The 42,484-nt window shown below is 69.6% G+C and carries 41 protein-coding genes and 1 riboswitch (1 of these 42 running past the window's edge); of the genes, 22 read left to right on the forward strand and 19 right to left on the reverse strand.

The window, feature by feature from the left end:
- Positions 1–280, reverse strand: partial view of an excinuclease ABC subunit UvrB gene (gene uvrB, locus ACX12L_RS11200; RefSeq protein WP_459262622.1) — the start only. The gene continues 1,808 nt to the left of window position 1, outside the view; only the first 280 of its 2,088 coding nucleotides appear in the window; the start codon lies at positions 278–280; its stop codon lies off the left edge, out of view.
- Positions 281–395: 115 nt separating this feature from the next.
- Between uvrB and ACX12L_RS11205 the strand changes: the two genes are divergently transcribed.
- Together ACX12L_RS11205 and ACX12L_RS11210 are read left to right on the forward strand one after the other, a co-directional pair.
- Complete coding sequence (locus ACX12L_RS11205) at positions 396–1,592, forward strand: amino acid aminotransferase (RefSeq protein WP_459262623.1); 1,197 nt, start codon at positions 396–398, stop codon at positions 1,590–1,592.
- Positions 1,593–1,641: 49 nt separating this feature from the next.
- Positions 1,642–2,361, forward strand: coding sequence for a DUF1294 domain-containing protein (locus tag ACX12L_RS11210; protein WP_459262624.1), 720 nt, complete (start codon positions 1,642–1,644; stop codon positions 2,359–2,361).
- Positions 2,362–2,413: 52 nt separating this feature from the next.
- On the opposite strand, the gene ACX12L_RS11215 is transcribed toward ACX12L_RS11210, so the two are convergent.
- Positions 2,414–4,840, reverse strand: coding sequence for a YgiQ family radical SAM protein (locus ACX12L_RS11215; protein WP_459262625.1), 2,427 nt, complete (start codon positions 4,838–4,840; stop codon positions 2,414–2,416).
- 77 nt (positions 4,841–4,917) lie between these two features.
- Entirely contained in the window at positions 4,918–5,376 is a 459-nt protein-coding gene (gene azu / locus ACX12L_RS11220; RefSeq protein WP_459262626.1) for an azurin, read from the reverse strand.
- A 181-nt stretch (positions 5,377–5,557) separates the two neighbouring features.
- On the opposite strand from azu, the gene ACX12L_RS11225 reads away from it, so the two are divergent.
- Entirely contained in the window at positions 5,558–6,148 is a 591-nt protein-coding gene (locus ACX12L_RS11225; RefSeq protein WP_459262627.1) for an IMPACT family protein, read from the forward strand.
- Between the two features lie 18 nt (positions 6,149–6,166).
- Here the strand turns inward: ACX12L_RS11225 and ACX12L_RS11230 are convergent, their stop codons facing one another.
- The 5 genes from ACX12L_RS11230 to ACX12L_RS11250 all read right to left on the reverse strand — a co-directional run bounded on the left by ACX12L_RS11230 (position 6,167) and on the right by ACX12L_RS11250 (position 11,197).
- Complete coding sequence (locus tag ACX12L_RS11230; RefSeq protein WP_459262628.1) at positions 6,167–7,294, reverse strand: NAD(P)/FAD-dependent oxidoreductase; 1,128 nt, start codon at positions 7,292–7,294, stop codon at positions 6,167–6,169.
- Positions 7,295–7,350: 56 nt separating this feature from the next.
- Positions 7,351–8,694, reverse strand: a complete 1,344-nt coding sequence (locus ACX12L_RS11235; RefSeq protein ID WP_459262629.1) for a D-serine ammonia-lyase — start codon at positions 8,692–8,694, stop codon at positions 7,351–7,353.
- 11 nt (positions 8,695–8,705) lie between these two features.
- Positions 8,706–10,157, reverse strand: coding sequence for a 23S rRNA (uracil(1939)-C(5))-methyltransferase RlmD (gene rlmD, locus ACX12L_RS11240; protein ID WP_459262630.1), 1,452 nt, complete (start codon positions 10,155–10,157; stop codon positions 8,706–8,708).
- A 51-nt stretch (positions 10,158–10,208) separates the two neighbouring features.
- Positions 10,209–10,526 carry a hypothetical protein gene (locus ACX12L_RS11245; RefSeq protein ID WP_459262631.1) on the reverse strand — a complete coding sequence of 106 codons (318 nt, stop codon included), beginning with the start codon at positions 10,524–10,526 and terminating at the stop codon, positions 10,209–10,211.
- A gap of 65 nt (positions 10,527–10,591) precedes the next feature.
- Positions 10,592–11,197 (reverse strand): 2'-5' RNA ligase family protein, encoded by a 606-nt coding sequence (locus ACX12L_RS11250; RefSeq protein ID WP_459262632.1) that lies wholly within the window; start codon positions 11,195–11,197, stop codon positions 10,592–10,594.
- Positions 11,198–11,599: 402 nt separating this feature from the next.
- On the opposite strand from ACX12L_RS11250, the gene dsrO reads away from it, so the two are divergent.
- The 6 genes from dsrO (at position 11,600) to ACX12L_RS11280 (ending at position 19,692) form a co-directional block, all read left to right on the forward strand.
- Positions 11,600–12,382: a sulfate reduction electron transfer complex DsrMKJOP subunit DsrO gene (dsrO, locus tag ACX12L_RS11255; RefSeq protein WP_459262633.1), complete on the forward strand. Its 783-nt coding sequence runs from the start codon at positions 11,600–11,602 to the stop codon at positions 12,380–12,382.
- 20 nt (positions 12,383–12,402) lie between these two features.
- Positions 12,403–13,464 (forward strand): NrfD/PsrC family molybdoenzyme membrane anchor subunit, encoded by a 1,062-nt coding sequence (nrfD, locus tag ACX12L_RS11260; RefSeq protein WP_459262634.1) that lies wholly within the window; start codon positions 12,403–12,405, stop codon positions 13,462–13,464.
- Between the two features lie 92 nt (positions 13,465–13,556).
- Positions 13,557–16,730, forward strand: a complete 3,174-nt coding sequence (locus ACX12L_RS11265; RefSeq protein WP_459262635.1) for a molybdopterin dinucleotide binding domain-containing protein — start codon at positions 13,557–13,559, stop codon at positions 16,728–16,730.
- Positions 16,731–16,770: 40 nt separating this feature from the next.
- Positions 16,771–17,433 carry a response regulator gene (locus tag ACX12L_RS11270; RefSeq protein WP_459262636.1) on the forward strand — a complete coding sequence of 221 codons (663 nt, stop codon included), beginning with the start codon at positions 16,771–16,773 and terminating at the stop codon, positions 17,431–17,433.
- Positions 17,430–18,860: an ATP-binding protein gene (locus tag ACX12L_RS11275; protein WP_459262637.1), complete on the forward strand. Its 1,431-nt coding sequence runs from the start codon at positions 17,430–17,432 to the stop codon at positions 18,858–18,860. The genes ACX12L_RS11270 and ACX12L_RS11275 overlap by 4 nt, the downstream gene beginning before the upstream one ends.
- Complete coding sequence (locus tag ACX12L_RS11280; RefSeq protein ID WP_459262638.1) at positions 18,853–19,692, forward strand: TlpA family protein disulfide reductase; 840 nt, start codon at positions 18,853–18,855, stop codon at positions 19,690–19,692. The genes ACX12L_RS11275 and ACX12L_RS11280 overlap by 8 nt, the downstream gene beginning before the upstream one ends.
- 13 nt (positions 19,693–19,705) lie before the next feature.
- Here the strand turns inward: ACX12L_RS11280 and ribB are convergent, their stop codons facing one another.
- The 4 genes from ribB to ACX12L_RS11300 all read right to left on the reverse strand — a co-directional run bounded on the left by ribB (position 19,706) and on the right by ACX12L_RS11300 (position 22,961).
- A complete protein-coding gene (gene ribB, locus ACX12L_RS11285; RefSeq protein WP_459262639.1) occupies positions 19,706–20,383 on the reverse strand; it encodes a 3,4-dihydroxy-2-butanone-4-phosphate synthase in 678 nt (225 codons plus the stop codon).
- Positions 20,384–20,489: 106 nt separating this feature from the next.
- A riboswitch (FMN riboswitch) is annotated at positions 20,490–20,666 on the reverse strand.
- A 93-nt stretch (positions 20,667–20,759) separates the two neighbouring features.
- Positions 20,760–21,347, reverse strand: a complete 588-nt coding sequence (locus ACX12L_RS11290) for a hypothetical protein (protein WP_459262640.1) — start codon at positions 21,345–21,347, stop codon at positions 20,760–20,762.
- 4 nt (positions 21,348–21,351) lie between these two features.
- Complete coding sequence (locus ACX12L_RS11295; protein WP_459262641.1) at positions 21,352–22,128, reverse strand: sensor histidine kinase; 777 nt, start codon at positions 22,126–22,128, stop codon at positions 21,352–21,354.
- A 116-nt stretch (positions 22,129–22,244) separates the two neighbouring features.
- Positions 22,245–22,961 (reverse strand): LuxR C-terminal-related transcriptional regulator, encoded by a 717-nt coding sequence (locus ACX12L_RS11300; protein ID WP_459262664.1) that lies wholly within the window; start codon positions 22,959–22,961, stop codon positions 22,245–22,247.
- Positions 22,962–23,418: 457 nt separating this feature from the next.
- On the opposite strand from ACX12L_RS11300, the gene ACX12L_RS11305 reads away from it, so the two are divergent.
- The 7 genes from ACX12L_RS11305 (at position 23,419) to ACX12L_RS11335 (ending at position 30,562) form a co-directional block, all read left to right on the forward strand.
- Entirely contained in the window at positions 23,419–23,817 is a 399-nt protein-coding gene (locus ACX12L_RS11305; protein WP_459262642.1) for an FKBP-type peptidyl-prolyl cis-trans isomerase, read from the forward strand.
- Positions 23,818–23,877: 60 nt separating this feature from the next.
- A complete protein-coding gene (locus tag ACX12L_RS11310; RefSeq protein ID WP_459262643.1) occupies positions 23,878–26,046 on the forward strand; it encodes a PAS domain-containing hybrid sensor histidine kinase/response regulator in 2,169 nt (722 codons plus the stop codon).
- A complete protein-coding gene (locus ACX12L_RS11315) occupies positions 26,036–26,713 on the forward strand; it encodes an RluA family pseudouridine synthase (RefSeq protein WP_459262644.1) in 678 nt (225 codons plus the stop codon). The genes ACX12L_RS11310 and ACX12L_RS11315 overlap by 11 nt, the downstream gene beginning before the upstream one ends.
- 23 nt (positions 26,714–26,736) lie before the next feature.
- Positions 26,737–27,507 (forward strand): SDR family NAD(P)-dependent oxidoreductase, encoded by a 771-nt coding sequence (locus ACX12L_RS11320; RefSeq protein ID WP_459262645.1) that lies wholly within the window; start codon positions 26,737–26,739, stop codon positions 27,505–27,507.
- Between the two features lie 107 nt (positions 27,508–27,614).
- On the forward strand, positions 27,615–28,799 hold the full coding sequence (bktB, locus tag ACX12L_RS11325) for a beta-ketothiolase BktB (protein ID WP_459262646.1): 1,185 nt from the start codon (positions 27,615–27,617) through the stop codon (positions 28,797–28,799).
- 139 nt (positions 28,800–28,938) lie between these two features.
- The gene (locus ACX12L_RS11330) at positions 28,939–29,937 is read left to right on the forward strand and encodes a Bug family tripartite tricarboxylate transporter substrate binding protein (RefSeq protein ID WP_459262647.1); all 999 of its coding nucleotides are present in this window, start codon (positions 28,939–28,941) and stop codon (positions 29,935–29,937) included.
- Between the two features lie 112 nt (positions 29,938–30,049).
- Positions 30,050–30,562 carry a bacteriohemerythrin gene (locus tag ACX12L_RS11335; RefSeq protein ID WP_459262648.1) on the forward strand — a complete coding sequence of 171 codons (513 nt, stop codon included), beginning with the start codon at positions 30,050–30,052 and terminating at the stop codon, positions 30,560–30,562.
- Between the two features lie 69 nt (positions 30,563–30,631).
- On the opposite strand, the gene ACX12L_RS11340 is transcribed toward ACX12L_RS11335, so the two are convergent.
- The 3 genes from ACX12L_RS11340 to ACX12L_RS11350 all read right to left on the reverse strand — a co-directional run bounded on the left by ACX12L_RS11340 (position 30,632) and on the right by ACX12L_RS11350 (position 32,443).
- Positions 30,632–31,072: a universal stress protein gene (locus tag ACX12L_RS11340; RefSeq protein WP_459262649.1), complete on the reverse strand. Its 441-nt coding sequence runs from the start codon at positions 31,070–31,072 to the stop codon at positions 30,632–30,634.
- Positions 31,073–31,162: 90 nt separating this feature from the next.
- Positions 31,163–31,915: a 2OG-Fe dioxygenase family protein gene (locus ACX12L_RS11345; protein WP_459262650.1), complete on the reverse strand. Its 753-nt coding sequence runs from the start codon at positions 31,913–31,915 to the stop codon at positions 31,163–31,165.
- A 51-nt stretch (positions 31,916–31,966) separates the two neighbouring features.
- The gene (locus ACX12L_RS11350; RefSeq protein WP_459262665.1) at positions 31,967–32,443 is read right to left on the reverse strand and encodes a hypothetical protein; all 477 of its coding nucleotides are present in this window, start codon (positions 32,441–32,443) and stop codon (positions 31,967–31,969) included.
- Between the two features lie 238 nt (positions 32,444–32,681).
- On the opposite strand from ACX12L_RS11350, the gene ACX12L_RS11355 reads away from it, so the two are divergent.
- Complete coding sequence (locus ACX12L_RS11355) at positions 32,682–33,689, forward strand: D-2-hydroxyacid dehydrogenase family protein (RefSeq protein ID WP_459262651.1); 1,008 nt, start codon at positions 32,682–32,684, stop codon at positions 33,687–33,689.
- 89 nt (positions 33,690–33,778) lie between these two features.
- On the opposite strand, the gene ACX12L_RS11360 is transcribed toward ACX12L_RS11355, so the two are convergent.
- The 4 genes from ACX12L_RS11360 to ACX12L_RS11375 form a co-directional block, all read right to left on the reverse strand.
- A complete protein-coding gene (locus tag ACX12L_RS11360) occupies positions 33,779–34,912 on the reverse strand; it encodes a branched-chain amino acid ABC transporter substrate-binding protein (RefSeq protein WP_459262652.1) in 1,134 nt (377 codons plus the stop codon).
- A gap of 128 nt (positions 34,913–35,040) precedes the next feature.
- Complete coding sequence (locus ACX12L_RS11365; RefSeq protein ID WP_459262653.1) at positions 35,041–35,418, reverse strand: hypothetical protein; 378 nt, start codon at positions 35,416–35,418, stop codon at positions 35,041–35,043.
- Positions 35,418–35,855 (reverse strand): DNA polymerase III subunit chi, encoded by a 438-nt coding sequence (locus ACX12L_RS11370; protein WP_459262654.1) that lies wholly within the window; start codon positions 35,853–35,855, stop codon positions 35,418–35,420. The genes ACX12L_RS11365 and ACX12L_RS11370 overlap by 1 nt, the downstream gene beginning before the upstream one ends.
- A gap of 26 nt (positions 35,856–35,881) precedes the next feature.
- Positions 35,882–37,375: a leucyl aminopeptidase gene (locus ACX12L_RS11375; RefSeq protein WP_459262655.1), complete on the reverse strand. Its 1,494-nt coding sequence runs from the start codon at positions 37,373–37,375 to the stop codon at positions 35,882–35,884.
- 23 nt (positions 37,376–37,398) lie between these two features.
- Here ACX12L_RS11375 and lptF point away from each other — a divergent pair, with 23 nt between their 5' ends.
- The 5 genes from lptF to ACX12L_RS11400 all read left to right on the forward strand — a co-directional run bounded on the left by lptF (position 37,399) and on the right by ACX12L_RS11400 (position 42,295).
- On the forward strand, positions 37,399–38,493 hold the full coding sequence (gene lptF / locus ACX12L_RS11380; protein ID WP_459262656.1) for an LPS export ABC transporter permease LptF: 1,095 nt from the start codon (positions 37,399–37,401) through the stop codon (positions 38,491–38,493).
- The gene (gene lptG, locus ACX12L_RS11385) at positions 38,490–39,602 is read left to right on the forward strand and encodes an LPS export ABC transporter permease LptG (RefSeq protein ID WP_459262657.1); all 1,113 of its coding nucleotides are present in this window, start codon (positions 38,490–38,492) and stop codon (positions 39,600–39,602) included. Before lptF ends, lptG begins: the two co-directional genes overlap by 4 nt.
- Before the next feature lie 33 nt (positions 39,603–39,635).
- Entirely contained in the window at positions 39,636–40,016 is a 381-nt protein-coding gene (locus tag ACX12L_RS11390) for a sirohydrochlorin chelatase (RefSeq protein ID WP_459262658.1), read from the forward strand.
- Between the two features lie 43 nt (positions 40,017–40,059).
- The gene (locus ACX12L_RS11395; protein ID WP_459262659.1) at positions 40,060–41,001 is read left to right on the forward strand and encodes a CysB family HTH-type transcriptional regulator; all 942 of its coding nucleotides are present in this window, start codon (positions 40,060–40,062) and stop codon (positions 40,999–41,001) included.
- A gap of 142 nt (positions 41,002–41,143) precedes the next feature.
- Positions 41,144–42,295 carry a pyridoxal phosphate-dependent aminotransferase gene (locus ACX12L_RS11400; protein ID WP_459262660.1) on the forward strand — a complete coding sequence of 384 codons (1,152 nt, stop codon included), beginning with the start codon at positions 41,144–41,146 and terminating at the stop codon, positions 42,293–42,295.
- Positions 42,296–42,484 lie beyond the last annotated feature (189 nt).

Raw genomic sequence — 42,484 nt, forward strand, 5'->3', positions numbered from 1 at the left:
CGCTGTAGAGCTGCGCCGCCAGCGTCTTGTTGGGAGCGAACACGATGGCCGGGCGGCCCAGGCGGGCGATCACGTTGGCCATGGTGAAGGTCTTGCCCGAGCCCGTCACGCCCAGCAGGGTCTGGAACACCTCGCCGTCGCGCACGCCCTCCACCAGCTTGGCGATGGCCTCGGGCTGGTCGCCCGCCGGCGGATAGGGCTGGAACAGCTCGAACGGCGAGTCGGGAAAGTGGACGAACTGCCCGGCGGGTGCGGGCGCGGCAGTGGCGGCTGGTTGCATGGCGGCGGTCAACGACACCCGGACGCGCGTCGTTCATTAAAATTGCGGGTTGACCCGAAAGCCTACTGCACCTGGGGTCACGCGCGAGAAATTCCACCCCCCTCAAGGATTCTTCATGTCTCTGTTTTCTGCCGTCGAAATGGCACCCCGCGACCCCATCCTGGGCCTGAACGAACAATTCGCCGCCGACACCAACCCTGCCAAGGTCAACCTGGGCGTGGGCGTGTACTTCGACGACAACGGCAAGCTGCCCCTGCTGCAGTGTGTGCAGGCGGCCGAGAAGGCCATGATGGACAAGCCCGCGGCGCGCGGCTACCTGCCCATCGACGGCATCGCCGCCTACGACAACGCCGTCAAGGCGCTGGTGTTCGGCGCCGACTCCGACGTGGTCAAGTCCGGCCGCGTGGCCACGGTGCAGGCCATCGGCGGCACGGGCGGGCTGAAGATCGGCGCCGACTTCCTGAAAAAGGTCAGCCCGGATGCCAAGGTGCTGATCTCCGACCCGAGTTGGGAGAACCACCGCGCCATCTTCACCAACGCGGGCTTCGAGGTGGGCAGCTACCGCTACTACGACGCCGCCACGCGCTCGGTGGACTTCGACGGCATGCTGGCCGACCTGAACGCCGCGGCGCCCGGCACCATCGCCGTGCTGCACGCCTGCTGCCACAACCCCACGGGCTACGACATCACGCCCGCGCAGTGGGACAAGGTGATCGAGGTGGTCAAGGCCAAGGGCCTCGTGGCCTTCCTCGACATGGCCTACCAGGGCTTCGGCCACGGCATCGCCGAGGACGGCGCCGTCATCGGCAAGTTCGTCGCCGCAGGCCTGAACATCTTCGTCTCCACGTCCTTCAGCAAGAGCTTCAGCCTGTACGGCGAGCGCGTGGGCGCGCTGTCGGTGGTGGCCAACGACAAGGACGAGGCCGCGCGCGTGCTCAGCCAGCTCAAGATCGTGATCCGCACCAACTACAGCAACCCGCCCACGCACGGCGGCGCCGTGGTGGCCGCGGTGCTGAACGACCCCGCGCTGCGCGCCCTGTGGGAAAAGGAACTGGGCGAGATGCGCGTGCGCATCAAGGCCATGCGCCAGAAGCTGGTCGATGGCCTGAAGGCCGCCGGCGTGAAGCAGGACATGGGCTTCATCACCACGCAGATCGGCATGTTCAGCTACTCGGGCCTGTCCAAGGACCAGATGGTGCGCCTGCGCAACGAGTTCGGCGTCTACGGCACCGACACGGGCCGCATGTGCGTGGCCGCGCTCAACAGCAAGAACATCGACTACGTGTGCCAGTCGATCGCCAAGGTGGTCTGAGCGCCCTCATCACACTTGCCCTCAACCGCCTTCGGGCGGTTTTTTACAGATGCACACACAAGGAACCATCCGCCGCTGGGACTCGGGCAAAGGCTTTGGCTTCATCCAGGGGGCGCACAGCAGCAATGTGTTCTTCCACATCCGCGACTTTCGCGGCACCACGCCGCCAATCGAGGGCATGCAGGTCGAATACGAAGAGATTCAGGTAGGCGGCAAAGGCCCGCGCGCCATGGATGTGCGCCCTCGATCGGCGCGAGTCACATCGTCCACGGCCGCCAGTACCGCGCGCCCAGCCGTATCGCAACCGATGGCGTCTGCCTTCAGTCCCCCTGCCGCAGCGCCCTTGCAGCGTTCTCGACCCGCGGCCAGGCGCCGCACCAGAGCGCAGGCCAGGGACGATGCCCCTGCCGGCGCAGGCCTGGCCATGGTGTTGATGCTGGGCTGGCTCGCCCTGCTGGCCTGGGGCGGCTGGGTGCAGCGTTTTCCACTGTGGCTGCTGGGTGCAATGACAGCACTGAATCTGCTCACCTTCCTTAGCTATGCACTGGACAAGAGCGCGGCCCAGCGCGGCACTTGGCGCACCAGCGAAAAGCAGCTGCACCTGCTCGCCTTGCTGGGCGGCTGGCCCGCAGCCTGGTGGGCCCAGCAATGGTTGCGCCACAAGTCCCGCAAGCCAGAGTTCCGCAGCGTGTACTGGGCCACGGTACTGCTCAATTGCGCAGCAGTGGGAGTGGTGGTGCTGCGACCTGAGCTACTTCATTTTCAATAGCTGCCAACGCCCTAGCAGAGGGCGTTAACAGCATTTTCGGTCTGCAGGCTGCTCAGCGCCGCTTGCGCGGCGGCAGGCCCGTGTGCTGGGACAGCATCTGCCCCGGCCGGGGCTGGGCCGTGCGGAAGCGCACGTCGCCCTGGGGCTCCTGCTGCTCCTGCGGGCGGCGGCGCAGCGCGACGGCCTTGCCGTCCTTGTTGATGGCGTAGCCCACGCCGGGCGCGCTGCCCTTGGACGCGGTGCTGTTCTTCCTGCGCGCGCTCTGGTAGCCGCCATCGACCAGCGGCTGGAACGTGGGGATCAGGTGGTGCTTGCCGTTGCCGATGAGGTCGGCGCGGCCCATGCTCTTCAGGGCCTCGCGCAGCAGCGGCCAGTTGTTCGGGTCGTGGTAGCGCAGGAAGGCCTTGTGCAGGCGTCGGCGCTTCTCGCCGCGCACGGTGTCCACCTGCTCCTCGGCGGCGTCGCGCATCTGGCGGCGCACGCGGGTCAGGGTGTTGCGGCCCGTGTGGTACATGGCCGTGGCGCTGGCCATGGGGCTGGGGTAGAAGGCCTGCACCTGGTCGGCGCGAAAGCCGTTCTTCTTGAGCCAGAGGGCCAGGTTCAGCATGTCCTCGTCGGTGGTGCCGGGGTGGGCGGCGATGAAGTACGGGATCAGGTACTGCTTCTTGCCCGCCTCGGCCGTGTACTGCTCGAACATCTGCTTGAAGCGGTCGTAGTTGCCTATGCCGGGCTTCATCATCTTCGACAGCGGCCCGGCCTCGGTGTGCTCGGGCGCGATCTTGAGGTACCCGCCCACGTGGTGCTGGACCAGCTCCTTCACGTACTCGGGCGACTGCACCGCCAGGTCGTAGCGCAGGCCCGAGCCGATGAGGATCTTCTTGATGCCCGGCAGCCTGCGCGCGCGGCGGTAGATGTTGATGAGCGGGCCGTGGTCGGTGGTCAGGTTCTGGCAGATGCCGGGGAACACGCAGCTGGGCTTGCGGCAGGCGGCCTCGATCTCGGGGCTGCGGCAGCCCAGGCGGTACATGTTGGCCGTGGGGCCGCCGAGGTCGGAGATGGTGCCGGTGAAGCCCTTGACCTTGTCGCGGATGTCTTCCACCTCGGCAATGATGGAGTCCTCGGAGCGGCTCTGGATGATGCGCCCCTCGTGCTCGGTGATGGAGCAGAAGGTGCAGCCGCCGAAGCACCCGCGCATGATGTTGATGGAGGCGCGGATCATCTCCCACGCGGGGATCTTGGTGGCCCCCTCGAAGCCGCCCTTCTCATCGGCGTAGCCCGGGTGGGGGTTGCGCGCATAGGGCAGGCCGAAGATCCAGTCCATCTCGGCCGTGGTCAGGGGGATGGGCGGCGGGTTCAGCCACACGTCGCGCGCCGCCCTGCCCTCGCCGTGCGCCTGCACCAGCGCGCGGGCGTTGCCGGGGTTGGTCTCCAGGTGCAGCACGCGGTTGGCGTGGGCGTAGAGCACGGGGTCGGCCTTGACCTGCTCGTAGCCGGGCAGGCGGATCACCGTCCTGCCGCGCGGCGGCAGCACGCGGCCGCTGCGCCCCCGGGCCGGCAGCGCCGGGTTGGGGACGAACTGCACGGGTTTCAGGTCTTTTTGGCCTTCAGCGCCCTCCAGGAAAGCGCTGGCAGCTATGGAAGAAGGAGCATCCTCCTGCGCGCAGGCCTGTCCCTGGGCCGCGGCCTGCTCGCTCGTGGTCATGTAGGGGTTGATGGGCTCGTCGACGCGGCCGGGCTCGTCCACCTCGGTGGAGTCGATCTCGAACCAGCCGGGCTCTGACGCGCGGCGCACGAAGGCCGTGCCGCGCACGTCGGTGATGCTCTCCACCGGCTGGCGCTGGGCGATGCGGTGCGCCACCTCGACCAGGGCGCGCTCGGCGTTGCCGAACAGCAGGATGTCGCACTTGCTGTCCACCACGATGGAGCGGCGCACCTTGTCGCTCCAGTAGTCATAGTGGGCGATGCGGCGCAGGCTCCCCTCGATGCCGCCGAGCACGATGGGCACGTCCTTGTACGCCTCGCGGCAGCGCTGGCTGTAGACGACGGCCGCGCGGTCGGGGCGCTTGCCGCCCACGTCGCCGGGGGTGTAGGCGTCGTCGCTGCGGATCTTGCGGTCCGCCGTGTAGCGGTTGATCATGGAATCCATGTTGCCCGCCGTCACGCCCCAGAACAGGTTGGGCTTGCCCAGCGCCTTGAAGGCGTCGGCGCTGTGCCAGTCGGGCTGGGCGATGATGCCCACGCGAAAGCCCTGCGCCTCCAGCACGCGGCCGATCACGGCCATGCCGAAGCTCGGGTGGTCCACGTAGGCGTCGCCCGTCACCAGCACGACGTCGCAGCTGTCCCAGCCGAGCTGCTCCATCTCGGCGCGGCTCATCGGCAGGTAGGGCGCCGGGCCGAAGCGCCTGGCCCAGTACGGGCGGTAGCTGGTCAGCGGCTTGGCGTGGCGCGGAAAGAAGGAGACATCGATAGGGGCGTTCATCGGGGGGCCTGCGGGACGGGGCCGGGCATTTTAGGAGGCCCGGGCCATTCGCGCCATGGCCGGCCCGCCCCCATCCTCTACCTGGCCAGCGTCAGCGTGCCCTTCATGAGGGCCGAATGCCCCGGAAACGAGCAGAAATAGCTGTACGGCCCGCCGGCCTTGAGCACGCTGGTGGCGAAGGTCACCGCGTCGGACTCGCCGCCGCCCACGACCTTGGTGTGGGCCAGCACGCGCGTGTCGCCGTCCTTGACGTAGTTCTTGGCCAGGCCGGCCGCCGCGCCGTCGGCCACCACGCCCGGCATGTCGGCCGTCTTGGCCAGCACCCAGTTGTGGCCCATGGACGCCTTGGGCAGCTTGCCCGTGTGCTTGAGCGTAACGGTGATCTGCTTGCAGCTGGCGGGCACGCTGATGCTCGTCTTGTCGTACTGCATGGCGTCATTGCCGCCGATCTCGATGGCGCAGTCGGCGGCCCATGCCGCGTGCGCGCCGGCGCCGGCCACGAGGGCCAGGGCCAGGGGCTTCCAGAGCGTGTGCATGCTGATTCCTCCTTGATGCAAGCCACGCCCGGCTGGCCGGATGCATCAGGCAGACATGTGCCCTGGCCGGCCGCAGGCGGGACGTGGCATTCCTGCATTTCGCAGCGGCGGCCGGGGAAATCAAGCCTGCGAAATGTCACGAAATGGCAGAAAACGTGGCTGGGGTAAGCTCGCGGCCCCCATGCCATACACCCTGAGTGCCCCCGTCCACAGCGAACTCGTCATCAAGAAGAGCCGCTTCATAGGCTGCGTGCAGCCCATGGCGGACCGCGCCGGCGCCCAGGCGGTGGTGGACGGGCTGTGGCGCCAGCACCCGGGCGCGGCCCATGTCTGCTGGGCGCTGCTGGCGGGCGGCCAGTCGGCCGCTGTGGACGACGGCGAGCCCGGCGGCACGGCCGGCCGGCCCATGCTGGACGTGCTGCGCCACCAGGACCTGGAGGGCGTCCTGGCCACCGTGGTGCGCTACTTCGGCGGCGTGAAGCTGGGCGCGGGCGGCCTGGTGCGGGCCTACACCGACACCGTGGCCCAGGCCCTGCTGCAGGCCGAGAAGACACCGCTGCGGCGCATGAGCACCTTGCGGTGCAGCGTGCCCTATGCGCTGGAGGGACTGCTGCGCCGCGAGATCGAGGCCGCCGGCGCCGAGCTGCTGGACGTGGCCCACGGCTCGCAGGTGCTGCTGCAGCTGCGCCTGCCCCAGGACCGGGCCGAGGCCTTCATGGCGCGCATGGGCGACCTGGGGCATGGCCGCGTGGCCTGGCTGGCGCCGCAGTGATGCGCCCGGCGGGGCGGGTCAGCGCAGGCGCGCGGGCGACAGCGCGTCGCGCGTGATGCCTTCGTGCGCCAGGCTCGCCTCCAGCGGCTCGCCCAGCGCCAGCTGCCGGGCCAGCAGGGCCGCGCCCGCCGCGCTCTGTATGCCGTAGCCGCCCTGCGCGGCCAGCCAGAAGAAGCCGGGCACGTGGTTGTCCCAGCCGATGACCAGGTCGCCATCGGCCACGAAGGAGCGCAGCCCGGCCCAAGCGCGGGAGGGGCGCCGGATCTCGAAGTCCGCCACCTGCCCGATGCGGTGGATGCCCAGGGCCACGTCCAGCTCCTCGGGCACCACGTCGTGCGGGGCCACGGGGTCGGCGTTGGCCGGCGAGCCCAGCAGCTGGCCCGCGTCGGGCTTGAAGTAATAGCTCTCGTCGATGCCGATGACGGCCGGCCAGCGGGCCGCGTCCATGCCCGCCGGCACCGGGAATGTGAATGCCGTGCGCCGCCGCGGCTCCAGCCCTATGGGCGGCACGCCGGCCAGGCCAGCGACCACGTCGGCCCATGCGCCTGCGGCATTGACCACGGCACCGGCCTCGACAGTCCCGCCGTCGGCCAGCGTGATGCGCCAGCCCGCCCCCGTGCGCCGCAGCCCCGTCACCCCGGCATCGGTGCGGACCTGGCCGCCGCGCCGGCGCAGGCCGCGCAGGTAGCCCTGGTGCAGGCCGTGCACGTCGATGTCGGCGGCGCCGGGCTCGCTCATGCCCGCGGCCACGGCCTCGGGGCGCAGGCAGGGCACGAGCGCCAGCATCTCCTCGCGCGTCAGGCGGCGCACATGGGGATCGCGCGGCAGGGCCTCGGCATGGGCGGCCTCCAGCAGGCCAAGCTGGTGCGGCCCCGCCACGTACATCACGCCGCGTGGCGTGAGGATGGGCGACGTGCCGAACTCGGGCGGCGGCGCATCGTAGAAGGCCCGGCTGGCCCGCGTGAGCGCCTGGATGTTGGGCGTGCCATAGGTGGCCGAATACAGCGCGGCCGACCGGCCCGTGGTGTGGTAGCCGGGCTGGAATTCACGTTCGAGCAGCAGCACGCGCCGCCGGGCGGCCAGTTCCCAGCCGATGGATGCGCCGGCAATGCCCGCGCCGATGACCACGAAGTCGTACGTTTGCATGGGTTCCGTGCCTGCAAGGAAAGGCGGATTGCCGGTGCTTGCACCGGCGCCGACGTTCATGCCTGCGCCCGCCCGCGCTCCACGAAGCGCGCGTAGGCCTCGGGAGGCACGAACAGCCCGCCCGTGGTCCACACCAGGTGCGTGGCCCGCGGCAGGTGGGGCAGCAGGCCCTGCGCGGCCAGCCAGGTGCGGCCGCCATCCGTGCCCGCCAGCAGCCCGGGGCCGCCCAGCCCCGCGGCGGCCGAGGGCTCGATGCGCTCGCCCGTGGCGTCCAGCACCTGCACCAGCTGGCGGAAAAGCGTCTCGTCGCGCACCGTGAAGCAGCCCGAGAGCAGCGGCGCCATGAGCTCGGCCGCGGGCAGCGAGGCGCGCGGCACGGCCAGGCCGTCGGCCTCGGTCCGGTTGGTCAGGCCCCAGTCGTACACCGAAGGGTGAGCGCCCTGCCCGGCCATCATCTGCACCATGAAGCAGGGCGACTGCACCGGCTCCGCGAAGAAGCAGTGCACATGCGGCCCCAGCACCTGCCGCAGGCCGAAGGTGATGCCCGCCGGCGCGCCGCCCACGCCGCAGGGCAGGTACACGAACAGCGGATGCCGCGCATCCACGGCGATGCCCGCGCCCTGCAGCTGCCGGCGCAGGTGCGGCGCGGCAGCGCTGTAGCCCAGCAGCAGGGACAGCGAGCGCTCGTCGTCCACGAAATGGCTGAACGGATCCTGCGCGGCCTGCGCGCGCCCCGCGGCCACGGCGCCCTCGTAGTCGCCCGCGTGCTCCACCACCTGCACGCCGCGCAGGCGCAGGCGCTCTTTCTTCCATTCCTTGGCGTCGGCCGACATGTGCACCACCGCGCGAAAGCCCAGCGCCGATGCGGCCACGCCGATGCCCAGCCCCAGGTTGCCCGTGGAGCCCACGGCCACGGTGTGGCGCGCGAACACGGCGCGCGCGGCCGGGCCGGCCAGGGCGCGGTAGTCGCCGGGGCCGGATTGCGGGGCGAGCAGGCCGTGCCGCAGGGCCAGGCGCTCGGCCAGTTCCAGCACCTCGTGGATGCCGCCCCGGGCCTTGACCGAGCCGGCCACGGGCAGCCCATGGTCGGCCTTGATCCACAGGGCGCCCTGCCCCGGCGCCAGGCCGGCGGCCGGGTGCAGGCCCGGCGCCCGCAGCAGGGGCGATTCGATCACGCCGCCCGCTGCCCGCAGCTCGGGGAACACCTGCGCGAGCAGCGGCGCGCAGCGCGCGAAGCGGGCGGCGGCGGCCTCCACGTCATTCAGGCCGATCTGCGTGCCGGCCACGGGCAGCCGCGCCGCCGTGTCCCGGCGCCGCAGGTTGAACCACAGGCAGGGCTCGGCCCGGCGCAGCCGCGCGGCCGCCGGGTCTTCGTGCGAGGGTGGAGGGGAAGAACGCATGGAGGGCAATGTCAAGCCGCCCGCTCGAACACCGCCATGCTCTCCACATGGGCCGTGTGCGGGAACATGTTGACCACGCCCGCCGCCGCGCAGCGGTAGCCCGCCTGGTGCACCAGCAGGCCCGCGTCGCGCGCCAGCGTGGCGGGGTTGCAGCTCACGTAGACGATGCGCCGGGGCGGCTGCCAGCGCTCGTGCCCCGCTGGCAGCGGCGGCGCCTCCGCGGCGCCCAGGCGCGCCTGGTGGATGTCGGCCAGCGCCTTGGACAGGGCGAATGCGCCCTCGCGCGGCGGATCGACCAGCCATTTGTCGGCCGCGCCGTCGGCGATCAGCACCTCGGGCGTCATCTCGAACAGGTTGCGTGCAACGAAATTGGTAGCTGCCAGCGCTTTACCAGCCTGCCTTTGGGCCTGATTTTTCTGATAATTCTCGCGCGAGCGGGCGACCAGCGCCTCGCTGCCCTCCACGCCCAGCACCTCGCGCGAGCGGGTGGCGATGGGCAGCGTGAAGTTGCCCAGGCCGCAGAACCAGTCGATCACGCGCTCGTCCTCGCGCGCGTCCAGCAGGCGCAGCGCGCGCGTGACCAGCACGCGGTTGATGTGCGGGTTGACCTGGGTGAAGTCCGTGGGCTTGAAGGGCATGGTGATGCCGAAGTCCGGCAGCCCGTAGGCGAGCTGCTCGCCGCCCTCGTCGAGCAGGTGCACCGTGTCCGGCCCCTTGGGCTGCAGCCACCATTGCACGCCATGCTCGGCCGCGAAGGCGCGCAGCCTGGCCTTGTCGGCGTCCGACAGCGGCTCCAGGTGGCGCAGCACCAGGGCCGTGACCGCGTCGCCGCAGGCCAGCTCGATCTGCGGGCAGGTGTCGCGCGCCTGCATGCCGGCGATCAGGGCGCGCAGCGGCATGAGCATGGCGTCCACGTGCGGCGGCAGGATCTTGCAGGTCTGCATGTCGGCGATGTAGCGGCTCTTGCGCTCGTGAAAGCCCACCAGCACCGTGCCTTTCTTGGGCACGTAGCGCACCGACAGGCGCGCGCGGTAGCGGTAGCCCCAGGCCGGCCCCTCGATGGGGCGCAGGATGGTCTCGGCCCTGACCTTGGCCAGGTGCCAGAGGTTGTCCTCCAGCACGCGCTGCTTCATGGCCACCTGCGCCCTGGCGTCCAGGTGCTGCATCTTGCAGCCGCCGCAGGCGCCCGCGTGCAGGCCGAAGTGCGGGCAGCCGGGCCGCACGCGCTGGCTGGATTCGCGGTGGATCTCGGTGAGGCTGGCCTGCTCCCAGTTGTTCTTCTTGCGGTGGGTGTTGGCGCTGACCAGTTCGGTGGGCAGGGCGCCGTCAATGAACACGACCTTGCCATCGCTCTTGCGCGCCACGCCCTGGGCGTCCATGTCCATGGACGTGACTTCGAGCCAGCCGGGCGGCAGATCGTGCGGGGTTTCGGGTGGGAGAAGGGTTGCAGTGGGGTCGCTCATGGCCCCGATTGTCTCAGGCCGCCGCCGCCCCGGCAGGCCACGGATGCCGTTTCAGCGGCTCTCGGCAGGCGGCGTGCGCGCGGGGGCCGCCTGCGCAGCGCCGGCGCGGGCGCCGCCTGCATCGGGCAGGTGGTTGATCTCGAGCTCGCAGCCGTGGTTGTCCAGCGAGAACACCAGCGTGCCGCCCGGCGCGATCCGCGCCACGGTCTCGTGCAGGGGGCGCGACAGGTCCACCGGCGGCGTCTGCGAGCGGTAGACGAGCTGCCTGTCCGCCCCATAGACCACGTAGCACGCGGCGCTGGCGCTCTGCGCAAACAAGCCGGCAGACAGGACGGCCGCGCAGGCCGCGGCAAGGCGAATGGCGGGCATGGTTCCCTTCCTCCTGATGATGTGGATGCGCGGCATTATTGCGAAGCCTGGGTGGCATGCAACATTCAAGAGTCCAGGGGCCACTCGCCCAGCACCTCGTAAGGCCCGCTCGACCCGCGCACGTTGTGCAGCAGCACGAAGCGGCTCACCGTCCAGGCCAGGGGCGGCACGGCCTGCCCGGGCACGGCCTGGCGGCTGTAGCACAGCGTCATGTGCGGCGTGATGCGCGGCGCCTGCGGCACGCCCTGCAGCCCCGGCACCTGGGACCACAGCTGCGCGTGCAGCGCCTCGTACAGGCGCAGGAAGCCGGCGTGCCCGTCGGCAGGCCCGCACAGCACGCAGGGGCGCTTGGCCCGCGGCGCACGCGCAAAGCTCAGCACGCGGTCGAAGCGCAGCCGAAACGACCGCGCCCGCACCCGCGCCGCCGCGGCGCGCGCCCATGCCAGGTGGCGCTCGGACAGCGTGGCCTCCCAGCCCAGCGACAGCAGCGTGGCGTGCAGGCGCTGCGCCCGCACCTGCGCCTGCAGGTCGTGGCGCGCGATGAGCGACTGCGCCAGGCCGGCCGCCGCCTGCGCTGCCGCGGCGTCGGGCAACACGGCGAAGAACAGATGGTGCTGAAGGGGTGGCGCCGCAGGCTCCACGCCTGCGGGCGACCGTTGCGGTGCTTGCATGCACTCCACTGTAGCGCCGCAGTTTCGCCCTGCCGGCAACAGGCTTTATCCACGCCGCATATGCCGCGGCGCATTCGGCATTATCAAGACAGGCACTCCAGTCCGCAGGACTGGCGGCCAAATAATCCAGGAATCGCATTTTCCACGACAGAAACAAAGCCGCCCGCACAGGGTAATGGCGGGATGCCGCTGCCCCGCAATCCTGTACCAGTGCTGCATCCGCAATCGCACAGCAATGCAGTCGGGATTTTTAATATTCCATTAATAATCCTCAAACAAAATAAGGCACTCGCGCGCAAGAAACATCCAAAAATATCGGAAATATTATTTGACGACGATCAAATACATAATCAGCCCATCCATCAAAAAATACCTGCACAAAATAAATATCCCAAGGTATTCATGCCAAACCTCACACCCACCCCCGATCCCCTCGCGCCGGCGCAAGCCGGCAAGCGCGGCTTCCTGCAGGAGCTCATAGGCCTGGCCACGGCCTTCGGCATGGCGGGCGCCAGCCAGGCCGCCACCATCTTCGAGCCCGGCCAGCCCTCGCGCCGCCCCGGCATGCAGGGCAAGCGCTTCGGCATGCTGGTGGACATGCGCAAGTGCATCGGCTGCCAGGCCTGCACGGTGAGCTGCTCGGTGGAGAACCAGCCGCCCATCGGCCAGTTCCGCACCACGGTGCTGCAATACGAGGTGGACAGGCCCGATGGCGGCGCCCCCGCCATGGTCAGCCTGCCGCGCCTGTGCAACCACTGCGAGGAGCCGCCCTGCGTGCCCGTGTGCCCGGTGCAGGCCACGTTCCAGCGCACCGACGGCATCGTGCTGGTGGACAACGAGCGCTGCGTGGGCTGCGGCTACTGCGTGCAGGCCTGCCCGTACGACGCGCGCTTCATCAACCACGAGACGCAGACCGCCGACAAGTGCACCTTCTGCGAGCACCGGCTGGAGGCGGGCCTGCTGCCCGCCTGCGTGGAGAGCTGCGTGGGCGGCGCGCGCGTGATCGGCGACCTTCAAGATCCGGACAGCGAGATCAACCGCCGCATGGCCGGGCACAAGGACGAGATCAAGGTCTTGAAGCCCGGCATGAAGACCGCGCCGCGCGTGTTCTACATCGGCCTGCCCGACGAGTTCGTCAACGGCGTGGACGGCCAGGCCAGCGTGCGACTGGTGTCGGATCACTGAAGAAGCGAGGGACGCCCATCATGCACATCACCGAGCTCCTGACCCCGCAGTACGAAGCCGCCTGGCTGCCCTGGGCCGTGCAGTATTTCTTCCTCGTGGGCGTGGCCACCGGCGCGGCGCTGCTGGCCGCGCTGTGCGCCTGGGCGCCGGCGGGCAGCGCGTTGCGGCGCCTGCTGCCGGCCGCCGTGTTCACGCTGGCCGTGAGCGCCATTGCCGCGCCCGTCTCGCTGCTGGCCGACCTGCACCAGCCGGCGCGCTTCTGGCATTTCTACGCGCATTTCACGCCCTGGTCGTGGATGTCGGTGGGCGCGCTGCTGCTGCCCGCCTTCATTGGCCTGTCGGTGGCCATGTGCGCCAGCTGGTGGCTGGGCCGGCACGGCTGGATGCGGCTGCTGGCGCCGCTGCTGGCCGTGTCGGCCCTCACCATCACCGCCTACACCGGCGCCGAGGTCATGGTGGTGCGCTCGCGCCCGCTGTGGAACACGCTATGGCTGCCGGTGAACCTGGCGCTGACCGGCTGGCTGGCCACCGTGGGCGCGATGCTCCTCGTCGAGCGCTTCCTGCCCGCCCGCCTGCGTCCCGATGCCGGCGCGCTGCAACTGCTGCGCGCCCTGGGCCTGGGGCTGGCCGCGGCCCTGGCGCTGGCCACGCTCAGCTGGCTGACGCTGGGCCTGGTGGCGCGCAGCCCCTCGGTGCAGGCCGCGGCGCGCCTGTGGCATGACTTTCCGGTGTGGCGCCTGGGCATGGTGGCCTCGGCCATCGGCGGCGTGGCCGTGCTCGCGGCACTGGCGCGCGGGCGCCAGCGCCTGGCGGCCCCGGGCTACACCCTGGCGCTGGGCCTGGGCCTGGCGGCCAGCGCCTGGGCATTCCGCTGGGCGCTGTTCATGAGCGTGCAGGGCGTGCCCAAGTACGGCGCCGGCCTGTACCTGTACCGCATGCCGCTGGGCGGCGACGGCCTGATGGGCATGCTGGGCGTGGCCGGCCTGTGCGTGGCGCTGGTGGCGCTGGCGAGCTGGGCGCTGGAGCTGTTTCCCGCGCGCCAGCCCGCCGTGGCGGCCTGGGCAGCGCCAGCCAATTCATAGAAAAATCAGCCTCAACCGCAATATGGTCGGGCGCAAGCAGCTACGTATTCGATAGTAAACAAAGCTGCCAGGCCCGCCCCGAAAGGGCTCACATGAGCGACAAGAAACCCACCCCCTCCAACGCACAACCCGAAGCCAACCGCCGCCGCATGCTGCTGCGCGGCGGCGCCGTGGCCGGCGGCCTGGCGGCGTTTGCCGCCGGCTATGGCGAGACCCTGGCCAAGGGCGCCAAGGGCCTGGTCAAGGGCACATCCGGCACGCCCACGAAGAGCGCCACGCGCGGCAACTCGCTCACGCCCGAATTCCGCATCGACCCCGTGAGCGGCAAGCTCAGCGCCCAGCCGGGCCAGACCGTCAGCCCGTCGAGCTGCCTGGGATGCTGGACGCAGTGCGGCATACGCGTGCGCGTGGACCACGAGCACAACAAGATCCTGCGCATCGCCGGCAACCCCTACCACCCGCTGGCCACCACGCACAACGCCCCCATGGACACGCCGGTGCGCGAGGTCTACGCCATGCTGGGCGGCGACAACGGCCTGGAGGGCCGCGCCACCAGCTGCGCACGCGGCTCGGCCATGCTGGAGCACCAGACGGCGCCGCACCGCGTGCTGGCGCCCCTCAAGCGCGTGGGCCCGCGCGGCTCGGGCCGGTGGCAGACGATTTCCATGGAGCAGCTGGTCAAGGAGGTCTGCCAGGGCGGCGACCTGTTCGGCGAGGGCCACGTGGACGGCCTGGCCGCGATCCGCGACGTGAAGACCCTGATCGATGCCGAGAACCCCGAGTACGGCCCCCGGTCCAACCAGCTTCTGTTCACCGACGCCTCCAACGAAGGGCGCACGCCGCTGATCCGCCGCTTCGCCGGCCCGGCCTTCGGCACCGTCAACTTCGCCAACCACGGCGCCTACTGCGGCCAGACCTACCGCGTGGGCACGGCCGCGGCCCTGGGCAACATCCCCGGCATGCCGCACGGCAAGCCGGACTGGAAGAACTCGCGCTTCGGCCTGTTCCTGGGCACCGCGCCGGCGCAGGCGGGCAACCCCTTCCAGCGCATGGGGCGCGAGCTGGCCGAGGCGCGCTCGCGCGAAGAGAACACCTACCGCTACGTGGTGGTCTCACCCATACTGCCCATGTCGTCCAGCCACGCCGCGGGCGACAACAACCGCTGGCTGCCCATCAAACCCGCCACCGACCTGGCGCTGGCCATGGCGCTGATCCGCTGGATCATCGACAACGAGCGCTACGACGCGCGCTTCCTCACCCAGCCCGGCCCGGCCGCCATGGCCGCGGCGGGCGAGGCGGCATGGAGCAACGCCACCCACCTGCTCGTCAACGACCCCAGGCACCCGCGCTACGGCCAGTTCCTGCGCGGCGCCGACATCGGCCTGCCGATGCCCGAGCCCATCGACGACAAGACCCCGGCCGAGGACGTGTACGTGGTGCAGCTGGCCGACGGCACCCTCGCCCCCCACACCGTGGCCCAGGCGGCCGAGCTGGCGGTGGAGCGCGACTTCGCCCCGCGCAAGGCGGCCGGCGCCGCCGAGGAGCCCGCGCCCATCCCCGTCTGCACCGCCTTCGTCAAGCTGCGCGAAGAGGCGCGGCGCAAGACGCTGCAGGAATACTCCGAGCTGTGCGGCGTGCCGGTGAAAGACATCGAGGAGCTGGCGCGCGAATTCACCAGCCACGGCAAGCAGGCCGTGGCCAACTCGCACGGCGGCACCATGAGCGGCGCGGGCTTCTACACCGCCTACGCCATCGCCATGCTGAACAACCTGATCGGCAACCTGAACGTCAAGGGCGGCTGGGTGCTGGACGCCGGCCCCTTCGGGCCGTTCGGCCCCGGGCCGCGCTACAACCTTGCGCAGTTCGAGGGCGCGGTCAAGCCCACCGGCGTGCCGCTGTCGCGCACGCGCTTTCCCTACGAGAAGACCAGCGAGTTCAGGCGCAAGAAGGAAGCCGGCCAGAACCCCTACCCCGCCCGCGCGCCCTGGTACCCGGCGCCGGGCAACATGAGCAGCGAGATGCTGGCCGCCGGCCTGCTGGGCTACCCCTACCCGGTGAAGGCCTGGATCAACCACATGAGCAACCCGGTGTACGCCATCTGCGGCTTCGAGAACACCCTGGTCGGCGCCATCAAGGACCCGAAGAAGCTGCCGCTGTTCATCTCCGTCGATCCCTTCATCAACGAGACCTCGGCCCTGGCCGACTACATCGTGCCCGACACCGTCACCTATGAAAGCTGGGGCATAGGCGCGCCCTGGGCCGACGTCATCGCAAAGACCAGCACCGTGCGCTGGCCCGTGGTGGAGCCGGCCACGGCGAAGACCGCCGATGGCCGGGCGGTGAGCCTGGAGAGCTTCCTGTTCGCCCTCGCCAAGGAGCTGCAGCTACCCGGCTTCGGCAAGAACGCCATGGCCACCCGCGACGGCGAGCCGCTGGACCTGGAGAGCGCCGAGGACCTGTACATCCGCGCCATTGCCAACATCGCCTACCAGGCCGGCAAGCCCGTGGGCGAGGCCAGCGACGACGACCTGGAGATCACCGGCCTCACGCGCTGGATGCCGGACGTGCAGCAGCGCCTGAAGCCCGAGGAGGTGCGCCGCGTGGCCATGGTCATGAGCCGCGGCGGACGCTTCGACAAGATCGAGGACGCCTGGGCCGGCGAACACGTCAAGGCCGCGCACAAGTTCCCGGTGCAGATCTGGCACGAGGGCCTGGCCAGGATGCGCCACTCCATGACCGGCGAGCGCTACATGGGCTGCCCCACCTGGTTCCCCACGCGCCTTGCCGACGGCAGCAGCATGCGCGCACATTTCCCCGAGAAGGACTGGCCGCTCACCATGAGCTCGTACAAGTCCAATCTGATGAGCAGCATGTCGATCGCCGCCACGCGCCTGCGCCAGGTGCACCCGCACAACCCCATCAGCCTGAACCGGGAGGACGCGCAGCGGCTGGGCATCGCCAACGGCGACCGCATCGAGGTCAGCACCCCGGGCAGCAGCGTGCAGGGCGTGGCCCTGGTGCGCGGCGGCATCGCCCGGGGCGCCGTGGCCATCGAATACGGCTACGGCCACAAGCAGCTGGGCGCAGCGGCGCACCAGGTGGACGGCAAGCCCATGGCGCACAACCCGCAGCACGGCAACGGCGTGAACCTCAACGCCCTGGGCTTCGCCGACCCCACGCGGCCCGCCAGGGACAACGTGTGGATCGACTGGGTGTCGGGCGCCGTGGTGCGCCAGGGGCTGCCGGTCAGGGTGCGCAAGGTGTGAGCGGGCGCTCTTTCTAGAATCGGGCGTTTCACCAACGTTCATGCACATCCTTCTCGTCGAAGACAACCCGCTGGTCGCCAGCGGCATACAGGCCGGCCTGTCATTGCACGGCCTGGGCTGCGACTGGGCCGCGAATGCGGCAGAGGCCGAAAGCCACCTGGCGGCGCGCGGCTACGACGCCTGCGTGCTCGACCTGGGCCTGCCCGACGGGGACGGCATGCAGCTGCTGCGCCGCTGGCGCGCGGCCGGCAAGATGCTGCCGGTGCTGATCCTGAGCGCACGCACCACGCTGCAGGACAAGGTCGAGGGCCTGCAAAGCGGCAGCGACGACTACCTGGCCAAACCCTTCGACCTGCCCGAGCTGGTGGCGCGCCTGCAGGCACTCCTGCGCCGCGCCGGCGGCCGCGCCAGCGACCGCGTGCACCTGGGCCACTGCGAGGTGGACATGCACAGCGGCGAGGTCTGGTGCGCCGGCCGGCGCGTGGAGCTGGGGCGGCGCGAATGGACGCTGCTGCAGGCGCTCATACAGGCCCAGGGGCGCGTGCTCAGCACCACGCAGCTGCACGACAGCCTGTACGGCCTGGAGCAGGACGTGGAAAGCAACACCGTCAACGTGCACGTGCACCACCTGCGCAAGAAACTGGGCCCCGATCTGATCGAAACCGTGCGCGGACAGGGCTTTCGCCTGGGCGCATGCGCATGATGCAACTGCCCAGGAGCCTGCGCCTGCGCCTGGTGCTGTGCCTGGGCCTGGCCAGCTGTCTGCTGTGGGGCGGCGTGGCCCTGTGGCGCAGCTACAGCCTGGAGCGCGAGCTCAACGCCATGTTCGACGAGCGCCTGGTGGCCTCGGCCAAGATGGTGGCCGGCATAGTGCACCAGTTCCAGCCCACGCCCGAGAGCACCGCCGGCACGGCGCAGCAGGCCGGCCTGCAGACCGTGATCGCCCGCGACGGCGTGGCCTGCGAGGTCAGCCTGGTGCGCAGCGAGGTCGGCATCCTGCCCATCGCCCGCACCGGCGGCGCGCCGGAGAATGCCACGCACGGCGCCACCGGCTTTGGCTACGCCACCAAGGGCGGCAAGGCCTGGCGCACCTACGTGCTGGAAGACGGCGGCCTGCGCGTGGCCACGGCCGACCGGCTGGACACGCGCGCGCAGCTGGTGCGCTCGGCCTGGCACGCGCTGGCCCTGCCGTTCGCCCTGGCGCTGGCGGCCCTGGTGCTACTGGTCTGGTGGATCAGCACGCACACCCTGCGCCCGCTGCAAAGGCTGCAGCAGGAACTGCGCGCACGCGCACCGCAGGACCCCACCCCGGTGCACTCCGGGCGAGACACGCAGGAGCTTGCCCCCGTGGTCGCCAGCCTGAACCAGCTGCTGGCGCGCATGGATGCCGCCATCGCCCACGAGCGCCGCTGGACGGCCGACGCCGCGCACGAGCTGCGCACGCCCCTCACCGCCATCAAGACCCACGTGCAGGTGGCGCAGATGGCGCTGGCCGGCAGCGCCCCGCCCAAGGCGGCCGCGCAGGCCCTGGCCCATGCCGGCGAGGGCGTGGCCCACATGCAGCACACGCTGGAGCAACTGCTGCAGCTGGCGCGCGTGGAAAGCGCCAGCAGCGCCGAGGCACCCGTCACCCAAGGCGCCGCCATCGCCCAGGCGGTGCACCTGGCGGCGCAGCAATCGCAGCAGCGCGCCCGGGCGGAACATTGGCCGCACGCCCGGGTGCATCTTGCGCAAACGCCCGCCGGCGCCGGCGCCTGGAACAGCGTCGCCATCGCCCTGCCCCCTGCCCTGCTGACCTGCGCCATCACCAACCTGCTGGACAACGCGCTGCGCCACCACCAGGGCGGCGAGGCGGTGGGCGTCGCGCTGCGGCTGTGCCCGGACGGCAGCGTGGACATCGCCGTGCGCGACCATGGCCCGGGCCTTGCCGAACAGGAATGCACGCAGGCGCTGCAGCGCTTTTGGCGCAAGAGCAGCAGCGGGCCGGGCAGCGGCCTGGGCCTGACCATCGTGCGCCGCATTGCCGAAAGCGCCGGCGGCAGCCTGGTGCTGCAGCCCGCCGACCCCGGCCTGCTGGCGCGGCTGCGCCTGCCGGCACTGGCGCCACCCACCGAACCGGCCCATGGATAACATGCTGCAGCTCGGGCCCCTGGTGCTGCCCTGGGTGCTGATCATCCTCGTGGCCGGCTGGCAGCTGGGCAACTGGGTGCACGAGAGGCTTGCGCGGCGCCGCGCCCTGCCCCCCGGCCCGCATGCCTGGCGGCTCACGCTGGTGGCGGTGCTGGCGGCGCGCCTGGGCTTCGTGCTGCAGTACCCGGCCGAATATGGCGCTGCGCCCTGGTCGGCGCTGGACATACGCGACGGCGGCTGGCAGCCCTGGGCCGGCCTGGCCGCCGCCCTGCTCTACCTAGGCCTGCTGTGGCTGCGCAGCAGCCCCTGGCGCCAGCCGGCGCTGGCCGGCCTGGCCACGTTCACAGCCATCTGGCTGGCGGGCCTGGCCGCCGTGCAGGCCATGGCGCCGCAGCGCACCGCAGAGCTGCCCGACTGGCGCGGCCCGGCGCTGGACGCGCGCAGCGTGGCCCTGCCCGAGCTGCGCGGCCAGCCCATGGTGCTGAACCTATGGGCCAGCTGGTGCCCGCCGTGCCGGCGCGAAATGCCGGTGCTCCTGCAGGGGCGCCAGGCGCACCCTGGCGTGCGCTTCGTCTGGGTCAACCAGGGCGAGCCGCCCGAGACGGCGTTGCGTTATGCCACCCAGCAGGGCCTGCCCATGGCCGATGTGCTGCTGGATACGCAGTCGCAGCTGAGCCGCAGCCTCGGCTACAAGGCCCTGCCCACCACGCTGTTCTACGACGCCCAGGGCCGGCTGCAGGCCGTGCGCGCGGGCGAGCTATCCGCCGCCACGCTGGCCCAGCACCTGGCGCAGATCACCGCCGCCGCAGCCGTTTCGGGGCAGGCACCATGAAAAGAGCACGCTCTCAGGGAGCCGTGCGGCTGTGGGCCACCAGATCGGCGATGGTGAGCACGGGCAGGCCGTGCGCCGCAGCGTAGGCGGCGACCTGTGCGCCGCGCATCATGGTTCCGTCAGGGTTCATGAGTTCGCACAGCACGCCGGCAGGGCGCAGCCCGGCGAGGCTGGACAGGTGCACCGTGCCTTCGGTATGGCCCGGGCGGGCCCGCACGCCGCCCGGGTGCGCACGCAGGGGAAAGACGTGGCCGGGGCGCACCAGGTCCGCGGGGCGGGCGCGGGGATGGATGGCGGCCCGGACCGTCGTCAGCCTGTCGCGCGCGCTGACGCCGGTGGTGACGCCGTGGCGGGCCTCGATCGTCACGGTGAAGGCGGTGCCGTGGGCGCTTTCGTTCTTCTCGACCATAGGGGGCAGCTCCAGGCGGCGCAGGTCCTCGTCGGTCATGCACAGGCAGACGATGCCGCTGCCGTCGCGGATCAACTGGGCCATGGTCTGCTCGGTCAGCCGCTCGGCGGCCACGATGAGGTCGGCCTCGTTCTCGCGGTCGTCGTCGTCCAGCAGGACCACGGGGATGCCCCGGCGCACCGCATCGAGTGCGGCCAGGACGCGCCGTTGCGCCGCATCCGCAGGGGTTTCGGCCGGTGGGTGAAGGCGCTGGGCGCCCAGGGTGGTTTGGGTTTGAGACATTCAAACGCTCCTCGTTGACAGGTTGAGAAGACGTTTTCGGGGCGCGCAGCCGCACGCGCCCCACGCGCACGGCCAAGGCCAGCGCCGCAGGGGCACGCACGGGCTAGCGCATCTTCTTTCATCCGGACTGTGACCGTCGGCTCTGGTGTATGGCCAGATCTGCTGACCCCGCCGCCAAGGGACGCTCGGCGATGGGCGCTCGCGGGCTCGCGAAGACCTGCGGCATTGCGCCGCTCCTTCGCCTACCGCCGGTGGGGAATTCCGCCCCGCCCTGAAGACGCGATGCCGGCCCGGGGGCCGGCCCTGCCATTCTAGGGACACTTTCCAGCGCCCCCCGCACGCGCCGGGGAATTTCGGCAGGAAACGGCGCCAGGGCCTACCTCTTGCCCCCGCCCAGGCGCTCCAGCAGGCCGCCGCGGTTGCTTTCGGTGCTGATCGCCTTGCCGCTGGCCGACTCCACGGCGCGGAGGAAATGGCCCATCGCCTCCACGGCCCTGCCGCGCTGCTCGCCACTGTCGAGCGTCTCGTCCACGCTGCGTCCGTCGGCGGTGTACACGCGCACCCAGCTGCGCGGCATGTACGCGATCTGGTCGATCAGGCCCAGGGGCACATCGAAAGCGGTGGCGGGGAAGCCCAGGGCCTGGGCATCGGCACGCGAGCGCGAGCGCACGTGCACCGTCTGGCTGCCGCCGAAGTGGAAGTCCGCCCCCGTCACCTCGGCCGTCTGATAGGGCAGGCCCACGGTCAGCACCGCCTGGCCTGCCTTGGCGCTGCTCCATGCCGCCGCCAGAACGGGGCACTGCGCCCGCGAACAGGCCGCGCTTTCGGGCGCCACCGTCACCGTCTTGGCCCCGCCTTCCGCCTGCCCCTGCTGGACCTGGGGGACCAGCCCTTGCGGGCCCGCGCAGCCCGCAAGAGCCGATGCAAGCAACACGCCTGGAAGCCACAAGAATTTCATCTTCATCACTTCATTCCATCACGGGCAGCGTGACCTGCACGCACAGGCCATGCTCCGAGGAAGGCAGCAGTTCGAGCAGCCCCCCCGCCCTGGAGGCCCGCAGCCGCATGCCCGCGATGCCATGGCCCGCCTCATGCCCCGCAGGATCGGTCGCAAGGCCCTTGCCATTGTCCGCGACCCGCAGCCGCCAGGCGCCGCCATCGGCCGTCCGGACATGCTCCAACCTGACCGACACGGCCGTAGCCGATGCATGCTGCAGCACATTGCTCAGCGCCTCCTGGACGATGGCGGTGAGTTCCCGCGCGGGCCGGCCCACGGGCATGGGGGTATCGTCGGCCGGCATCACGTCCCAATCGAGCGTGATGCCACGGTGGTCCAGCACCGGCTGGATACGGTGGCGCAGGCGTGCCAGGCGGTCGGACAGAGCGTCGTCGTCACCATCCATGGAGTCGACCAGCAGCCGCAGGTCCAGCAGGCATTGCTCCAGCGCCTGCAGCAGCGGCCGCATGGCCGGCGAGCCGCCGTCCGCCAGGGCCATGGCATGCACGAGCTGCGAGCCGACCTGGTCGTGCAGGTCGCGTGCAATGCGCTGGCGCTCCATCTTGAGTTCGCGGCTTGGACGAATGCTGCGCCGGGGACGCCACTGCAGCGCACGCGGCACCTGCAGCACTATCAGGACCCCCAGTACGGAAGCGATGCCCAGGTTGAGGATCTGCCAGCGCAGGGCGGTTTCATGCGCGAACCGGTCGGCGTAGGCCACCAGCAAGACATTCACCACCAGTTGCATGAGACACAGGGCAGCACAGGCCAATGCATACACTGGTGGGCGCGTGCGAAACATGGTTTCCTTTTGTTATCCGCGGCATACAAGGCCTCCCGCCCTGCGCACTCCAAAGGTTCCGGTCAGAACAGGCCCCGCAGCGACGCGAAGCGCACTGCCTGGGCGCGCGTGCGCACCTGGAGCTTGCGGTAGATGTTCTTGATGTGGGTGTTCACCGTGAGGCTGCTGATGAGCAGGCGGGTGCCGATCTCGGCGCTGGTGTAGCCGCTGGCGACCATGCGCAGCACCTCCTTCTCGCGCTGCGACAGGCGCTCCGTCTCCCGTTCTTCCTGCGGTTTCTCGTGGGCGGCCGGGGCCACCACGCCATGGTCAAACCGCTGCAGCAGCCGCCGGGCCAGATGGGGCGTGATGGACGCGCCGCCGTTGGCCACCTGCAACACGGCCTGCGGATAGCTGCCGAACCAGGAGTTCTTGACGAGGTAGCCCGTGGCGCCCAGTTCGAACGCATGCAGCACCTGGTCATCGTTTTCCATGATGGAAATGATCACGGCCTCGGCCGTGGGCCGGGTGGACTTCATGTAGTCGATGAGCTGAAAACCTTCTCCATCGCCCAGATTCAGGTCCACCAGCATGACGTCGAACTCGTGCTGCTTGATCGCCTTGCGGCCCTCGCGCACGCTGGCGGCCTGCGCCACCAGCAAGGTGCGCTGGTCTGCCATCAGCTCCTGGGCGATCACGCGGCGCATGTGCGCGTCGTCATCCACGAGCAGCACGCGCACCGGCTTCTCGACTTGCCCGGCCATGAAATCCGGCCACATGGATGGTGGATTCTGGAGCATCGCGAACTGTCCCGAGACCGGCGGATCCTCCCCCGCGGCCGAAGGGCTGGTGCCGTTGGCTTCTTTCGAATTCAGCATGCAGACCTCCTTCGGACTGTCGTGTGTGCTGGCACACATTCAAAAACGTAAGGTCCGTAAAGACCCGCCATACACGGTAAGCAAATTACACCGGAACACCCGGATGCAGCATTGGGAACTCTTCCATGTTACCGGGCTGACCTTTGGAAACTACCACAAATGGAAGGCGAAATCCATGGAGCCTCGAACCCAGCGGCACTCCCGCCGTGCCGGCAGCACGAGGCCGGCTCCAAGCCGCTGCCCGCCAGATCCCGCCCTCCCGCCGCCCTGCCGGGGTGGCAATCGCGGAAGATCGCTCTCGAAGAATGGGAGGGAGCGTGGGAACCGGTTCCGAAAGCCCTACCATCGGGCCATTGTTTCATCTGTTGAGCTTTCCTCCATGCGCTTTCTCGTCCCCGTGCTCGCCAGCCTTGCCCTGGCCCCTGCGGCCTTTGCCCAGGCAGTTCCAGTGACCACCAGCAGCGGCCTGGTCTACGAATCACTCAAGGAAGGCAGCGGCACGGCGCCCAGGGCCACCGACACGGTCAGGGTGCACTACCGCGGCACGCTCGCCGACGGCAAGGAGTTCGACAGCTCGTACAAGCGCGGCCAGGCCACGGAGTTTCCGTTGAACCGCGTGATCCCCTGCTGGACCGAGGGGCTGCAGCGCATGAAGCCCGGCGGCAAGGCCCGCCTGACCTGCCCCGCGGCCATCGCCTATGGCGAGCGCGGCGCTGGCGGCGTGATCCCACCCAACGCCACCCTGCATTTCGAGGTGGAGCTGCTTTCGGTACGCTGAGCCGGGCCGCTCTGCCCGTACACTGGCAGACGGCCTGCCGCCCATTTCGCCACCGCCGTCATGAGCCATCCCGACCTGTCCTTTCTCCTGCGCGACGCACAGCCGGCATCCGACCCTCCGCAGCCCCCCGCAGGGCTGTCCGAGCGCCGCGGCCCCGAACGCGCCAGCGGCGCCATTGCCAAGCTCATCGCCGAGCTGCGCGCCTCGCAGGCCGAGCTGGAGGCTCAGAACAAGGTCCTGCGCTACAGCCAGGCGGCGGCGGAAAGCGCCTCCGAACGCTTCGAGGCGCTGTTTTCCAACGTGCCGCTGTCGCTCATGGTGCTCGACGAGCACGACGTGGTGGTACAGGCCAACTCCATGGCGCAGCGCTCGTTCCAGCCCAGCGAGCGCGATCGGCCGCTGGTCGCGCTGATGCCCTTCGTCAGCCCCAGGCACGCGGCGCGCGTGCGCGCCACGTTCGCGGCTGCGCTCGAGCATGGCACGGCCGAGGCCAACGAGGTCGTCTTCGAGATCGACGAGCACAGGCACATCACCGGCGACCTGCATATCGCCCGCATCGAGGCGCACACCGACGACGAGGCGCCGCTCACGCAGTTTCTCTGCGCCGTGATCGACCAGGGCCCGCTGCTGGCCGAGCGCCAGGCCCTTCAGCGCAGCGCCCAGGAACTGCAGGAGCGCAACGCGCAGCTGCACGCAAGCGAGCGCCGGCTGGAAGCCGTGATCAATTCGGCGCTCGACGCCATCATCTGCGTGGACCAGCGCGAGCGCATCACCGTCTTCAATCCCACGGCCGCCATGCTGTTCCAGTGCGCCACGAGCGACGCCCTGGGCAGCCCCCTGAGCCGCTTTCTGCCGCAGGCCCAGCAGGTCATGGCCTTCGCCCAGCTCACCACCCAGGCAGCGCTCGGAGAGATGACGGCGCTCACGGCCTCGGGGCGCGAGCTGGCGGTGGAGATCAGCGTCTCCTTCGAACGCCATGCCGAAGGCGAGACCACCACCGTGTTCGCGCGCGACCTCACGGGCAGGAAGCGCGAGGAGGCGCGCCGCGACGCGCTGGAGGCGCAGTTGCGCGAGTCCCACAAGATGCAGGCCGTGGGCACCATGGCCGGCGGCATCGCGCACGACTTCAACAACATCCTGCATGCCATCCTGGGCAACGTGGAGCTGGCCAAGGCCGACAGCACACCCGGCACGCCGCTGCACGAAAGCCTGCTGGAGATCGGCAAGGCCGGGCGCCGCGCGCGCGACCTGGTGCGCCAGATCCTCACCTTCAGCCGCAACGAGGCGCCCCAGCGCTCGGCCGTCGCCCTGGCCGAGGTGGCCCACGACACGGAGCGCCTGCTGCGCGTCACGCTGCCGCCGGAGATCGAGCTGAGCATGCATATCCCCCCAAAGCTGCCGCCGCTCCTGGCCGACCCCACCCAGGTGGAGCAGGCGCTGCTGAATCTGTGTACCAACGCCATGCATGCCATAGGCAGCGCGCGCGGGCGCATCGAGGTGGATGCGGCCCTGGTGCAGCCCGAGCAGCGCCTGCGCGAGAGCCTGGGCCTGGCCGCGGGCGACTATGTCGCGCTGCGCGTGCAGGACAACGGCCCCGGCATGGACGAGGCCACGCTGTCGCGCATCTTCGAGCCCTTCTTCACCACCAAGCCCGTGGGCCAGGGCACGGGGCTGGGCCTGGCCGTCGTGCACGGCGTGATGCGCACCCACGGCGGCGGCGTCGACGTGCACAGCGCGCCAGGCCAGGGCAGCCGCTTCACGCTGTACTTCCCCGTGGCGGACCAGGAGGCGCATGCGCCCTCGGCAGCCGCCGCGCCCAGGCCCGCCCCCAAGGCGCCGGCGCCGTCCACGGGCGACCGCCAGCGGCATGTGATGTACGTGGACGACGACGCGGCCCTGGTCTTCCTGGTGCAGCGCCTGCTGCGCCGCAGGGGCTACGCGGTCAGCGGCTTCACCGACCCGCACGAGGCCACGGACGCGCTGCGCGCCGCGCCCGGGCGCTACGACCTGCTGGTCACCGACTACAACATGCCGGGCTACTCGGGCCTGGACCTGGTGCGCGCCGCGCGCGCCATCCGGCCCGACCTGCCCGTAGCCCTGGCCTCGGGCTATGTCACCGCCGAGATCGAGCAGGCGGCCCTCGCCGAAGGCGCACGCGCCCTGATCCACAAGCCCAACGACGTGGAGGAGCTGTGCGCCACCGTGGACCGCCTGGCCCATGAGCGCTGACCCGCCCCGCACCGCGCACACCAGCGTCGATTGCGTGCACGCCGACGACACGCTGCTGGTGCTGCGCAAGCCGGCCGGACTGCTGTGCGTGCCCGGGCGCGGGCCGGATAAGCAGGACTCCTTGAGCACGCGCGCGCAGGCTCTGTGGCCCGACGCGCTCATCGTGCACCGGCTGGACCAGCCCACCTCGGGCCTGGTGCTCATGGCCCGGGGCGGCGCGATGCAGCGCGCGCTCAGCCATGCCTTCGCGCAGCGCCTCGTGCACAAGCGCTACCAGGCCGTGGTGGCGGGCCTGCTGCGCCCCGCCGGCGGCAGCGCCGGCGAATGGAGCGAAATTGCCCTGCCCATCGCCGCCGACTGGGAGCGCCGCCCGCTGCGCGTGGTGGACGCCGGACGCGGCCAGGCCAGCCTCACGCGCTGGCGCGTGCTGGCGCACGACGAGGCCGGCGGCACGACGCGCGTGGAGCTCGAACCCGTGACCGGCCGCACGCACCAGCTGCGCGTGCACCTGGCGGCCCTGGGCCATCCCATACTGGGCGACGCGCTGTACGCCGACGCGGCCACCCAGGCCCGCGCACCGCGCCTGCTGCTGCATGCCTGCGCGCTCGGGTTCGGGCATCCGCTGCATGGCGGCTGGTGTGCCTACGCCTCGCAGCCGCCGTTTTGACCCCGGGCGGCTACCATGGCGGCATGACTCAACAGCTTTTCATCCTCACCGGCGCCTCGCGCGGCATGGGACTGGCGATGGGCCAGCAGTTGCTGCAGCCGGGTCACACCCTGGTCTGCATGGCACGCCACGCCCAGCCGGATCTGGCTGCCGGCGCGCCCGCCGGCGCCACGCTGGAGCAATGGACGGTGGACCTGTCGCAGGCGGCGCAGGTGGCGCAGCGGCTGCATGCCTGGCTGGCCGCGCAGCCCGCCGGGCGCTATGCCGGCGCCACGCTGATCAACAACGCGGGCGTGATTCCGCGCATCGCGCCGCTATCGGCATACACCAGCGCGCAGGACATGGCCAGCCTGGCCAACGCCCTGCGCGTGGGGCTTGAGGCGCCGATGCTGCTCACGGCCGCCTTCCTGGGCGCGACCGAGGCCTGGGGCGCCATCCCGCGCAAAGTACTCAACATTTCCTCGGGCCTGGGCCGGCGCGCCATGGCTTCGCAGGCCGGCTACTGCGCGGCCAAGGCGGGCCTGGACCACTTCACGCGCTGCCTGGCGCTGGACGAGGCCGCCAAACCCCATGGCGCCAAGGTATGCTCACTGGCTCCCGGTGTGATCGATACCGACATGCAGGTCCAGTTGCGCAGCGCCAACCCGGCCGATTTTCCGGACGCGCAGAATTTTGCAACCCTCAAGACGGGCGGCGCGCTCACCACGCCGGCCGCGGCCGCCGCCCGGGTGCTGGCGTGGCTGCAGCGCGCGGATTTCGGCAATATCCCCGTGGCCGATGTGCGCGATGCCTGAGTTGCGGCGCATGGATGCATTAACTATATATTTGATAGCTGCTTGCGCTTATCCACCGGGCGTTACAACCCAATTCCACTTTAAACCAACCATCGCAGGAGAAAATCATGTCCCGTGAAGTCGTCGTCGTCAGCGCCGTGCGCACCGCCATTGGCACCTTTGGTGGCAGCCTCAAGGATGTCCCACCCACAGAACTCGGCGCCACCGTGGTGCGCGAATCGCTGGCGCGTGCCAGCGTGCAAGGCCAGGATGTGGGCCACGTGGTCTTCGGCCATGTGGTGAACACCGAGCCCAAGGACATGTACCTCTCGCGCGTGGCGGCCATCAACGGCGGCTGCGCCGAGGGCACGCCCGCCTTCAACGTGAACCGCCTGTGCGGTTCGGGCCTGCAGGCCATCGTGAGCGCCAGCCAGTCCATCCTGCTGGGCGACGCCGACATCGCCATCGGCGGGGGCGCCGAGAACATGAGCCGAGCACCCTACGCCAGCCTTGCCACGCGCTTTGGCGCGCGCATGGGCGACACCAAGATGATCGACATGATGGTCGGCGCCTTGCACGACCCCTTCCACACCATCCACATGGGCGTGACGGCCGAGAACATCGCGGCCAAGTGGGGCATCACGCGCGAGGACCAGGACCGCCTGGCGGTGGAGAGCCACAACCGTGCCGAGCGCGCCATCCAGGCGGGCTACTTCAAGGACCAGATCGTGCCCGTGATGCTCAAGAGCCGCAAGGGCGAGGTGGCCTACGCCACGGACGAGCATTTCCGCGCGGGCGCCACCATGGAGGACATGGCCAAGCTCAAGCCGGTGTTCGCGAAGGAAAACGGCACGGTGACGGCGGGCAACGCCTCGGGCATCAACGACGCGGCCGCGGCCGTGGTGCTGATGGAGGCCAAGACCGCCCAGGCGCGCGGCGCCAAGCCCCTGGCGCGCCTCGTGGCCTATGCCCACGCCGGCGTGGACCCGAAGTACATGGGCATCGGCCCCGTGCCCGCCACGCAGCTGGCGCTCAAGAAGGCGGGCCTCACGGTGAAGGACCTGGACGTGATCGAGGCCAACGAGGCCTTCGCGGCGCAGGCCTGCGCCGTCACGCGCGATCTGGGCCTGGACCCGGCCAAGGTCAACCCCAACGGCTCGGGCATCTCGCTGGGCCACCCCATCGGCGCCACCGGCGCGCTGATCACGGTGAAGGCCCTGTACGAACTGCAGCGCATCCAGGGCCGCTACGCGCTCGTGACCATGTGCATCGGCGGCGGCCAGGGCATCGCTGCGATCTTCGAGCGCCTGTGACCCCAAGCGCCATCGCCGATGGCGATGGCGTGGTCATGCTTGAGCAGGGTGCATCCGCCCATGGCTGGGCCATCATGCGGCAGCGCATGCGCCCGTTGCGCCCTGCCTTTGTCGATACCACCCTCAGGAGAGTTTTTTGATGCTTCTTCGCCGCCATGTCCTCTCGCTTGCCGCCCTCGCCTGCGCACTGGGCGCGCCTGCAGTGCAGGCCCAGAGTGCCGGAGCCGCCACGGCCAGCGCCTATCCCTCCAAGCCCATCCGCATGATCGTGCCCTTCCCGCCCGGAGGCGGCACCGACATCCTGGCGCGGCTGGTGTCCGCCAAGCTCGCCGAGGCCAACAAGTGGACCGTCGTGGCCGACAACAAGCCCGGCGCCGGCGGCACCATCGGCATCACGGAGGCGGTGAAGGCCGCGCCCACGGGCTATGACCTCGTCATGGGCCAGAAGGACAACCTGGTCATCGGCCCCTGGCTGTACAAGAACCTGCCCTGGGACCCGACCAAGGACCTGACGGCCGTGGCCCACGTGGCCTACACGCCCGTGGTGATCGCCACCAGCGCCAACTCCAGGTTCAAGACCCTGGCCGACGTGGTGGCCGCCGCCAAGGCCGCGCCCGGCACCGTCACCTATGGCTCGCCGGGCAATGGCACCTCCATCCACCTCGCGGGCGACCTGTTCGAGAAGGCCGCGGGCATCAAGCTCAGCCACGTGCCCTACAAGGGCTCGAACCCGGCGCTCATGGACGCGCTGGCCGGCAATGTCGACCTGCTGGTGTCGTCCCTGCCATCGGCCATGGGCCAGATCAAGGCCGGCAAACTGCACCCGCTGGCCGTCACGTCCGCCAAGCGCAGCTCCTCGCTGCCCAACGTGCCCACGGTGGCCGAATCCGGCTTCAAGGGCTTCGACGTGAGCACCTGGTACGGCGTCTTCGCTCCGGCTGGCACGCCCGCGACCGTGGTCAAGACACTCAACGCCGAGGTCAACAAACTGCTGGCCACGGCGGACGTGAAGGACGCCATCCATACGCAGGGCGCCGAGCCCCAGGCCATGACGCCGGAGCAGTTCTCCACGCTGCTGAAGACCGAGTACCAGCAGTGGAAGGGCATCGTCGAGGCTTCCGGCGCCAAGATCGAGTGAGTGCACCCCGCGTGCCGGCACATGCCGCCGGCACGCACACATGACTTGTATCAACAAGTAATTTCTTCAGTTCCTTGATACTGCTGCGCAGCAATTTGGACTGGAGAGTGTCATGGCGTTGTTGGTGTGGGTTCCTGAGCTGGATACCGGTATTCCCGAAATCGACCGGCAGCACCGCCGCATCGTCGACTACATCAACAGGCTCTACGAACTGCGCTCCACGCACGACCGCGAGGCCCTGGGCGACGTGATTGGCGAGATGGTGGACTACACCCTCTCGCACTTCGTCTTCGAGGAGAGCCTGATGGAAAGCTCGGGCTATCTGTTCTCCGGCCCGCACAAGAAGGTGCACGATCTGTTCACCCGCAAGGTGGCCGAAATGCAGTCGCGCTTCGACGCCGGCGAGGACGTGACCGACGAACTGCACGGCATGCTGTCGCGCTGGCTGTTCAACCACATCCGCAACGAGGACCACGGCTACGTGGACACGGCCAAGGCCTACCTGCGCATGGCGCGGCAGGGCGGACAGGCCGCCGAGAAGGAGCGGATCAAGGCCGAACTGCTGCAGGAGCTGGAGCAGCGCCAGAAGAAAAAAGGCCTGCTGGCCCGCCTGTTCGGCAACTGACGGCGCGCCAACGAAAACGGCTCCCGCGGGAGCCGTTTTCCATTCTCTATTTCGCTGGCGCAGGTGCCGTCACTCGCGCACCACCAGCACGGGCACGCGGGACACGCCCAGCACCTTCTGGGTGACGCTGCCCAGCACGAGCTTTTCGAGGCCGCGCCGGCCATGCGAGCCGATGACGATGAGGTCGGCCCCCGTGCTCTCGACCGCGCGCTGGATGCCGTCATGCACGGCATGGCCCTCGCCCACCATGGTGTTCACCGTGGCCACGCCGGCCTGCGTGACGGCGGACTTCGCCGCATCGAGCGCGGCATTGGCCTCGGCCGTGGCGGCGCTCAGGTATTGCGCCTGGCCGTACGCGAAATCGGCACCGACACCCGTGAACGGGTACGGGTCGATCACATACAGCGCCGTCACCGCGCTGCCAAAGGCCTTGGCCAGCCCCGACGCCTTGGCAACCGCCTTCATGGACGTTTCCGAGCCATCCACGGGAACCAGAATATGCTTGAACATGGAACCTCCTGCTGAGTTACTGCCGGCCTTCGGCCAGGGAGTCAGGCAAGTGTGGCACCAGGCGGCACCACCATGCTTGATGCTCATCAATTATCGGCTTTCCTCTGCCTGGAAGCCGCCCCGGCGACAGGTCAGCACCAGCGTATCACGCCAGCCGCCCTCGCCCTCCGGCTGGATGGGCGTGGTTTCATGGATCATGCGCGCGTCATCCAGCAGCATCACGGACCAGGGCTCGCTCAGCGTGAAGCGCTGCCCATTGGGGCCGGCGGCCTCGAAGATGCGGGTCTCGCCCCCCTTCACCCCCTCGCGGCCCACGAGGAAGACGGCCACGAGGTCCACGCCGTCGCGATGCGCGCCCTCGGGCGTGGGCCGCCCGATGCCGCCTGCGGTATCGATGCGGAACTGGTGCGCCTCGACGAACCAGCGCTCGGGCCGCGTGGCCAGCGCGGCCTGCGCGAGGGCCGCCACGCTGCGCATCAGCCGCCCCCACACGGGCGTCGCCACGGTCGCATCGCGCATGGGCGCGAACCAGCGCTCCATGCCGCCGTGCAGGGCGTTGTACTCCACGGGCTGCCAGTGCGCACGGTGCGGCGTCTGGCGCACCTCCGCGCCGTCCACGACGAAGCAGGAATGCCGCCTGCGCCGGTAGCGGCCGCCATCCTTCAGGAACTCGTCGGGAGGCAGGTCGGCCCAGTCGGAAGACAGGGCCTGCAGGTCGGCCAGTGCGCAGCCCAGCCAGTCCGCCGTGTCGCGCGGCTGAAGCACGGCATACCCGCGGTCGCGCAGTTGCTGCACCACCTGGCATGGTGGGACGTAGGGAGGGGAGAAGCTGACGTGCGCCATGGTCCGAGCTTAACGGCTTCGGACCGGCGCCGCAGGCGCAGGCGGCATCGGTCAGCGATCATGGCCCCTGCGGCCATCGTCGTGGCGATGGCCGCGCCAATGGTCGCGCCTGTCATCGCGGCCGCGCGCTTCATGGCGATCGCGATAGCCATGGAAGTGGTCCGGGCGCCGTGGCGGCTCCTTCACGAAATACACCGGCTGGCCGCAGGCCCCATAGCGCGCGCAGTGTTTGGACCAATGCCTGGCATGGCCCGGCGGCACATACATGTAGATCGGCGACCGCGGAACATAGACGGCCGGGGGTGCAACCACCACGGGCTGCGAAAACAGCAGCGCCGGCGCCGGCCCATTGCCGACATCGACCCGGCCATAGACACCGGGTGCGATCTGCCCGCTCACCGTGGCGTTCACATACGCCTGCGCATGGGCCGGGCCGCCCACCACGGCGGCAGCCAGGCCAAGGCCTGCCAGCAGGCGGCGGCCGTGGCCGGCCACGGAAAAATGACGGAGGGGGTTCCAGGCTGTCATGCGCGGCATTCCAAAAGTGCGTTGTCGTGGAAGGATTCGAGGAATGATGGCGCCATCAGCGGGTTCATGAAAGTGACATCCCCGCAAAGTTGTCAATGGCGGCCCATGCAAGCCCACCCGTAACGGCGACAATGTTCGGCTGGCATGGCAGCAAGGCCACCGGCCGGGCCGCTGTGGTAGTTTGCCGGTGAAGATGTGCCATCCGTTGGATGGGCACAAGCGGGATGTACTGTAAAAAATGAATATCGTAATACTCGACGATTACCAGGATGCGGTGCGCAAGCTCCACTGCGCGGCGCGGCTCGACCCCTACTCCGCGAAGGTCTACACCAACACCGTCAAAGGCCTGGGCCAGTTGTCGGTGCGCCTGCGGGATGCGGACGTCATCGTCCTGATCCGCGACCGCACGCAGATCACGCGGCAGCTGGTGGAGAAGCTGCCGCGGCTCAAGCTCATCGCGCAGACGGGGCGGGTAGGCCCGCACATCGACCTCTCCGCCTGCACCGAGCGCGGCATCGCCGTGGCCGAGGGCGTGAGCTCGCCCGTGGCGCCCGCGGAGCTGACCTGGGCGCTCATCATGGCCGCCATGCGCCGCCTGCCCCAGTACATCTCCAACCTCAAGCATGGCGCCTGGCAGCAATCGGGGCTGCGCACCGCCTCGATGCCGCCCAACTTCGGACTGGGCAGCATACTGCGCGGCAAGACCCTGGGCATCTGGGGCTATGGCCGCATCGGGCAGATCGTTGCCGGATACGGCCGCGCATTCGGCATGAACATCCGCGTCTGGGGCCGGGAAGCATCGCGCGCGCAGGCGCTCAGCGACGGGCTGCAGGTGGCCGCGACGCGGGCGGAGTTCTTTTCGCAGTGCGACGTGGTGTCGCTGCACATCCGGCTCACGGACGAGACGCGCGGCCTCGTGACGCTCGACGACCTGTCGTGCATGAAGCCGACGGCGCTGCTCGTGAACACCTCGCGCGCGGAGCTCCTGGAACCCGACGCGCTGATCGCCGGACTCAACCGCGGGCGCCCCGGCATGGCCGCCGTGGATGTGTTCGAAAGCGAACCCATCCTGCAGGGGCACGCCCTCCTGCGGCTGGAGAACTGCATCTGCACCCCCCATATCGGCTATGTGGAGCAGGACAGCTACGAGCTTTATTTCGGTTCCGCCTTCGACAATGTCGTGAATTACATCAAGGGAACGCCCACCAACATCGTCAATCCGGGAGCCCTGCAGGTACGCCGCTGAAAGCGCGCGTGCAGGCATGCAAAAGGGGCTTCATCGAAGCCCCTTTTGAATTCAAGCGACACCCATGTGCCGCCGGGCGGATGCGCCGATCAGTTCAACGGCGCCTTCTTTCCATCCTTGTACACGTACAGCGTGATGGCGGGGTTCACGAGCTCGCCATTCGGCTCGAACTTGATGTTGGCCGTCACGCCCTTGTAGTTGGACTTGAGCAGTTCGGGGATGTACACCTTCGGATCCCACGACCCTGCGCGCTTCATGGCATCGACGAGCAGCATGGTGGCGTCGTACTTGTAGGGGCTGTAGAGCACGTACTGGCCGGGGTACTTGGCGTCATAGCGCTTCTTCCACTCCAGGCCGCCAGGCATCTTGGCGAGCGAGGCGCCGCCCTCGGCACAGATGACGTTGCCGATCGTCTTGGCGCCCGCCGCGAGCTTGGGCAGTTCGGTGGTGCAGATGCCGTCGCCGCCGAAGTACTTGACGTTGGCCATGCCGAGCTGCTCGAGCTGGCGCAGCATGGGGCCTGCCTGGGGGTCCATGCCGCCGTAGAAGATGCCGTCGGGGTTCTTGGCCTTGATGGCCGTGAGGATGGCCATGAAGTCGGTGGCCTTGTCCGTGGTGAACTGCTCGTCGACCACCTTGATGCCCTTCTCGGCGGCCGCGCGCTTGAACACGTTGGCGACGCCCTGGCCATAGGCCGTGCGGTCGTCGATCACGGCCACGTTCTTGAGCTTGAGCGTTTCCGCCGCATACATCGCCAAGCCCACGCCCAGCGCGTTGTCGTTGGCGATGATGCGGAACGTGGTCTTGTAGCCGGGCTTGGTCAGGCTGGGGTTGGTGGCCGCGCCCGTGACGTGGGGAATGCCGCAGTCGTTGTAGACCTTGGAGGCCGGAATGGTGGTGCCGGAATTCAGGTGGCCCACGACGCCGGCGACCTTGGCGTCGCACAGCTTCTGCGCGGCCGCGGTGCCCTGCTTGGGGTCGGACGCATCGTCTTCGTTGAGCAGTTCCAGCTTGACTTTCTTGCCGCCGATGACCACGCCCTGGGCGTTCATGTCGTCGATCGCCATGCGCACGCCGTTTTCGATGTCCTTGCCATAGTGCGCCTGCGGACCGGACATCGGGGCGACGTTGCCGATCTTCACCACCGTCACGCCCTGGGCGGCGGCCATGCCGGCAACCGCTGCGATCGTGGCAGCTACGGTCAGCTTCAACTTCAGTTGCATGTAAGACTCCAATTCAGAAAGTACGCTGGAAATATGGTTGCGGACCAGCGCCGAGAAACATAGCGCAATTCATGCCCTTCTCCACTAGGGAACACGAGAGGTCTCCCGAAGAAACGACACCCATCGGTTCACCGTGCGCCGCGCTCGTCGGCCAGCTCCTGCGCCACCGCCTCGTACACGGCATGCCGCACCACCGACTCCACCTCGTCCCGCAAGCGGGGAACCAGGAAACGGGTCTGCTCCTGCACGACCTGCGCAATGGCCTCGCGCAGGCGCTGGTCCAGCGCGACGTCCACGCGCTGCATGACGCGGTGCACCACGTATTCCTCGAAGTCGCGCGGCAGGACATTGGCCGCCACGCCCTCCTGCAGGGAAGGAGATGGCGGCGGCACCTGGGAGGCCGGCGCCTCCGCCTGGGGCTGCACGGGCGGCCGCCCATCACCGGGCACGTGCACCACGTCGGTGAGCGTGGGCACGAACCTGGGCGGCGTCTTCGAGCCGGCCATCACGCGCCCTCCCGCAGCACCAGGTCGTGCCGCACGATCTCGTAGCCACGCGAGGCGTAGTGGCGCCAGCGCTCGCGGGCCCGGCCACGGTCTGCCTGGTCGGACTGGCTCACCACCTCCACCAGCCTGGCGAACTGCGCGAACCCTTCGGGCACCGTGTCGCCCACGTTGACCAGCATGTCGCGATGGCTGCAGGCGCACGCATCGCGGGCGAGCACGACGGGCGAGAGCTGCAGCATCTCCTCGCCCGCATCTTCGAGGCAGTGGGCGACGAAATCGGTGGGCCCCAGGGCCCAGAGCATGCGGTCGAGCCGCTGCAGATCCTGCGCGGCGCCCGTGATCACCACGCGCGCGTCGCGGCGCGTCGCCTTGCGCGCCAGGCGGCAGACGTAGGCCAGCTTGTCCGGCGCATTGAAATGGAATGCCACCTCGGTCATGCCCGCGGCGCCTGCCGGCGTATGCATCAGGCCGCCCGCGCGCGCCTTGGCGCAGCCGTCCTGCGCTTCGCGGCGGACGCGGATGCACTGGCCAGCAGGTAGTGCAGCAGCAGCCCCACGGGCCGGCCCGTCGCGCCCTTGGCGGCCCCGCTCTTCCAGGCGGTGCCTGCGATGTCCAGGTGGGCCCAGGGAACGTCGCCCACGAAGCTCTGGAGGAACTTGGCCGCCGTGATGGCGCCGCCGGCGCGGCCGGCCACGTTGGCCAGGTCGGCGAAGTTGCTCTTGAGCCCCTCGGCATATTCGTCATCGAGGGGCATGCGCCAGCAGGGGTCCTGCGCCGCGTCGCCCGCGGCCACGAGCTGGCCGGCCAGCGCATCGTCCGAGGCGAACAGGCCGCTGCGCAGGCCGCCCAGCGCCACGACGCAGGCCCCGGTGAGGGTCGCGATGTCGATCACGGCGGCCGGCTTGAACCGGGCGGCGTAGGTCAGCGCATCGCACAGCACCAGCCGCCCCTCGGCATCGGTGTTCAGGATCTCTATGGTCTGCCCGCTCATGCTGGTCACCACGTCGCCCGGCTTCACGGCCCTGCCGTCGGGCATGTTCTCGCAGGCCGGGATGAGCCCGACGACGTTGATGGCCGGCCTGAGCTCCGCCAGCGCCCGGAACACCCCCAGCACGCTGGCGGCGCCGCCCATGTCGAACTTCATCTCGTCCATCTCGGCGGCGGGCTTGAGCGAAATGCCGCCCGTGTCGAAGGTGATGCCCTTGCCGACCAGTACCACGGGGGCCTGCGAGCGCGCCGCGCCGTCATAGCGCAGCTCGACGAAGCGCAGCGGCTGCTCCGAGCCCTGGGCCACGGCCAGGAAGGCGCCCATGCCCAGCTTGGCCACCTGCGCCGGCCCATGCAGCTTGCACTGAATGCCCGCATGCTTGGCGAGCGCCTTGGCAGCTTCGCCCACCAGCGTGGGGGTGGCGTGGTTGGCCGGGCGGTTGGCCCATTCGCGCGCGTATTCGATGCCCGCGACGAGCGCCACGCCGGTGGAGAACTCCGGCCGTGCGGCTTCGAGCCCGCCGGGCACGCCCACCGTCACGCGCGACAGGGCGCGCGCATCGGCCTTGGGCTTGGTGGTGGTGTAGACGTAGCTGGCATCGGCCAGGGCGCGCACCGCGGCGCCCACGCAACCTGCCTCGGCGTCCCTGGCGAACACCAGCGCCGCGCGCCTGACCGACGGCGCTTTCAGCGTGGCGCCGAGCGCCTGCACCGCCTGGCGCACGGCCTGCGCGTCGCCCTTGCCGCAGCCCAGCAGCACGAGCCTGCGCGCCGCGATGCCCGGCACGCCATAGAGCGGCAAGAGCTTGCCGGGCTTGAGCTCCAGGTCTCCGTCCTTGATCGCCCTCGCGGCCAGTACGGACAGGGCATCGGCCTGCGGCTTGAACCCGTCCGGCACCAGCAGCACCAGCAGATCGCATTTGTGTGCGGCAGCGGCGGACAGAGAAAGCGTCTTCAGTTCGAAGTTCATAATCGATGTTTTCCTTCGAGCCAATGTTATTCGATTCATCCATCCGCAAGGAGCTGGCCCGCAGCTTCGGCGCGACCCTGGTGGTGCTGATCACCGTGGTCATGACCATGATGCTGATCCGCGTGCTGGGGCAGGCGTCCCGCGGCAGCGTGGCCCCCTCCGACGTGATGCTCGTCATGGGCTTCACCGTGCTGGGCCAGCTGTCCACCATCCTCAGCCTGAGCCTGTTCGTCACCGTGGTGGGCACCCTCTCGCGCATGTACCGCGACAGCGAGATGGTCATCTGGTTCTCCGCGGGGCGCGGCCTCCTGAGCCTGCTGGCGCCCCTGCTGCGCTTTTCCTGGCCCATCATGCTGGCCATCGCCGCGCTGTCGCTCGTCGTCTGGCCCTGGGCCAACCGGCAGATCCAGGAGCTCAAGACCCAGTATGAGCAGCGCAGCGACGTGGACCGCATCGCACCGGGCCAGTTCCAGGAGTCCTCCAACGGCTCGCGCGTGTTCTTCATCGACAAGGACACGCCGGACGCCAACGCGGCCAGCAATGTGTTCATCGCGACCAACGAGGCGCACCGCGAAACCATCACCTCGGCCCAGAGCGCCCGCATCGAGATGCGCAACGGCGAACGCCTGGCGCTGCTGCACAACGGCCAGCGGCTCGAGACCCTGCTCGACAAGCCGGGACTGCGGATCAGCGAGTTCACCGAATACGGCACCCTCATCGACAGCGGCTCCCAGAGCGACCCGGAAGCGGGCGCCATCAAGACGCGCGACACCTGGGAGCTGGCCCGCGACCCTTCGCCCAGGCATCAGGCGGAACTGGGCTGGCGCCTGGGGCTGGCCTTCGCCGCGCTCAACTTCGTCGTGCTCGGCCTGGCCGTGGCCATCGTCAACCCGCGCGCCGGCCGCAGCACCAGCCTGACGTTCGCGCTGTTCGCCTTCATGGTGTACTACAACCTCATGACGGTGGGGCAGGCATGGATAGGCGCGGGGCGGTTCGGCCTGGCGCCCTTCATGGCGGTCCTGCACGGCGGCACGCTGCTGGCCGGGCTGCTGCTGCTCGCCGCGCGCCACAACCGCTGGTCGCTGCGCGCCCTTCTGTCACGCGGGGCCCGCGCATGAAGACCATCCGCCGCTTCATCTACCGCGAGGTCGTCGCCAGCGTGGCCTTCGTCACCCTGGCCTTCCTCGCGCTGTTCTTCTTCTTCGACCTGGTGGACGAGCTGCGCTGGATCGGAAACACCGGCGGCAGCGGCGGCTACCGGATGTCGCACGCGCTGCTGTTCGTGGCGCTGAGCCTGCCGCAGCACCTGTACGAACTGCTGCCCATCACCGTGCTGATCGGCACCATCTTCGTCATGGCCCGCCTGGCGCAGAGTTCGGAATTCACCATCATGCGCACCAGCGGCCTGGGGCCATGGCGGGCGCTGAGCACGCTGCTGGCGCTGGGCTGCGCATTCGTGGCCCTCACCTTCGCGGTGGGCGACTACCTGGCCCCGGTCAGCGAGCGCGCCGCGGCCCTGGTGCGGGCGCGGCAGCTGGGCCAGATCAGCACCGGGGCCACCGGGGCCTGGCTCAAGGAACGCCAGGGCGATCACTCCTTCGCCGTGAACGTGCGCGCCCTCACCCCCGACGGCCACATGCGCGACGTGCGGGTGTTCGAGTTCGACGCCCGGGGCCGCGTGGCCTCCACCACCGTCGCCGCGCAGGCCACGTTCGACGACAGCGGCGACGCCTGGAACCTGGAGCAGGTCAGGCGCAGCGTCTTCGAGCAGCGGCCCAACGGAGACATCCAGGTCACCCGCCTGCAGGAACCCGCCCTGCGGCTGCCCACGCGCATCAGCCCGGACATGGTCGCGGCCTCGCTGCTCAAGCCCGACAAGATGGCGACCATCGGCCTGTTCCACTACATCCGCCACCTGGAGGCCAACGGACAGTCGGCCCAGCGCTACGAGATCGAGTTCTGGCGCAAGGTGTTCTACCCCCTCTCCTGCCTGGTGATGGTGGTGCTCTCCCTGCCCTTCGCGTACCTGCACTTCCGCTCGGGCGGCATCGCGGGCTACGTGTTCGGCGGCGTCATGGCGGGCATCAGCTTCTTCCTGCTCAACAACGTATTCGGCTTCGCCGGCAACCTGCAGAACTGGTCGCCATGGCTCACGGCGGCGGCGCCGGGGCTGATCTACTCGCTGCTGTCGCTCGCGGCCTTCGGCTGGCTGGTGCTCAGGCGCTAGCCAGGTTTCAAGCCTTTTTACCCTCTAACGCTTATGCAGCAAGCGCAAGCAGCTATCATCCTGCTAGCACACGGATCGCGCGACCCGCTGTGGCGCCAGCCCATCGAGGCCGTGGCCGCACACATCCGGGCCAGCCAGCCGCTGCTGGCCGTGCGCTGCGCCTACATGGAGCTGTGCGAGCCGGGCCTGCCCGCCGCGCTGGCCGAGCTGGCCGAGCAGGGCGCGGCGCGCATCAGCATCGTGCCCCTGTTCCTGGGCGCCGGCCGCCACGTGCGCGACGACCTGCCGCGCCAGGTGCAGGCGCTGGCCCAGGCGCATCCGCACATCGACCTGCGCCTGCAGCCCCCCATCGGCGAGGACGACCGCGTAACGGCCCTGATGGCGGAAATCGCCGCAAGCACCACCATTTGTTAGACGAATGCAGCATAATGATGCGACTTCTTAGCCGCTTTTCAGTATGAACCTGCACCAGTTCCGCTTCGTCCAGGAGGCCGCCCGCCGCAACCTCAACCTGACCGAGGCCGCCAAGGCGCTGCACACCTCGCAGCCGGGGGTCTCCAAGGCCATCATCGAGCTGGAGGACGAGCTGGGCGTGGACATCTTCGCGCGCCACGGCAAGCGGCTCAAGCGCGTGACCGAGCCCGGCCAGCACGTGCTCAGGAGCATCGAGCTCATCATGCGCGAGGTGGGCAACTTGAAGCGCATCGGCGAGCAGTACAGCGCGCAGGACAGCGGCACGCTGGCCATCGCCACCACCCACACCCAGGCGCGCTACGTGCTGCCCGTGCCCGTGGCCAAGCTGCGCGAGGCCTACCCCAAGGTCAACATCAGCCTGCACCAGGCCACGCCGCACGAGGTGGCGCGCATGGTGATCGACGAGGTGGCCGAGATCGGCATGGCGACGGAGTCGCTGGCCGACTACCCCGACCTCGTCACCCTGCCCTGCTACGAGTGGCAGCACGTGCTGGTGATGCCGCCCAGCCACCCGCTCGCGCAGAAGGAGCGCGTGGGCTTGGACGACATCGCGCACGAGGCGCTCATCACCTACCACCCCTCGTTCACCGGCCGCGGCAAGATCGACCAGGCCTTCGCCACGCGCAAGCTGCAGCCGCGCATCGTGCTGGAGGCCATCGACTCCGACGTCATCAAGACCTACGTGCGCCTGGGCCTGGGCATCGGCATCGTGGCCGAGATGGCCGTGCGCGACGACCCGCTGGGCGACCTCGTCGTGCGCCCCATGGGCCACCTGTTCGGCCAGAGCGTGGCGCGCGTGGCGTTCAAGCGCGGCGCCTACCTGCGCAACTTCGTCTACAAATTCGCCGAACTGCTGAGCGACCGCCTGAGCCGCGACCTGATCGCCCGCGCCATGACCGGGCACGTGCACGACTATGAGCTGTGAATCCCCCCTGAGACGCTGCGCGTCTTCCCCCCAGGGGGACGACGCCCGTGGCCGGGCAAAGCCCGCTCCACGGCGTCCGCGCGCATGGCCTGCTCCGCGGCCTTCTGATTGTTGAGCGTCGCGCCTGCTTCACTCGCACCCTATGACCACTCCCGCCTTTCCCAGCCGCCTGCCCAACGTGGGCACCACCATCTTCACCGTCATGTCGGCCCTGGCCGCCGAGCACAAGGCCGTCAACCTGGGACAGGGCTTCCCCGACTTCGCCTGCGACCCGGCCCTGGTGGACGCCGTCACCCGCGCCATGCAGGCCGGCCACAACCAGTACCCGCCCATGGCCGGCGTGCCGGCGCTGCGCGAAGCCGTTGCTGCGAAAATAGAAGCGCTTCACGCCCGCCGGTATTGCTCAAACAGCGAAATCACCATCACCGCCGGCGCCACGCAGGCGATCCTCACCGCCATCCTGGCTTGCGTGCAGCCGGGCGACGAGGTCATCGTGCTGGAGCCCTGCTACGACAGCTACGTGCCCAACATCGAGCTCGCGGGCGGCGTGGTGGTGCGCGTGCCGCTCACGCCCGGGAGCTTCCGCCCCGATTTCGCCAGGATTTCCGCCGCCATCACGCCGCGCACGCGCCTCATCATCACCAACACGCCGCACAACCCCAGCGCCACCGTCTGGACGGCCGAGGACATGCGCGCCCTGGAGGAACTGCTCGCCCCCACCGGCATCCTGCTCATCAGCGACGAGGTGTACGAGCACATGGTCTTCGACGGCGCCGAGCACCAGAGCGCCGCGCGCTTTCCCGGCCTGGCCGATCGCGCGTTCATCGTCTCCAGCTTCGGCAAGACCTTCCACGTGACGGGCTGGAAGGTGGGCACCGTGGCCGCGCCCGCCGCGCTAACGGCCGAATTCCGCAAGGTGCACCAGTTCAACGTGTTCACCGTCAACACGCCCATGCAGTACGGGCTGGCCGACTACCTGGGCAACCCCGCGCCCTACCTGGAACTGCCCGCCTTCTACCAGGCCAAGCGCGACCTGTTCCGCCAGGGGCTCGAAGGCTCGCGCCTGAGGCTTTTGCCCAGCACGGGCAGCTACTTCCAGTGCGTGGACATCTCGGCCGTGAGCGACCTGGGCGAAGCCGACTTCTGCCAGTGGCTCACGCGCGAGATCGGCGTGGCGGCCATCCCGCTGTCGGCCTTCTACGGCGACGGCTTCGACCAGCATGTGGTGCGCTTTTGCTTCGCCAAGAAGGACGAGACGCTGCGCGAGGCGCTCACGCGGCTGCGCCGCCTGTAGGCCGCGCCGGCCCGCAGGGGCACGGGCCGCATCGGATTTGATAGCTGCAAGCGCACTCCAGACTTACTTTCCGCGGGTCAGCAGACGCATTTGCGCGTAATTTCCGGGCTGCGTTTCGAGGTGCCTAGAACGTGCTTGCGGGGACGCCGAGCAGCGCGAGCACTTTGCGCTGCAGGTCGGTGAGTGTGA

Source organism: Alicycliphilus sp. T452, assembly GCF_054512775.1.

Excerpts from the sequence above, each read along its gene's own strand:
- ACX12L_RS11400 (WP_459262660.1), top strand. The coding sequence starts at position 41,144 with ATGACCACTCCCGCCTTTCCCAGCCGCCTGCCCAACGTGGGCACCACC.
- ACX12L_RS11375 (WP_459262655.1), bottom strand. The coding sequence starts at position 37,375 with ATGAACTTCGAACTGAAGACGCTTTCTCTGTCCGCCGCTGCCGCACAC.
- ACX12L_RS11390 (WP_459262658.1), top strand. The coding sequence starts at position 39,636 with ATGCAGCAAGCGCAAGCAGCTATCATCCTGCTAGCACACGGATCGCGC.
- ACX12L_RS11245 (WP_459262631.1), bottom strand. The coding sequence starts at position 10,526 with ATGCCCGCCATTCGCCTTGCCGCGGCCTGCGCGGCCGTCCTGTCTGCC.
- ACX12L_RS11330 (WP_459262647.1), top strand. The coding sequence starts at position 28,939 with ATGCTTCTTCGCCGCCATGTCCTCTCGCTTGCCGCCCTCGCCTGCGCA.
- ACX12L_RS11225 (WP_459262627.1), top strand. The coding sequence starts at position 5,558 with ATGCCATACACCCTGAGTGCCCCCGTCCACAGCGAACTCGTCATCAAG.
- ACX12L_RS11205 (WP_459262623.1), top strand. The coding sequence starts at position 396 with ATGTCTCTGTTTTCTGCCGTCGAAATGGCACCCCGCGACCCCATCCTG.
- ACX12L_RS11270 (WP_459262636.1), top strand. The coding sequence starts at position 16,771 with ATGCACATCCTTCTCGTCGAAGACAACCCGCTGGTCGCCAGCGGCATA.
- ACX12L_RS11370 (WP_459262654.1), bottom strand. The coding sequence starts at position 35,855 with ATGACCGAGGTGGCATTCCATTTCAATGCGCCGGACAAGCTGGCCTAC.
- ACX12L_RS11290 (WP_459262640.1), bottom strand. The coding sequence starts at position 21,347 with ATGAAGATGAAATTCTTGTGGCTTCCAGGCGTGTTGCTTGCATCGGCT.
- ACX12L_RS11365 (WP_459262653.1), bottom strand. The coding sequence starts at position 35,418 with ATGGCCGGCTCGAAGACGCCGCCCAGGTTCGTGCCCACGCTCACCGAC.
- azu (WP_459262626.1), bottom strand. The coding sequence starts at position 5,376 with ATGCACACGCTCTGGAAGCCCCTGGCCCTGGCCCTCGTGGCCGGCGCC.
- ACX12L_RS11340 (WP_459262649.1), bottom strand. The coding sequence starts at position 31,072 with ATGTTCAAGCATATTCTGGTTCCCGTGGATGGCTCGGAAACGTCCATG.
- ACX12L_RS11305 (WP_459262642.1), top strand. The coding sequence starts at position 23,419 with ATGCGCTTTCTCGTCCCCGTGCTCGCCAGCCTTGCCCTGGCCCCTGCG.
- ACX12L_RS11280 (WP_459262638.1), top strand. The coding sequence starts at position 18,853 with ATGGATAACATGCTGCAGCTCGGGCCCCTGGTGCTGCCCTGGGTGCTG.
- ACX12L_RS11320 (WP_459262645.1), top strand. The coding sequence starts at position 26,737 with ATGACTCAACAGCTTTTCATCCTCACCGGCGCCTCGCGCGGCATGGGA.
- ACX12L_RS11250 (WP_459262632.1), bottom strand. The coding sequence starts at position 11,197 with ATGCAAGCACCGCAACGGTCGCCCGCAGGCGTGGAGCCTGCGGCGCCA.
- ACX12L_RS11295 (WP_459262641.1), bottom strand. The coding sequence starts at position 22,128 with ATGCAACTGGTGGTGAATGTCTTGCTGGTGGCCTACGCCGACCGGTTC.
- ACX12L_RS11360 (WP_459262652.1), bottom strand. The coding sequence starts at position 34,912 with ATGCAACTGAAGTTGAAGCTGACCGTAGCTGCCACGATCGCAGCGGTT.
- ACX12L_RS11350 (WP_459262665.1), bottom strand. The coding sequence starts at position 32,443 with ATGACAGCCTGGAACCCCCTCCGTCATTTTTCCGTGGCCGGCCACGGC.
- ACX12L_RS11345 (WP_459262650.1), bottom strand. The coding sequence starts at position 31,915 with ATGGCGCACGTCAGCTTCTCCCCTCCCTACGTCCCACCATGCCAGGTG.
- lptG (WP_459262657.1), top strand. The coding sequence starts at position 38,490 with ATGAAGACCATCCGCCGCTTCATCTACCGCGAGGTCGTCGCCAGCGTG.
- ACX12L_RS11300 (WP_459262664.1), bottom strand. The coding sequence starts at position 22,961 with ATGCTCCAGAATCCACCATCCATGTGGCCGGATTTCATGGCCGGGCAA.
- bktB (WP_459262646.1), top strand. The coding sequence starts at position 27,615 with ATGTCCCGTGAAGTCGTCGTCGTCAGCGCCGTGCGCACCGCCATTGGC.
- rlmD (WP_459262630.1), bottom strand. The coding sequence starts at position 10,157 with ATGAGCGACCCCACTGCAACCCTTCTCCCACCCGAAACCCCGCACGAT.
- ACX12L_RS11355 (WP_459262651.1), top strand. The coding sequence starts at position 32,682 with ATGAATATCGTAATACTCGACGATTACCAGGATGCGGTGCGCAAGCTC.
- nrfD (WP_459262634.1), top strand. The coding sequence starts at position 12,403 with ATGCACATCACCGAGCTCCTGACCCCGCAGTACGAAGCCGCCTGGCTG.
- ACX12L_RS11315 (WP_459262644.1), top strand. The coding sequence starts at position 26,036 with ATGAGCGCTGACCCGCCCCGCACCGCGCACACCAGCGTCGATTGCGTG.
- lptF (WP_459262656.1), top strand. The coding sequence starts at position 37,399 with ATGTTATTCGATTCATCCATCCGCAAGGAGCTGGCCCGCAGCTTCGGC.
- ACX12L_RS11210 (WP_459262624.1), top strand. The coding sequence starts at position 1,642 with ATGCACACACAAGGAACCATCCGCCGCTGGGACTCGGGCAAAGGCTTT.
- ribB (WP_459262639.1), bottom strand. The coding sequence starts at position 20,383 with ATGTCTCAAACCCAAACCACCCTGGGCGCCCAGCGCCTTCACCCACCG.
- ACX12L_RS11335 (WP_459262648.1), top strand. The coding sequence starts at position 30,050 with ATGGCGTTGTTGGTGTGGGTTCCTGAGCTGGATACCGGTATTCCCGAA.
- ACX12L_RS11235 (WP_459262629.1), bottom strand. The coding sequence starts at position 8,694 with ATGCGTTCTTCCCCTCCACCCTCGCACGAAGACCCGGCGGCCGCGCGG.
- ACX12L_RS11395 (WP_459262659.1), top strand. The coding sequence starts at position 40,060 with ATGAACCTGCACCAGTTCCGCTTCGTCCAGGAGGCCGCCCGCCGCAAC.
- ACX12L_RS11265 (WP_459262635.1), top strand. The coding sequence starts at position 13,557 with ATGAGCGACAAGAAACCCACCCCCTCCAACGCACAACCCGAAGCCAAC.
- ACX12L_RS11230 (WP_459262628.1), bottom strand. The coding sequence starts at position 7,294 with ATGCAAACGTACGACTTCGTGGTCATCGGCGCGGGCATTGCCGGCGCA.
- ACX12L_RS11310 (WP_459262643.1), top strand. The coding sequence starts at position 23,878 with ATGAGCCATCCCGACCTGTCCTTTCTCCTGCGCGACGCACAGCCGGCA.
- dsrO (WP_459262633.1), top strand. The coding sequence starts at position 11,600 with ATGCCAAACCTCACACCCACCCCCGATCCCCTCGCGCCGGCGCAAGCC.
- ACX12L_RS11275 (WP_459262637.1), top strand. The coding sequence starts at position 17,430 with ATGATGCAACTGCCCAGGAGCCTGCGCCTGCGCCTGGTGCTGTGCCTG.
- ACX12L_RS11215 (WP_459262625.1), bottom strand. The coding sequence starts at position 4,840 with ATGAACGCCCCTATCGATGTCTCCTTCTTTCCGCGCCACGCCAAGCCG.